Origin of the sequence: Polycladomyces subterraneus (assembly GCF_030433435.1) — a bacterium.
GTDB classification, from domain to species: Bacteria; Bacillota; Bacilli; order Thermoactinomycetales; family JIR-001; genus Polycladomyces; species Polycladomyces subterraneus.
The window spans coordinates 57,672-115,342 of the sequence record NZ_JANRHH010000014.1 but is presented as its reverse complement, the minus strand read 5'-3'; the positions used below and the strand labels follow the sequence as shown (position 1 = coordinate 115,342).

At 52.4% G+C, this 57,671-nt stretch carries 57 protein-coding genes and 3 tRNA genes (2 of these 60 cut by a window edge); 44 read left to right on the top strand and 16 right to left on the bottom strand.

From position 1 onward, the window contains the following. Nucleotides 1-435 carry the 3' portion of a DRTGG domain-containing protein gene (locus tag NWF35_RS03370; protein ID WP_301237670.1) on the top strand. 879 nt of this gene lie to the left of the window's left edge, so 435 of the gene's 1,314 nt are visible here — the last part of the coding sequence; its start codon lies off the left edge, out of view; the stop codon is at nt 433-435. Nucleotides 436-656: 221 nt separating this feature from the next. On the opposite strand, the gene NWF35_RS03365 is transcribed toward NWF35_RS03370, so the two are convergent. From NWF35_RS03365 to NWF35_RS03340, 6 genes are all read right to left on the bottom strand, one after another. Then, the gene (locus tag NWF35_RS03365; protein ID WP_301237669.1) at nt 657-824 is read right to left on the bottom strand and encodes a hypothetical protein; all 168 of its coding nucleotides are present in this window, start codon (nt 822-824) and stop codon (nt 657-659) included. Between the two features lie 256 nt (nt 825-1,080). Beyond that, a complete protein-coding gene (locus NWF35_RS03360) occupies nt 1,081-1,356 on the bottom strand; it encodes a hypothetical protein (protein ID WP_301237668.1) in 276 nt (91 codons plus the stop codon). Between the two features lie 58 nt (nt 1,357-1,414). Continuing rightward, entirely contained in the window at nt 1,415-1,792 is a 378-nt protein-coding gene (locus tag NWF35_RS03355) for a YtpI family protein (protein WP_301237667.1), read from the bottom strand. An 87-nt stretch (nt 1,793-1,879) separates the two neighbouring features. Then, nucleotides 1,880-2,068, bottom strand: a complete 189-nt coding sequence (locus tag NWF35_RS03350) for a YtzJ family protein (RefSeq protein WP_301237666.1) — start codon at nt 2,066-2,068, stop codon at nt 1,880-1,882. Nucleotides 2,069-2,171: 103 nt separating this feature from the next. Beyond that, nucleotides 2,172-2,945 (bottom strand): class I SAM-dependent methyltransferase, encoded by a 774-nt coding sequence (locus NWF35_RS03345; RefSeq protein WP_301237665.1) that lies wholly within the window; start codon nt 2,943-2,945, stop codon nt 2,172-2,174. A 233-nt stretch (nt 2,946-3,178) separates the two neighbouring features. Next, nucleotides 3,179-4,129, bottom strand: a complete 951-nt coding sequence (locus NWF35_RS03340) for a nucleoside recognition domain-containing protein (RefSeq protein ID WP_301237664.1) — start codon at nt 4,127-4,129, stop codon at nt 3,179-3,181. A gap of 118 nt (nt 4,130-4,247) precedes the next feature. Between NWF35_RS03340 and NWF35_RS03335 the strand changes: the two genes are divergently transcribed. After that, entirely contained in the window at nt 4,248-5,129 is an 882-nt protein-coding gene (locus NWF35_RS03335; protein ID WP_301237663.1) for a LysR family transcriptional regulator, read from the top strand. 52 nt (nt 5,130-5,181) lie between these two features. On the opposite strand, the gene NWF35_RS03330 is transcribed toward NWF35_RS03335, so the two are convergent. Together NWF35_RS03330 and NWF35_RS03325 are read right to left on the bottom strand one after the other, a co-directional pair. After that, complete coding sequence (locus tag NWF35_RS03330; RefSeq protein ID WP_301237662.1) at nt 5,182-5,703, bottom strand: sporulation membrane protein YtrI; 522 nt, start codon at nt 5,701-5,703, stop codon at nt 5,182-5,184. Next, entirely contained in the window at nt 5,703-6,029 is a 327-nt protein-coding gene (locus NWF35_RS03325) for a YtrH family sporulation protein (protein ID WP_301237689.1), read from the bottom strand. Before NWF35_RS03325 ends, NWF35_RS03330 begins: the two co-directional genes overlap by 1 nt. 192 nt (nt 6,030-6,221) lie before the next feature. Between NWF35_RS03325 and NWF35_RS03320 the strand changes: the two genes are divergently transcribed. From NWF35_RS03320 to NWF35_RS03255, 14 genes are all read left to right on the top strand, one after another. Next, nucleotides 6,222-9,722 carry a DNA polymerase III subunit alpha gene (locus NWF35_RS03320; protein ID WP_435873825.1) on the top strand — a complete coding sequence of 1,167 codons (3,501 nt, stop codon included), beginning with the start codon at nt 6,222-6,224 and terminating at the stop codon, nt 9,720-9,722. Between the two features lies 1 nt (nt 9,723). Continuing rightward, nucleotides 9,724-10,281: a phosphatidylglycerophosphatase A family protein gene (locus NWF35_RS03315; RefSeq protein ID WP_301237660.1), complete on the top strand. Its 558-nt coding sequence runs from the start codon at nt 9,724-9,726 to the stop codon at nt 10,279-10,281. A 211-nt stretch (nt 10,282-10,492) separates the two neighbouring features. Further along, a complete protein-coding gene (locus tag NWF35_RS03310; protein WP_301237688.1) occupies nt 10,493-11,389 on the top strand; it encodes a Nif3-like dinuclear metal center hexameric protein in 897 nt (298 codons plus the stop codon). A gap of 97 nt (nt 11,390-11,486) precedes the next feature. Then, on the top strand, nt 11,487-12,113 hold the full coding sequence (locus NWF35_RS03305) for an NAD-dependent epimerase/dehydratase family protein (RefSeq protein WP_363321536.1): 627 nt from the start codon (nt 11,487-11,489) through the stop codon (nt 12,111-12,113). After that, on the top strand, nt 12,092-12,322 hold the full coding sequence (locus NWF35_RS03300) for a Rossmann-fold NAD(P)-binding domain-containing protein (protein ID WP_301237659.1): 231 nt from the start codon (nt 12,092-12,094) through the stop codon (nt 12,320-12,322). Before NWF35_RS03305 ends, NWF35_RS03300 begins: the two co-directional genes overlap by 22 nt. A gap of 452 nt (nt 12,323-12,774) precedes the next feature. Next, a complete protein-coding gene (gene ystJ, locus NWF35_RS03295; protein WP_301237658.1) occupies nt 12,775-14,028 on the top strand; it encodes an NADP-dependent malic enzyme in 1,254 nt (417 codons plus the stop codon). Between the two features lie 16 nt (nt 14,029-14,044). Continuing rightward, nucleotides 14,045-14,728: a FadR/GntR family transcriptional regulator gene (locus NWF35_RS03290; RefSeq protein ID WP_301237657.1), complete on the top strand. Its 684-nt coding sequence runs from the start codon at nt 14,045-14,047 to the stop codon at nt 14,726-14,728. Between the two features lie 266 nt (nt 14,729-14,994). Next, complete coding sequence (locus NWF35_RS03285; RefSeq protein ID WP_301237656.1) at nt 14,995-15,177, top strand: DUF2007 domain-containing protein; 183 nt, start codon at nt 14,995-14,997, stop codon at nt 15,175-15,177. Between the two features lie 43 nt (nt 15,178-15,220). After that, nucleotides 15,221-16,087, top strand: coding sequence for an acetyl-CoA carboxylase, carboxyltransferase subunit beta (gene accD, locus NWF35_RS03280; RefSeq protein ID WP_301237655.1), 867 nt, complete (start codon nt 15,221-15,223; stop codon nt 16,085-16,087). Beyond that, complete coding sequence (locus tag NWF35_RS03275) at nt 16,084-17,046, top strand: acetyl-CoA carboxylase carboxyltransferase subunit alpha (RefSeq protein ID WP_301237654.1); 963 nt, start codon at nt 16,084-16,086, stop codon at nt 17,044-17,046. Before accD ends, NWF35_RS03275 begins: the two co-directional genes overlap by 4 nt. 333 nt (nt 17,047-17,379) lie before the next feature. After that, a complete protein-coding gene (gene pfkA, locus NWF35_RS03270) occupies nt 17,380-18,339 on the top strand; it encodes a 6-phosphofructokinase (protein WP_301237653.1) in 960 nt (319 codons plus the stop codon). Nucleotides 18,340-18,356: 17 nt separating this feature from the next. Beyond that, the gene (gene pyk / locus NWF35_RS03265) at nt 18,357-20,108 is read left to right on the top strand and encodes a pyruvate kinase (protein WP_301237652.1); all 1,752 of its coding nucleotides are present in this window, start codon (nt 18,357-18,359) and stop codon (nt 20,106-20,108) included. Nucleotides 20,109-20,534: 426 nt separating this feature from the next. After that, nucleotides 20,535-21,002: an acyl-CoA thioesterase gene (locus tag NWF35_RS03260; protein WP_301237651.1), complete on the top strand. Its 468-nt coding sequence runs from the start codon at nt 20,535-20,537 to the stop codon at nt 21,000-21,002. Beyond that, nucleotides 20,975-21,367 carry an FxsA family protein gene (locus NWF35_RS03255; RefSeq protein WP_301237650.1) on the top strand — a complete coding sequence of 131 codons (393 nt, stop codon included), beginning with the start codon at nt 20,975-20,977 and terminating at the stop codon, nt 21,365-21,367. The genes NWF35_RS03260 and NWF35_RS03255 overlap by 28 nt, the downstream gene beginning before the upstream one ends. Nucleotides 21,368-21,437: 70 nt before the next feature. Here NWF35_RS03255 and ytvI read toward each other — a convergent pair whose 3' ends face one another. Beyond that, the gene (ytvI, locus tag NWF35_RS03250) at nt 21,438-22,571 is read right to left on the bottom strand and encodes a sporulation integral membrane protein YtvI (protein WP_301237649.1); all 1,134 of its coding nucleotides are present in this window, start codon (nt 22,569-22,571) and stop codon (nt 21,438-21,440) included. 415 nt (nt 22,572-22,986) lie between these two features. On the opposite strand from ytvI, the gene citZ reads away from it, so the two are divergent. From citZ to NWF35_RS03175, 15 genes are all read left to right on the top strand, one after another. After that, nucleotides 22,987-24,102: a citrate synthase gene (citZ, locus tag NWF35_RS03245; RefSeq protein ID WP_301237648.1), complete on the top strand. Its 1,116-nt coding sequence runs from the start codon at nt 22,987-22,989 to the stop codon at nt 24,100-24,102. A gap of 94 nt (nt 24,103-24,196) precedes the next feature. Then, nucleotides 24,197-25,483 carry an NADP-dependent isocitrate dehydrogenase gene (icd, locus tag NWF35_RS03240; RefSeq protein ID WP_301237647.1) on the top strand — a complete coding sequence of 429 codons (1,287 nt, stop codon included), beginning with the start codon at nt 24,197-24,199 and terminating at the stop codon, nt 25,481-25,483. Between the two features lie 66 nt (nt 25,484-25,549). Beyond that, nucleotides 25,550-26,488, top strand: coding sequence for a malate dehydrogenase (gene mdh, locus NWF35_RS03235; protein ID WP_301237646.1), 939 nt, complete (start codon nt 25,550-25,552; stop codon nt 26,486-26,488). A 157-nt stretch (nt 26,489-26,645) separates the two neighbouring features. Then, nucleotides 26,646-27,416, top strand: coding sequence for a 3-hydroxybutyrate dehydrogenase (locus tag NWF35_RS03230; protein WP_301237645.1), 771 nt, complete (start codon nt 26,646-26,648; stop codon nt 27,414-27,416). A gap of 282 nt (nt 27,417-27,698) precedes the next feature. Further along, nucleotides 27,699-28,166 carry an FAS1-like dehydratase domain-containing protein gene (locus NWF35_RS03225; protein WP_301237644.1) on the top strand — a complete coding sequence of 156 codons (468 nt, stop codon included), beginning with the start codon at nt 27,699-27,701 and terminating at the stop codon, nt 28,164-28,166. A 212-nt stretch (nt 28,167-28,378) separates the two neighbouring features. Further along, nucleotides 28,379-29,098, top strand: coding sequence for a response regulator transcription factor (locus NWF35_RS03220; RefSeq protein ID WP_301237643.1), 720 nt, complete (start codon nt 28,379-28,381; stop codon nt 29,096-29,098). Next, nucleotides 29,095-30,834, top strand: coding sequence for a two-component system histidine kinase PnpS (gene pnpS / locus NWF35_RS03215; protein ID WP_301237642.1), 1,740 nt, complete (start codon nt 29,095-29,097; stop codon nt 30,832-30,834). Before NWF35_RS03220 ends, pnpS begins: the two co-directional genes overlap by 4 nt. Nucleotides 30,835-31,134: 300 nt before the next feature. Next, nucleotides 31,135-32,025, top strand: coding sequence for a phosphate ABC transporter substrate-binding protein PstS family protein (locus NWF35_RS03210; RefSeq protein ID WP_301237641.1), 891 nt, complete (start codon nt 31,135-31,137; stop codon nt 32,023-32,025). 100 nt (nt 32,026-32,125) lie between these two features. Beyond that, on the top strand, nt 32,126-33,049 hold the full coding sequence (gene pstC, locus NWF35_RS03205; RefSeq protein WP_301237640.1) for a phosphate ABC transporter permease subunit PstC: 924 nt from the start codon (nt 32,126-32,128) through the stop codon (nt 33,047-33,049). Then, nucleotides 33,046-33,933, top strand: coding sequence for a phosphate ABC transporter permease PstA (pstA, locus tag NWF35_RS03200; protein ID WP_301237639.1), 888 nt, complete (start codon nt 33,046-33,048; stop codon nt 33,931-33,933). The genes pstC and pstA overlap by 4 nt, the downstream gene beginning before the upstream one ends. Nucleotides 33,934-33,949: 16 nt before the next feature. Next, the gene (gene pstB / locus NWF35_RS03195; protein WP_435873824.1) at nt 33,950-34,783 is read left to right on the top strand and encodes a phosphate ABC transporter ATP-binding protein PstB; all 834 of its coding nucleotides are present in this window, start codon (nt 33,950-33,952) and stop codon (nt 34,781-34,783) included. A gap of 40 nt (nt 34,784-34,823) precedes the next feature. Next, nucleotides 34,824-35,579, top strand: coding sequence for a phosphate ABC transporter ATP-binding protein PstB (pstB, locus tag NWF35_RS03190; RefSeq protein ID WP_301237638.1), 756 nt, complete (start codon nt 34,824-34,826; stop codon nt 35,577-35,579). Nucleotides 35,580-35,610: 31 nt separating this feature from the next. Continuing rightward, nucleotides 35,611-36,267, top strand: coding sequence for a phosphate signaling complex protein PhoU (gene phoU, locus NWF35_RS03185; RefSeq protein ID WP_301237637.1), 657 nt, complete (start codon nt 35,611-35,613; stop codon nt 36,265-36,267). A 543-nt stretch (nt 36,268-36,810) separates the two neighbouring features. Then, a complete protein-coding gene (locus NWF35_RS03180) occupies nt 36,811-38,217 on the top strand; it encodes a PTS fructose transporter subunit IIC (protein ID WP_301237636.1) in 1,407 nt (468 codons plus the stop codon). A 231-nt stretch (nt 38,218-38,448) separates the two neighbouring features. Next, nucleotides 38,449-40,029 carry a golvesin C-terminal-like domain-containing protein gene (locus NWF35_RS03175; RefSeq protein WP_301237635.1) on the top strand — a complete coding sequence of 527 codons (1,581 nt, stop codon included), beginning with the start codon at nt 38,449-38,451 and terminating at the stop codon, nt 40,027-40,029. A 292-nt stretch (nt 40,030-40,321) separates the two neighbouring features. Here the strand turns inward: NWF35_RS03175 and NWF35_RS03170 are convergent, their stop codons facing one another. The 3 genes from NWF35_RS03170 to NWF35_RS03160 form a co-directional block, all read right to left on the bottom strand. Further along, nucleotides 40,322-40,513 carry a hypothetical protein gene (locus NWF35_RS03170; RefSeq protein ID WP_301237634.1) on the bottom strand — a complete coding sequence of 64 codons (192 nt, stop codon included), beginning with the start codon at nt 40,511-40,513 and terminating at the stop codon, nt 40,322-40,324. A 289-nt stretch (nt 40,514-40,802) separates the two neighbouring features. After that, nucleotides 40,803-42,185: a UDP-N-acetylmuramoyl-tripeptide--D-alanyl-D-alanine ligase gene (locus tag NWF35_RS03165; protein WP_301237633.1), complete on the bottom strand. Its 1,383-nt coding sequence runs from the start codon at nt 42,183-42,185 to the stop codon at nt 40,803-40,805. Nucleotides 42,186-42,390: 205 nt separating this feature from the next. Continuing rightward, entirely contained in the window at nt 42,391-42,510 is a 120-nt protein-coding gene (locus NWF35_RS03160; RefSeq protein WP_301237632.1) for a sporulation protein YjcZ, read from the bottom strand. 468 nt (nt 42,511-42,978) lie between these two features. Here NWF35_RS03160 and polA point away from each other — a divergent pair, with 468 nt between their 5' ends. The 13 genes from polA to NWF35_RS03095 all read left to right on the top strand — a co-directional run bounded on the left by polA (nt 42,979) and on the right by NWF35_RS03095 (nt 54,204). Next, complete coding sequence (gene polA, locus NWF35_RS03155) at nt 42,979-45,621, top strand: DNA polymerase I (RefSeq protein WP_301237631.1); 2,643 nt, start codon at nt 42,979-42,981, stop codon at nt 45,619-45,621. Nucleotides 45,622-45,643: 22 nt separating this feature from the next. Beyond that, the gene (mutM, locus tag NWF35_RS03150; protein ID WP_301237630.1) at nt 45,644-46,468 is read left to right on the top strand and encodes a DNA-formamidopyrimidine glycosylase; all 825 of its coding nucleotides are present in this window, start codon (nt 45,644-45,646) and stop codon (nt 46,466-46,468) included. A 44-nt stretch (nt 46,469-46,512) separates the two neighbouring features. After that, on the top strand, nt 46,513-47,193 hold the full coding sequence (gene ytaF / locus NWF35_RS03145; protein ID WP_301237629.1) for a sporulation membrane protein YtaF: 681 nt from the start codon (nt 46,513-46,515) through the stop codon (nt 47,191-47,193). A gap of 233 nt (nt 47,194-47,426) precedes the next feature. Continuing rightward, nucleotides 47,427-48,041, top strand: coding sequence for a dephospho-CoA kinase (gene coaE / locus NWF35_RS03140; RefSeq protein WP_301237628.1), 615 nt, complete (start codon nt 47,427-47,429; stop codon nt 48,039-48,041). Further along, nucleotides 47,999-48,610, top strand: coding sequence for a lytic transglycosylase domain-containing protein (locus tag NWF35_RS03135; RefSeq protein WP_301237627.1), 612 nt, complete (start codon nt 47,999-48,001; stop codon nt 48,608-48,610). Before coaE ends, NWF35_RS03135 begins: the two co-directional genes overlap by 43 nt. Before the next feature lie 268 nt (nt 48,611-48,878). Next, on the top strand, nt 48,879-49,919 hold the full coding sequence (locus NWF35_RS03130) for a glyceraldehyde-3-phosphate dehydrogenase (RefSeq protein WP_301237625.1): 1,041 nt from the start codon (nt 48,879-48,881) through the stop codon (nt 49,917-49,919). Nucleotides 49,920-50,120: 201 nt separating this feature from the next. After that, nucleotides 50,121-50,585 (top strand): transcriptional regulator NrdR, encoded by a 465-nt coding sequence (gene nrdR / locus NWF35_RS03125; protein WP_212774369.1) that lies wholly within the window; start codon nt 50,121-50,123, stop codon nt 50,583-50,585. 101 nt (nt 50,586-50,686) lie between these two features. Continuing rightward, nucleotides 50,687-52,171, top strand: a complete 1,485-nt coding sequence (locus NWF35_RS03120; protein ID WP_301237624.1) for a replication initiation and membrane attachment family protein — start codon at nt 50,687-50,689, stop codon at nt 52,169-52,171. Next, on the top strand, nt 52,168-53,103 hold the full coding sequence (gene dnaI, locus NWF35_RS03115; RefSeq protein ID WP_301237623.1) for a primosomal protein DnaI: 936 nt from the start codon (nt 52,168-52,170) through the stop codon (nt 53,101-53,103). Before NWF35_RS03120 ends, dnaI begins: the two co-directional genes overlap by 4 nt. Nucleotides 53,104-53,200: 97 nt before the next feature. After that, nucleotides 53,201-53,276: transfer RNA gene (locus tag NWF35_RS03110), tRNA-Phe, on the top strand. A gap of 9 nt (nt 53,277-53,285) precedes the next feature. Next, nucleotides 53,286-53,360: transfer RNA gene (locus NWF35_RS03105), tRNA-Gly, on the top strand. Nucleotides 53,361-53,374: 14 nt separating this feature from the next. Further along, nucleotides 53,375-53,463: transfer RNA gene (locus NWF35_RS03100), tRNA-Leu, on the top strand. A 150-nt stretch (nt 53,464-53,613) separates the two neighbouring features. Next, nucleotides 53,614-54,204 (top strand): nitroreductase family protein, encoded by a 591-nt coding sequence (locus NWF35_RS03095; RefSeq protein ID WP_301237622.1) that lies wholly within the window; start codon nt 53,614-53,616, stop codon nt 54,202-54,204. A gap of 26 nt (nt 54,205-54,230) precedes the next feature. Here the strand turns inward: NWF35_RS03095 and NWF35_RS03090 are convergent, their stop codons facing one another. The 4 genes from NWF35_RS03090 to queD all read right to left on the bottom strand — a co-directional run. Beyond that, nucleotides 54,231-55,706 (bottom strand): thioredoxin-like domain-containing protein, encoded by a 1,476-nt coding sequence (locus tag NWF35_RS03090; RefSeq protein ID WP_301237621.1) that lies wholly within the window; start codon nt 55,704-55,706, stop codon nt 54,231-54,233. A gap of 94 nt (nt 55,707-55,800) precedes the next feature. Continuing rightward, a complete protein-coding gene (gene queC / locus NWF35_RS03085) occupies nt 55,801-56,487 on the bottom strand; it encodes a 7-cyano-7-deazaguanine synthase QueC (RefSeq protein WP_301237620.1) in 687 nt (228 codons plus the stop codon). A 21-nt stretch (nt 56,488-56,508) separates the two neighbouring features. Continuing rightward, nucleotides 56,509-57,225: a 7-carboxy-7-deazaguanine synthase QueE gene (locus NWF35_RS03080; RefSeq protein WP_301237619.1), complete on the bottom strand. Its 717-nt coding sequence runs from the start codon at nt 57,223-57,225 to the stop codon at nt 56,509-56,511. Next, nucleotides 57,222-57,671, bottom strand: partial view of a 6-carboxytetrahydropterin synthase QueD gene (queD, locus tag NWF35_RS03075; protein ID WP_301237618.1) — the 3' portion only. 87 nt of this gene lie beyond the right edge of the window; 450 of the gene's 537 nt are visible here — the last part of the coding sequence; its start codon lies beyond the right edge, outside the window — the gene reads right to left on this strand; the stop codon is at nt 57,222-57,224. The genes NWF35_RS03080 and queD overlap by 4 nt, the downstream gene beginning before the upstream one ends.

Genomic DNA, 57,671 nt, shown 5'->3' with positions numbered 1-57,671 from the left:
TTGGGTGTGATCAGCCGCCAGGATGTAATTAAATCGCTGCAATATATGTCCAAACAGCCGCAAGTGGGGGAAACGATCCACGATCTGATTTTCCAGGGGTTCAGCGAAGTGCGGGAAAAAAACGGCCAGGTGGCGTTTCGAGGAATGGTGACGCCACAGATGACGGATTCGCTGGGAACGCTCAGTACCGGTGTGCTGACCGCTCTGATCACGGAAGCGGCGAACCGCGTCCTACGTCGCCAGCGGCGCAGCGATCTGGTGCCGGAAACCCTGACAATCTATCTGTTAAAGCCAGTACAGTTGGAGAGCGAAATTCAGCTCGTTCCACGCATATTGGAGATGGGACGCAAGTTCGCCAAAGTGGATATGGAAGTTTACCACGAGGAGCAATTGGTTTCCAAAGCGTTGGTGTCGGCGCAGGTGTTTGAACGGTGATGAATCTCCTAATGGAAATCCATGCTGACTTGTCACGGGAGCCGGTATTCCCACGCTTGCGCAGTAGCGGGTTGGTCAGAGAGCCAGGGGGAAAGCGGCTCCCGTTTTTTCGCGTAAGCTCCCAATAATATTTTTTCTGCTAACGGTTTTGAGAGTAACGAATCAATACACGCCGGAATAAGCCCCCCTGATATAGGACCCGTATTTCCACTGAAGTTCATTCAATCATCCGTCTCTTTTTCCTTGATCTTGGCGATTGTCTCCAAATGCGTTTCGATTCGATTCACTTTTTTCACCATCCAGACGATGAACCAGATGAAGGCGATGGGAATGCCGATGAAAACAAGAAAACTAACCAACTGAAAGATTGAAGTAAGAATCTCAAACATGTGATCCGAGTGCCTCACTTTTTTTCAGTATTTTTCTGATATGTGTGATCAATCTGGCGATCGGGACTTCGCTGAAAAATGATCACCCTTTTTTATGAGGAGTGAACAATATTGGCGGGATCGCGGGGAGAAAGAATTTGAAAAACTGCTGTGTGTACTGATTGAACTGGCAGCAAACCCATTCATTACTCGGTGTATCGTCCCACTTATATTATATGTTGGCAGGAAATAAGCCGCTACCAGCGGCTGAATTCACTCACATCGACGTCCTTTTTGAGGCCCGAACCCGTCGAATACCATCCAACAAGCAACTCACACCCAAGGCCAGTTTCAGCCACGGATGACCGTCGTTGGTGACCGCTTCGATCAAAGACATAGAAAGGAAAATCATGCCGATATAGACGAAAAATTGTCCCTGGGTCATCTGTTTTTCGGCCCCTTCCGCCCGGCGGAACTTGAAAAAGAGCCGGATCAGCAGGACAAAAGCGATCACAAAGACGAGGATGCCGACCAACAGGAGCAAACTGCTCAAGATCATCCCTCCTAAAAATGAAGCTGAAAAGAAAAAACGGCTGGTCAAAAGCCGTTCGTTATCCACGTGCGGGATCGGTTTCGTTGTTGGTGTCATGGTCACCGCTGTCGTCTTTGGTTTTGGTTGTTTCCGCAATATCGCCCTCCTGATTCAACAGCGTGCGAAAATGGCGGTAATGTTTGATCCCATAATACAAATTAATCAAGCCGATAACCAGGATCAACGTGTTCAACAAGGTGCGCAACCACGTACCGCCTGGAGTGGCGAAATGCAAGCCGGCGATGGCGAGAAACATGACCCCCATGCTGATGTTCATCTTGGCTTGGTGAAAACCGCGTCGGTTTCCTTCCGCCCGGCGAGCAGCCAAGTTGTTGATGAAGACAAGGATCGCCGTCACAATGACGATGGCGACGAAGAACAACAAAAGCGTTTTCATGACATCCTCCTACAAAACAACAAGAATATGTACACAATAGAACGCCGCCACCAAGACAGGTGGAGGCGAAACTTGTGGATGTTTCCGTCAGCCTTCCTGTTTTTCAGGGATGAACCAGTACCCATGCGGTGTGCGGTCGATATGAACCGGAATATCCATGTTGGCCAATTCTTTTTCGATCCATTGGGCCACTTCTTCAGTTTCCGCGTATGCGGAATAGCCCTTTTTAATCTTTTCCAATTTGGCTTTGGCCAAATGTTTACGATTGATGATCATGGTGGTTCCCCCTTTCCTTCTATGTTTCATCATACCCTAAAATGAAAAGATTTGCGACACGTTTTGTCAACCGGTCACAGCATTGTCAGATCAGCTTAGCTCCTCATACTTTTTTGGTCCCGATGACGGCAAACACACGATGAGGGATCATGAGCGGGTCAGGGTAGGAAGCCGTTAATATTTTTTGTAATTCAGCGTCAAAGGCATCCACTAGCTCGGGAGGCAAACTGGCACCCACTCCGGCGCTGGCACGGATTCTCCCTCTCCAACTTTCATGTGTGTAACGCACGTTTACATCGAACGAAAACGATTCTATATCTTGAAATCCGGATTTCGACAGGTCTGTCAACCATTGGGGGTAAATACCCGTCCCACCGCCGCCTTTCCATTTGGGGTTATAACGTAGAATCAACTGTTCGGTGACGGAAACGACGTTTCCCGGAAGCGGTAGCCAGTCGAAATGAACGATGGCAACTTTTCCTTCGGGTTGAAGTACTCGGTACACTTCCCGAGCGGCCTGATCCCTATCAAACCAATGCCAGCACTGACCTGCTGTCACGACATGAAAGAAATGGGCCGGAAAAGGTAGATTTTCCGCTCTCCCCTGAACATAACTGATGGTGATATTCTGTTCCCGGTCCAATTGTGCAGCCGCGGCTAACATTTGGGCGGAAGGATCCATTCCTGTCACTTTTGCTCCTTGTTTGGCCAGGGGCCGGGCCAAGTATCCCGTGCCCGTGCCGATATCCAGGATGGTTTGTCCAGCTTGACCGATTCCATAGGTTTTCAGGCGAAGAAACAACGCTTCCGGATACCCCGCGCGGTAATTTACGTAATCTTGGGAGGTCTTGCCGAAATCCACTTCCATTTCCGTCATCCCTTTTCATCCTTTGTCGTACGAATAAGAAATGGCGCTTTTTTATCTATTATAATTATTTTCTGGATATAACGCTCCTAATATCATTTACTCGTAATGATTTTATCGCTCCAAACTATATGATTTTCCAACATTCAGTACCCCTTCCAGGTCAAAAGGGCAAGTTATCACCATGGAAAAGAAACGATTCGAGGAGATCCCAAAGCTGTGATAGAACGAACTTGATCCGTTGTCTAACCGATTCTTTCCTCCTTATGTATCCCTTCTGATTGTGGTTTTGGCTGCAGTATGCGGGCAACGACGAGGGAAATAACCATAGCCCCTCCAAATCTAATGATGATCATGGGGACAAGGTACGTGTTTAAGGGAATAAAGGCAATCGTATCTTCGACCACTGCATGGCAGAGAGATAATAAAATCATCATGATTATAAGGTCCCTCTTTTTGAATGCCCTCTCCTTTACCTGTTGAATCATCATTCCGGCACCAAACATGAGTCCGAACAATAGTCCGCTGGTGATTGTAAGATTTGTTCGTTTTTCAATGCCAAGCGTTTCAATAAAGAAACTGGTCCATCTGGTAAACCGATGAATCAAATTCATATCATGTAATACTCGAATCATTACCAACAAAGGAATGGCAATGAGGCAAAATTGTAAAGTGTTGAAGGTAGCTGCCTTTAGCCCTTGTGTAAAGATTTCGGTCCATCCATTCGGAATTGCAGGTTTCGTCTTGATAAAGGCGTATTGAGCCTGGGAATTACTGCCATTCCAGTTGATATGAACAATCCATCCGAATAAAATGGCTGTGAATATTCGAAAGAAGGAGATGAGTACGGGATTCACCCCGATTTTTCTGCAGATGACGGACTCTAAAACTAAATTATGAGAAAAACTGAGCATGACGGCTAAAATAAACACCTCTTTCTTCGTTAGGGAAATTGATAAAATCGCCCCGATTCCTGCATACAAGTTAATCAAATTACCAAGGATCAGGGGGATTGTCGCTTCTCCAGGCAATCCGATCCATTTCATGGCGGGTGTTAATGCTTGGGACAAATTTTTGATTACCGTGGTATATTGAAGAATATTGACCAAGAGTGTTACTGTAAATATGACTTTTCCCAAAGTCCAAGATGTATGAATACCGGACTTTAAGCCTTTTTTCCATGCTATTGAGCTCATATTCACATTACCGCCTTGTTAGACGTCTTTGTATCCTAATCTTACCACCACCTCATTGAACATCGATAATTCTTAATATTGATACTAAGGTATCACTTTTTCTTATAGGGGAGTCTTTATGGAAATAAGTGATCTCCAAATTTTTTATGTCACTGCCAAAGAAGGGAGTATTTCGAAAGCAGCTAGAAAACTGAATTATGTACAATCAAACGTTACATCTCGAATCAAGCACTTGGAAAGACAGCTGAAAACCCAACTGTTTTACAGGCATGCCAAAGGCGTGACATTGACACCAAAGGGGAAAATTCTTCTGCAATATACAGAAAGAATCTTTGACTTAATTGAAGAGACAAAAGAAGCGGTTATGGAGACCGACACACTGATGGGCTCACTTCAAATCGGAGCCATTGAATCCGTAGCGGTTACGAGGTTGCCGAGTTCAATCTCTCGTTTTTGCAAAGAGTATCCTGATGTGAACTTGAGTTTGATGATAAACTCGTCAAAGAGGTTAATTGAGTATGTTTTGGATTTTCGGTTGGATGGAGCATTTGTAAGTTCGGCGATTGACCATCCGCACTTGATACAGAAGCCTATTTTTGAGGAAAAATTGGTCATGATTTCTTCCAAAAACGAACCTCTCAGCTTATCAGAAGCTCGCAAAAAATATCTGTTGGTTTTTGAGGAGGGTTGCTCATATAGAAACAGGTTGATAACTTGGATGAATGAACAAGGATACCACACCAATAGGATCATGGTTTTGGATTCGCTCGAAGCTATCTTGTCCTATGTCGAATCTGGGGTAGGAATCTCGATCGTTTCCCATCACTTTTTGCAACACAACGGCCATCTTCATCGATTCACCGTTCATTCCTTACCCGAAAACATTTCTATTTCCCCCGTTTTTTTCGTTTATCACAAAAACTCACAAGCAGCGATCGCGCTTGAAAGGTTTATCCAAACAGTGAAACAAAGTAATCTGACTTTGGAGGAGAAAAAATAACGTCCACAGGATGTGGACAAAACGATCAGGTGTACTCTCCCCATGACACCCATTATTCATCCGTGGGAACATCCCGCGCATCAATCCAGACTTTCAGGTCGGAATCCACCAGTGTCACATATTTGACACTGAGTTGCACCGCACTTGCTTTGGGATCGGACAAACGGATCGTTCTGCCCTGCAGGACGGAGTCCAACAAATCCGGGTTGCGCCCCAGCCATTCGATCGATTTACCCACGAACGGTTGTAATAATTTCTCCACTTCGGCTTTGATCGTTTCTTGCCCGAAACGTTGCGGTGTCAACACTTCCACCTGGATTTTGCGAATCTTGCCAGCGGCTTCCCTGCGTTTCGATTCTTCGTGTGTCAGCCGGTCCAGTTCGGTTTTGAGACGTAAGATTTCCTTTTGCTTTTGGTTGTTGGCATAGTACATGGCATCTCGTTCCAGGTAAAAACTGTCCAATTTTTCCCCCAGATAGACCAGCATGCCAGTGGCACCAATCAGGATGCCGAGGATGAAGACGACCCAGATGCGCGGATGGAGGCGGAATCGACCGGTTATGTGGTGTCTCATCATCCGTTCCCCTGGATGAGCCAGCGGATCAGGACCGTGCCAACATGGGCGCCGATAAACGCACTGAAAATGAACACCATCTGTTGAATCACCTGGTTCAATTTCCCTTCGAGAATATGGACTTCAAATGTGCGGATGGCGTCAAACGTGCCCCCGATCGCGGCCACCATCGCCCAGATTTTGAGTTGCTCCGCCAAGTTGAGCATCGTGTCCATAGGCGGTTTTCCGCCCATGACCGCACCAATGCCCCCCAGCAGCACCCCGCCAAGGACGACACCCAAGGCGATGAAAAAATCAAGTACGGTCGTGGAGATGAAATGGCTCACGGTCGATCCCGTCCTTTGGTACATGGTTTTCCCGTCCTTTTGTCACCACTTTATGAATCAACCCGGGAAAATATGTGGACAAGGGAAGCGTGACCAACAAAGGAGCGAGCAGGAACGTTATACCTGGAGCAATTCTATTGTTCTCCCGGCCAATTGGCGACACGTTTCGTCCTTGTACGGGAATTCGTTATAATGAGGGGGAAAGTTGGAAACCGGCGGGTGGTTCAAGTGAATACCTCGTTCGTGCATCTGCATGTACATACTGAATACAGTTTGTTGGACGGTGCCGCCAGGATCGATGCGCTGGTCGAGGAAGCGCGACGACTCGGAATGCCGGCATTGGCCATCACGGACCATGGTGCCATGTACGGGGTGGTGCCGTTTTATGAAGCGTGCCGGTCTGCAGGAATCAAACCGATCATCGGGTGTGAATGTTATCTGACTGACGGCGATTTGCATGAACGCCCGTCCCCGCGAGAGCACCGAATGTATCACTTGTTGCTGATCGCCAAAAACAATGAAGGCTACCGCAACTTGATGAAACTTTCCACGATTGCGCATTTGGAGGGGTTTCACTACAAACCCCGGATCGACAAGCGCGTTCTGCGGGAGCACTCAGAGGGTTTGATCGCCACCAGCTCCTGTCTGGCCGGGGAGATTCCGCAGGCCATTCTCCAAGACCGGTACTCGGATGCTCGACGGTTGGCAAGAGAATATCTTGAGATCTTTGGAGAAGGGCACTTTTTTCTCGAACTGCAGGACCATCGGATGCCGGAACAGCAAAAAGTGAACCGGTTTTTGATCGAGCTGAGTCGGGAAACTGGCATTCAGCTGATCGCCACCAACGATGTGCACTACCTCAGACAAGAGGATCATGGTGTACACGACTGTCTGCTCTGTATCGGCACCGGTCGGCGTCTGGCGGATGAGGATCGGATGCGGTTTCCGTCGGATCAGTTTTACCTGAAATCAGCGGAAGAAATGGGCAGCCTGTTTGCCCATGTGCCGGAAGCGCTGGCCAACACGGTCAGGATCGCGGAGCAGTGCCATGTGGAGATACCACTGGGACAGCGGTTATTGCCGCGTTTTCCCGTGCCAGATGGGGAGACGGCCGCATCGTATTTACGGAAGTTGTGCGAACGCGGTTTGCAGGAGAGATACGGAACCCCCACCGCGGAAGCGAAGCGGCGGTTGGATTATGAGTTGTCCGTGATTGAGCGGATGGGGTTCAGTGATTATTTTCTGATCGTATGGGATTTCGTCCGGTTTGCCCGTGAGCAGGGGATTATGACCGGACCGGGACGCGGATCGGCGGCCGGCAGTCTTGTCTCGTATGTGTTGCGGATCACGGATATCGATCCGATTCGTTACGGCCTGCTGTTTGAACGCTTTTTGAACCCCGAGCGGGTATCGATGCCCGACATTGACATCGACTTCGATTACGAGCGGCGGGATGAAGTGATCGCTTATGTGACGCGCAAATACGGCGCTGATCGTGTTGCCCAGATCATCACCTTTGGTACGATGGCTCCTCGTGCGGCAGTACGGGATGTGGGCCGGGTGATGGGGTTGCCGTACGCCGATGTGGATCGGGCGGCGAAGCTGATTCCGGCAGCACCGGGCATGACGCTGGAAAAAGCGTTTGCTGTGGAACCGCGGTTGCAACAGCTGTGCAACGACCATCCCCGGATTGCGGAGTTGATGAAGGTCGTGCGAAAGGTGGAAGGGCTTCCTCGTCACGCCTCCACACACGCCGCTGGAGTGGTGATCGCCGATCAGCCGTTGACGGCACACACACCATTACAGGAAGGGCATGATGGAGGCAGGCTGACCCAGTATCCGATGGAGGTGCTGGAGCGGATCGGATTGCTCAAGGCGGATTTCCTCGGATTGCGCAACTTGACGGTGATCGGGCGGGCAATCGAGTTGATCTGGCAGCATCACGGCAAAGCAATCGATTTCAGCCGCATGTCGTACGATGATTCTCAAACGTACGCCTTGATTTCCCGCGGTGAAACGACCGGCGTTTTTCAATTGGAGTCGGCAGGGATGCGAAAAGTGCTCCGGGAACTGAAACCTTCTCACTTTGAAGACCTGATCGCCGTATTGGCTTTGTACCGTCCGGGACCGATGGACCAGATTCCCCGGTTTATCCGTGCCAAGCACGGGCTGGAAAAGGTAAAGTATCCGCACCCAGATCTGGAGCCCATCTTGCGTGATACCTACGGGATTATCGTCTATCAGGAACAGATCATGCAAATCGCCGCTAAGATGGCTGGATTTACTTTGGGGCAGGCAGATTTGCTCCGGCGGGCTGTCTCTAAGAAAAATCGGGCATTGCTGGACGAACAGCGCACCGCATTTGTAAAGGGGTGTGTTGCCAACGGGTATGATGAGGAGACAGGCGAGAAAGTGTACGACCTGATCGTCCGATTCGCTGACTACGGCTTCAACCGCAGTCACTCCGCTGCCTATGCGGTGCTCGCCTACCAGACAGCGTATCTGAAGGCGCACTATCCCTTGGAGTATATGGCCGCCTTGCTCACTACGGTGATGGGCAGTCACGGGAAGATGGCCGAATACATTGAGGAATGCCGCCGTATGGGCATTGATGTGCGGTTGCCGGATGTAAACCGAAGCGCCGCTGCGTTCTCAGTGGAAGATGGTGCGATCCGCTTCGGTCTGGCTGCAGTCAAACACGTGGGGAAGGGTGCGATCCGTGCGCTCATCCGGGAGCGGGAAAAGCGACCGTTTCGCGACTTGTTCGATTTGTGTGCGCGGGTGGATTTGCGCGTCTGCAATCGCAGGGTGCTGGAGGCGCTCATCCAATGCGGGGGGATGGATGCGTTTCCCGGTCACCGCGCCCAATGGCTGGCCATGTTGGATGAAGCGATGGAATATGGTACTTCAGTGCAGAAAAGCCGATCCAACGACCAGCTGGGATTGTTCGAGGATGAGGAGCCTGAAGAACCGCTTACCCGTTTCTCCTATGACAATGTCACGCCGTTTTCGCAAAAGGAGAAGTTGGAGCTGGAGCGGGAATTGTTGGGCTTGTACGTATCCGGTCATCCACTGCAGCCCTACCGCCGTGTGATCGAGGCTTATGCCACCCATGCCGCGGCTCAACTGGATGAATGCCGCGAATCGGAAACGGTGACCGTGGCGGGCGTCATCACCGAAGTGAAGCCGATTACCACGAAACGGGGCGAGGCGATGGCCTTCGCACAGATCGAAGAGAGCGGGGTGCAGGTGGAGGTGGTTCTGTTTCCCCGCGTGTTGGAACGGTATCGCGCAGCGGTGCGACTCGACCGGCCTGTATTGGTGACGGGAAGGGTAAACCACCATGAAAACGGCGTCAAGATATTGGCCGACAAGGTGGAAGAGTTGGAGTCACTGGCCCAACATCAAGATGTCGAAAAACAGATGGAAGACAGGCGCGCGTATGTCCGTATCCCGGCAGATCGCGAGGAGAAAAGCCGCTTGGAAGCGTTGAAACGCGTCCTGCTCACCCATCGTGGAGTGGTGCCCGTTTATCTGTATTACGAGCGTACGCGAAAGGTGCTGGCGCTGCCCACCGACAAATTCGGCATCGAACCCACTGGCGAATGCCGAGCGCAAATCGAGGCTATCCTAGGAAAACACGCATTTCAAATCGTGAGACGAAATGGAACCTCGTCTCACTCAGGTGCATAGGATGGGGAACGATTCGTTTTTGGAAGAGGTGGGTGGCGTGTTTTATCGCCATGTGGTCAAACTGTTGGAGCAGCGGGGAGTGTCGCTGGAAGCGATCGGGGAGATCGTGTACGAGCTCCAGCGGCCCTACAACGATACATTGTCCCTGGATGAATGTGTGGAAAGTGTATCCCACGTCCTCAAAAAAAGGGAAGTCCAGAATGCACTCCTTACGGGAATTGCCCTTGATGAACTGGCGGAAGCCAAGAAATTGCCGCAACCCTTACAAACGATGATGGAGATCGATGAGCCGCTTTACGGTGTGGATGAAATCCTGGCGCTCTCCATCATCAACGTGTACGGAACGATTGGGCTGACCAGCTTTGGCTATTTAGACAAAATCAAAGTGGGGATCTTGAAACGGTTGAATCACCGAAACGACCAAATCCACGTGTTTTTGGACGATCTGGTGGCCGGTGTCGCGGCGGCGGCTTCCGCCCGGATCGCGCACCGCCACCCTGATACACAGCGATATGCGGCGGATATGGATGAATCAACCGGACTGGATGAGGAAGGATAAAAGCGAACCCATACAAAGAACACCGGCTCCCGGTTTTGCGGAAAGCCGGTGTTTTTGTTGATGGATCTTTTCCGTGTGATGAATTTTTTGCTATTCATCTGTTTCAGTAGTCCCTTTCCTATTATAATCGAATTAATATTGTGTATTTTCGGTTGCGATTGTTCTGTTTCACGGCTAAAGGGGAGGGACAAACGCGGTGCTGCTATCCGAGATGGAAAGGGCGTTGAACGAGCTGTTTCGCGTAAAAGAACTCGGGCCGGACCCAGGGTTCAGCCGGTTTGTACCCGGGGTGTACGATCCGGTCGGATTCGACTGGAAATCCGCGTTTGAACCGGGATTCAAACGGTTGTTCAACGGATTGATGATACGCGGTGCCGATCGGGTCAGCCGTGTATTCCTCGCGGTATTTCCAACGGAGGAAGTCTTGGAGGCCTTTCTTGAGGAGGGAAAAACGGGAGATCTTCTTTTCATGCATCATCCTTTGACAATGGAATGCGGTGATCCTTACGGAGATTGGGGCAAGGGATTTGTACCGGTGGATGGGGAATGGTGGGCGCGTATCAGGGAGAAAGGATTGTCGGTTTACACCTGTCACGCTCCGATGGACATACATCCGACCATCGGTACCAATGCGGCCATCGTTGAAGCATTGGAAGCTCGAGAGACGGGTTCTTTTTTTCAGGATCGGATGGGAGCGTATGGTCGAATCGCAGAGATCGAACAGATGGATACGGATACACTGATTGCTCGTCTGAAGAGAATTTTCGCTATTCCTTATGTAGATTTCGAGGGGAAGAAACGTCGTGATATCACGCGCATTGCGATAGTGGCAGGGTGCGGGGATGTTGTCGCCGCCATGAAAGAAGCGGAGGAAAAAGGTGCCCAGGCGTATGTGACAGGGGAAATACACTGCCGGGTGGATAATGATTACGGCAGAAGGCGCTTTCGTGAGATGATGGACTACGTTCCAACTACCTCGATGTCATTGATCGGTGTCTCCCATGCAGCATCGGAGTTTTTGGTGATGAATACGCAGATGCGACGTTGGTTTGAACGGGAGTGCGGGGTTGCGACAGTTTTGCTGGAGCAAAGTCATTGGTGGCGATGATTGGAGCCGTCAAATCTAAGAGGTTGGATGGGAGGAGTAGAACTGGTGATGAAACCAAACGGGGAGGAAACGTGATGTCCGCACCAATTGCTACGGTATTCGGGGCTTCGGGAGGCATGGGATACTAATTACAGAATTGAACCAAGCAGGCTATCACGTGCGCGCTGTGGCTCGCAATGGTCAAAGGATGCACGAGCAATTTGGAAATCTTCCGGTCGAGATTTGTCAGGGAGACGCCACTGACCGTGCGTTTGTCCGCAGGATGTGTGACGGAGCGGAGCTGGTTTTTCACTCGATCGGCTTGCCCTACTCGGAGTGGGAATCTAAGCAGATGCCCATCATGAATACGATTCTGCAAGGCGCCTCGGGTATGGCGAAAAGACTGGTGTTGGTAAATAACGTCTACGTGTACGGTTGGCCCCGGACACCTATGGTGTCGGAAACACACCCCACCGATCCGCAAACCAAAAAAGGAAAAATTCGGTGTGAGATGGAGGAAATGCTGTTAAAAGCTCATGACAAAGGGGTGATCGAGGGAGTCGTTGCACGTTTCCCTGATTTTTACGGACCTTATGCGGATAACTCGTTTTTGCATTCGGTTTTTGGTCGCTCTTGGAAAAGAAAACTGTTTACTGGGTGGGACGGCTGGATGTGGAGAGAGAGTACGTTTTCACGCCTGACGCCGCAAAGGCCTTGGTCCGATTGGCTCGGGATGATGATGTAGCCGGGCAGGTGTGGAACATTCCCGGAGGGGGTGGACTCACGGGAGATCAGGTGATCAAATACGCGTCAAAGATTCTCGGATACGAACCAAAAGTGGTTTCAGTAAAGAAATGGATGTTGAGATTGCTGGGTATCGGGGACAAAACAATGCGTGAAATGGTGGAATTGGACTATCTCTATGATCGACCCGTTTTATTGGACGGGCAATAGTATCAATCACAGATCGGAGATATTCCGTGGACACCCTTTACAGTGGGTCTTCAACTAACGTTGGACTGGTTGAAAAACCGATGAACCGATAAAACAAATGAAGGGGAAGGCACACTTACATGGGGCCTTTCCATTCTTTTGATGTAAAGGTCAGGGTGACAATGATGCGAAATGGCCTTGCGTTTGGAAGGATGATCGGCCCACATCGATATGGATCGCTTCCTCAGCTTCGGACTGAAATATCCGGAGAAGTCACCAATACCCATTTGCGCCGGGCGTGACAGAAAGAAGCGGTGTATCGGGAAAACGCGTTCCTCTCGGTTATCAAACAACCGATCAACCGTTGACAGAACTGGGATCATCGTTTTATTCCCATGATCTCTTTTGGTATAATAAATTGTACTTTGAAGTGGTCAGACCACCGGGGGGTACATAAAAGGAGAGGATGGATATTGTCATCACTGCGTGAAGAATCTTTGCGGCTGCATCTGGAACACCAGGGTAAACTACGTGTGGAATCCAAGGTTCCGGTCCATGATGCCCGCGATCTCAGTCTGGCGTATTCTCCGGGCGTGGCAGAGCCTTGTAAAGAGATTCACAGCGATGTGGACAAGGTGTACGATTACACGATGAAAGGCAATCTGGTGGCCGTCGTGTCAGATGGGACGGCCGTATTGGGATTGGGTAACATCGGTCCGCATGCAGCCATGCCAGTGATGGAAGGAAAAGCCGTGTTGTTCAAATCGTTCGCCGGTGTGGATGCGTTTCCGCTGGTCATCGATTCCACGGAAATCGATAAGATCGTGGAAACGGTCAAGTTGCTCGCTCCCACTTTCGGCGGCGTCAATCTGGAGGACATCGCGGCACCAAAGTGCTTCATCATTGAGGAACGGTTGAAAAAAGAGATCGACATCCCTGTGTTTCATGACGATCAGCATGGTACGGCCATCGTGACGCTGGCGGGGTTGCTCAACGCTCTCAAAGTGGTCGGCAAAAAGATGGAAGAGATTCGCGTTGTAGCCAACGGAGCCGGAGCGGCCGGGATCGCGATCGTGAAGTTACTGTTGCGTATGGGTGTACGGGACGTCATTATGTGCGACAGTAAGGGAGCCATATATGAGGGGCGACCGTATGGGATGAACCCGATGAAGGAATCTCTGGCCCAAATGACCAACCGGGACAAGGTGCAGGGTACATTGGCCGATGCGTTGAAAGGGGCGGACGTGTTTGTCGGAGTGTCTGTAGAAGGGGCGGTCACCAAAGAGATGGTCGCTTCGATGAACCGAGACCCGATCATTTTTGCAATGGCCAATCCGGTACCTGAAATCATGCCGGAAGATGCTTATGAAGCCGGAGCGAAAGTGGTGGGGACGGGACGCTCCGATTTCCCCAACCAGGTAAACAACGTATTGGCATTCCCGGGTATTTTCCGTGGTGCTTTGGACGTACGGGCCCGAGCGATCAATGAAGAGATGAAAATCGCGGCGGCGTATGCAATCGCCGATTTGATCAGTGAAGACGAGTTGCAGCCGGATTACGTCATACCCGCACCGTTTGATCCGCGGGTGGCACCGCACGTGGCAATGGCGGTGGCCAAGGCGGCGATGGAGACCGGTGAAGCGCGTATTCAAGTGGATGTACAAGAAATCTATGAGCGTACCATCCGCTTGACGCACCGCGATCCGGAAGCAACCGTGGACGGATGAGGAAGGTGGGAAATTCATGTTGCCGGAGGTGGGGTCCGACAAGTTTCAAGCCATCTTACACGGCATCAATTATTTGATCGAAGAAGACCGGTTAAAGCCGGGGGACCGTTTACCTTCGGAACGGGAGTTGGCCGAACGGCTGGGAGCAGGGCGTTCGTCCGTGCGGGAAGTGTTGCGTGCATTGGAGTTGCTAGGTTTGATCACGACGCGTCGAGGCGAAGGAAGGTTTTTAAATCGGCATGATGCTCATTATTTGGTAGATATTTTGGCGTTTTATATTTTGCGCGAAGAACGATCCCAACAAGATTTGTTGGAGATGCGTCTATTGTTGGAGCTGGATGCGGCACGGTTGGCGGCTGAACGCGTCACTGCCGAAGAAATTGCACAAATGTCGGATATACTGGAGAAGATGGAGGAAAAAATCGGGCAAAACCAACTCCCGGTCGCGGAAGACTTTGCTTTTCACCGACAGATCGTCTCAGCCGCAAAAAACCGGCTGTTGTCGCGTGTGTGGCATCCCATCCTGCAATTTAGTCAATGTGTACGCCAGAACGCTTCATCCTGGCCAGGTCGACCCCTGCAAGCATTAGCGGAACACCGAGAGGTGCTGGCGGCGATTGAATCGCATGACCCAGAGCGAGCTGCGGAAGCGATGAAGCATCACCTGGTGCGGGCAGGTTTCGCCAACACGAGTGCATGAGGTGAGGGTGGAACCTGGCGACGGGGGCCCGGTTTCCAGCGAACCACTGTTGGACAAAGCGAAACAGGAGCGAAGGAAGATACGCATCCGGTAACGCGATCGGACGACGGTGCTTCACGGAACTTTGTCAACTCCCAATGGTGCCTCTGCCTGGGAAAAAGAGGTTGGTAGTGGAGTTGGTAGGTTTCGGTATCCCGAAAGCATTGCAGCGGTTTTTCCGGCTGTGCTATGATGACTCCGGTGCAGGGGGAGTTTGGAGGAAGCCTATGTGGACGGTGATTTACCTCGCTCCCGATCGGTCAACGGCGGAACGGATCCGGGAGAAGTTGGAATCGGAAGGGTTTTGGGTACGGATTCGTCCGTCACATTATGTTGCTGGCCAATATGAAGTGCTGGTTCCCAGCGGTGAGCTAGAAGAAGCACAAGAGGTACTGCGTTCCATCTTATAAAATATAGATTGAAGCCGAGTTTATGTGCGGATGAGGTGTTAACGTGTTAAAGGATCTGTTCAAGAAGCAACGAAAATATGCGACCATCACCATGCCTTCGGAACAGGCCAAACGGGAAATTCCCGAGGGCATCATGCAAAAGTGCCCGAAGTGTGGCACGATCATGTATGCCAAAGAACTGGAGAAAAACATGAAGGTCTGCAAAGCGTGTGGCTATCATTTTTCGATGTCTGCACCGGAGCGAATTCGTGCCACCGTAGATGAAGGTCGATTTTTCGAGTACGACGTGGACATGCTATCCGAAGATCCACTGGGTTTTCCTGATTACCGCAAAAAGTTGAAGTCGGATATGGAGAAAACTAATCTGAATGAGGCTGTGGTTACGGGGGAAGGCACGATCGGTGGCTATCCTGCCGTGATCGGCGTGATGGACTCCCGTTTCCGGATGGGGAGTATGGGCTCCGTCGTTGGTGAGAAAATCGCTCGTGCGGCGGAAAAAGCGGTAACCAAACGGTATCCGTTCATCCTGTTTTCCGCCTCAGGCGGCGCACGGATGCAGGAAGGGGTTCTCTCCCTGATGCAGATGGCTAAAACCAGTGCGGCCCTGGAGCGGATGCACAGAGAAAAAGTATTGTTCATTTCCGTGCTGACCAACCCGACTACCGGTGGTGTGTCCGCCAGTTTCGCCTCGCTCGGTGACATCAACATTGCAGAACCCGGCGCATTGATCGGTTTTGCCGGCCGACGGGTAATTGAGCAGACGGTGCGGCAGAAACTGCCGGAAGACTTTCAGACGGCGGAGTTTTTGCTGAAACATGGCCAATTGGATATGGTCGTACCGCGCACGGAATTGCGTGAGATGCTGATTCGTCTGCTTGACTTGCACGCGTACGGGAGGGAACACGGATGACCAACGGATATTTGCCCTTTGAAAAGCCGATCGCCGAATTGCGGGAAAAAATCGCCGAGCTCAAAAAATTTACCCAACAATCCTCCCTGGATCTTTCCGAAGAGATCCGGACGTTGGAGGCACGGGCGGAGCGGTTGGAGCAGGAGATTTACGGCAATTTGACACCGTGGCAAAAAGTGCAGATCGCCCGACACCCCTCCCGGCCGACGACATTGGATTATATTCGCCGTATCTTCACCGATTTCGTCGAGCTGCATGGAGACCGTCTGTATGGGGATGACCCGGCCATCGTCGGCGGCATTGCCAAACTAAACGGACGACCGGTGACAGTAATCGGGCATGAGCGGGGGAAAGATACCAAGGATAAAATCGCCCGCAACTTCGGTCTTCCGCATCCCGAAGGATACCGCAAAGCGCTTCGCCTGATGCAACAGGCGAATAAATTTGGACGGCCGATCATCACATTTGTGGATACGCAAGGGGCACATCCGGGCGTTGAGGCGGAGGAGCGGGGGCAAAGTGAAGCGATTGCCCGCAACCTGCGCGAGATGGCCGGATTTACAGTGCCCATCATTTGTGTGGTTACGGGGGAAGGCGGGAGCGGTGGCGCATTGGCGATCAGTGTCGGAAACCGGTTGCTGATGCTGGAGCATGCGTATTATTCCGTCATTTCGCCGGAAGGCGCAGCTGCCATTTTGTGGCGGGACGCAGCGCATGCCCAACAAGCGGCCGAGGCGCTCAAAATCACGGCTCAGGATCTGAAGGAGTTGGGTGTTATTGACCGGATCATTCCTGAGCCCAAGGGAGGCGCACACAAGGACCCGGATGCACAAGCCGCAGAGATCAAAAAAGCGATTGAGGAAGAATTAACTGATTTGTTGCAGATGGATGGTGAAGAATTACGGGAAGAGCGGTACAATAAATATGCGAGGATCGGTGTTTACACCACCGTGGTGTGAGAACCCCCGCTTGCTTCCCAGCCGTATTCGGCGTAAGATGTACCCAGGATTCTGTGGTCTCAGAAGAGGATGGCCTCTTTCGGTTGAGCAACCGTTAAGCTTGAGCGCGAACGGGAATGAGGCGCCTCCGGAAATTCAAACACGATGGCCGGAGCCGTGTTGCCCAAAGTTATGGCAGTAACGGTTTCCGGTCTCCCTCATGTTGTTTTCGATCATCCCGGCGATCGGGTTTCTTTTTGACCATGTGGGACAAAAAATGTCCCTTAGGGCGAAAAACGAGGATGCTTCATCATCCCGTTTGATTAAACACATTCAAACGAGAGGTGGAACAGGATGAAACGCATTGCCGTATTGACCAGTGGCGGGGACGCACCCGGCATGAATGCCGCCATCCGCGCCGTCGTGAGAAAAGGCGTACATCATGGCTTGGAAGTGTTGGGGGTGTACCGCGGATACAGCGGATTGATTCAGGGAGACTTTGTTCCTTTCCAATTGGGTTCCGTCGGTGATATCATTCATCGGGGAGGCACCATTTTATACAGTGCCCGTTGTGAAGAGTTCAAAACCGAGGAAGGTCAACAAAAAGCGGTGGAACAACTGAAAAAGCATGGAGTCGACGGTTTGGTCGTCATCGGCGGGGACGGATCGTTCCGCGGCGCACAAAAGCTGACGGCGCACGGGTTCCCCACTGTCGGTGTTCCGGCCACCATCGACAACGACATCCCCGGTACCGACTTCACGATCGGGTTTGACACGGCAATCAACACGGTAATCGACGCCATCGACAAGATCCGGGATACGGCCACATCCCATGAGCGTACGTACATCATTGAAGTGATGGGACGCGACGCCGGAGACATCGCGTTGTGGGCCGGATTGGCCGATGGAGCCGAGTCCATCATCATTCCGGAAGCGCCGTTTGACTGGGATGAAATCGTGGAACGGCTGAACCGCAGTAATCGTCGTGGCAAAAAACACAGCTTCATCATCGTGGCCGAAGGTGTGTCCGACGGTGCAACGGTGGCTGAAGAAATCAAACGGCGGACGGGATTGGAAACCCGTGTCACCGTGTTGGGTCACATTCAGCGCGGTGGTTCGCCGACGGCCATGGATCGGGTGTTGGCGAGCCGCATGGGTGCCAAAGCGGTCGAATTGTTGCTGGAAGGGAAAAAGGATCAGATGGTGGCCATCCAGAAAGGGGATATCGTCGGCATCCCGTTTGATGAAGCATTCCGCATGAAACATCAACCCGACCTGTCGCTGTATGATCTTGCAGGCATTTTGGCCATTTGACGAAGAGGGGGAGAAGGATGCGAAAGACGAAAATCGTGTGTACCATCGGACCGTCCAGTGAAGATCCGGAAACACTGAAACGGTTGATTTTGGCCGGGATGAACGTGGCACGGCTCAACTTTTCCCACGGTTCGCACGAAGAGCACGGCCGACGCATCGAAGCAGTCCGACGGGCGGCAGCCGAATTGGGAAGAACGGTTGCCATCCTGTTGGACACCAAAGGACCGGAGATTCGCACAGGTGAGCTGCAAGGCGGAGAAGCGGAGCTGAAGGCAGGAGACCGGTTGACCCTAACGACGGAACCCATCTTGGGGAATGCGCAACGCGTATCGGTTTCGTATGAGGGATTGCCGGCCGATGTGAAACCGGGTTCCACCATTTTGATCGATGACGGCTTGATTCGGTTGGACGTGGAAGCGGTGGAAGGAACCGAAATCCATTGCCGCGTGGCCAACGGCGGTTTGTTGAAGAATCGCAAAGGGGTCAATCTCCCCGGCTTAAAGGTGAATCTTCCGGGCATTACATCCAAGGATGCCGATGATATCGTGTTCGGTATCCAAAAAGGGGTCGATTTCATTGCGGCCTCGTTTGTGCGGAAACCGGAGGATATCCTGGAAATCCGCAAAATTTTAGAAGAGCACGATGCCGATATTCAGATCATCGCCAAAATCGAGAACAGCGAAGGCTTGGAGCATTTGGATGAGATTTTGGAAGTGGCCGACGGCTTGATGGTTGCTCGCGGCGATCTGGGTGTGGAGATCCCTGCCGAAGAAGTGCCGTTGGTGCAAAAAGAGATGATCCGCAAATGCAACAATCTCGGCAAACCGGTGATTACCGCCACACAGATGCTGGATTCGATGCAGCGTAACCCGCGTCCGACGCGGGCGGAGGCGAGTGACGTCGCCAACGCCATTTTGGACGGGACGGATGCGGTGATGTTGTCGGGAGAAACGGCTGCAGGAAAGTATCCGGTGGAAGCGGTGGAAACGATGGACCGAATCGCCCTGCGGACGGAAAAAGCGCTCCGGTATCGGGATCTGTTCCGTCAGCGCCGTTTGGAGCAGGAAGTCAGCATCACCGATTCCATCAGCCAAGCGGTGGTGCATGCGGCGGAAAGCTTGCAGTCGTCGGCGATCATTACGTCTACCGAAAGCGGATTTACCGCCCGCATGGTTTCGAAATACCGTCCGCGCGCGCCGATCATCGCCGTGACGCCCAATGATCGGGTGATGGCCAAGCTATCGCTGGTTTGGGGCGTGTATCCCGTCAAAGGGACCAAGGTGACCAATACAGATGAAATGTTGCAAGTGGCGATTCGTTCGGCGTTGGCTTCCAAATACGTCCGCCACGGTGATCTCGTTGTCATCACGGCAGGTGTTCCCAGTGGTCAGTCCGGTAGCACCAACTTGATGAAGGTACATGTGATCGGCGATGTGTTGGCAAGCGGGCAAGGGGTAGGCAAACAAGTAGTTACGGGAACCGTAGTCGTGGGACGGTCGGCGGAAGAGCTGCGTGAAAAAATGGTGGATGGAGCGATTCTCGTCACACCAGCAACCGATCGGGATATGATGGAGGCCTTTGAACGGGCGGCCGCGGTCATCACGGAAGAAGGCGGTTTGACTTCCCATGCGGCGGTGGTGGGATTGAGCCTCGGCATCCCTGTCATCGTCGGTGTGGATAATGCTACGGAAATTCTGAAAGACGGAATGGAGATCACAGTAGATTCCGATCGGGGACAAATTTACTCCGGACGGGCCAAAGTGCTTTAACCAACCAAAAAGGGACCGTTCCGCTGGACGAACACAGCGGAATCGGTCCCTTGTTTTGCATATCAGGGTGTCCCGGCTGGTGGGAACGATTTTTGATAATGGCAGTAAGCCCGATCAAATAACGCGCAAACGTGGATAGATCCACAGGCGCAACCGTTTACGCCGCTTCCTTCTGCGAGCCAATTTCATCGGCCTCACTCCTTTCCCTTCACCAAGTTATCCGTTCACGTGGTGTGTAATTTTATTGTATCCGGAACCGTCACTTTTGGCTATTCACATTATGTGTTTCTTTTCATCAAAATATGTAAATATCGAGGGAGATCACAAATCATGATGGGTTTGCTCACCATATTTGTTATAATAGCCTTACATACTGTCCGACTTGTTCATGCAACACCATTTGTAGTCATTGTGGAGGAATAAAAGATGGGGAATCGACGGGTATTTGAAACCACAGTACGTGTTCGTTATCAAGAGACTGATCAAATGGGTGTGGTGTATCACACCAACTACATCGTTTGGTTTGAAGTGGCAAGGTCCGAAATGATTCGCGAGTTGGGCACTTCCTACCAAGAATTGGAGGAAAAAGGGTTGCTATTACCGGTAGTGGATGTGCATTGCCGGTATTTGTCTCCAGCCCATTATGACGAGGAAGTGAAAGTGCGGACCGTCGTAGAGGAGCTGAATGGCAGCAAGATACGGTTTGCGTATGAAGTGATCCGACCCGCCGACAACCGGCTGTTGACAATCGGCTCAACCACGCATATCTGGGTGAACCGTGAGATGAAGCGGGTCAACATCCAACGTGATTTTCCGGAACTGTATCGGCTATTGGTGGAACATACGGTTGAAGGGGAGAGCATTCCATGTTCCGATGGGTCCTATTGGCGCTGATCGTCGTCCCTGTGCTGGAGATTACCGGATTGGTCGCCATCGGCAACTGGATCGGACCATTACCGACCGTATTGCTCGTATTGGCCACTGGCCTGATTGGCGCATATCTGGCACGACAACAGGGATGGCAAACATGGCGCCTGTTGCAAATCCAATTGCGAAACGGTGAAATGCCCGGTGAAACCCTGTTGGATGGCCTGTGCATCTTGATGGGTGGCGTTTGTCTTGTGATTCCCGGCTTTTTCAGCGATGTGATCGGGATATTCCTGTTAATTCCATATACTCGCGGTATTGCACGGTTGTGGCTCAAGCGTTGGCTTCTGAAAAAATTCAGTGGGCGCCTTCATTGGTCGTACCGACGATAAGTCTGTCGTCTCCAAAAAAAGCCGTTTCCCATCGGTCGATCCGAATACTCGGCGGGAAACGGCCTTTCTCTTATTCACATTCGACTTTGAAGCCATGTAGGATGAATCGCCAGATGTCTCCCAGTACTCCCGCGCGGTACAAAGCCATCAGAATAACCACCGTGACCGGGCCGATGATGACACCGATGAATCCAAACAATTTGAGCCCCACAAACAGAGCGATCAAGGTGGGCAGCGGGTCGAGACCGACATTGGAAGCGACCAGCTTGGGTTCCATCAGTTGCCGGACAATCACAATGATGCCGTACAATATGGCAATCCCCAATCCAAGGTGGTAGTCACCGATCAACAAGAGGTAAATCGACCAAGGAACCAGAATTGAACCGACCCCGATATAAGGCAGCAGGTCGAGCAGAAGTACGATCAGCGCTATCGTCAACGCATAATCGACTCCCAGAATCATCAAACCGATTAGGATGATGGTAGCCGTTATCGTGATCAATGTAAACTGGGCGCGAACAAATCCAAATAACGCATGACGCAGGTCACGCAAAATGATCCCGCCCGTTTTGCGTGCATGATTGGGGATGAGGCCCAGCATGCGTTTGCGCAGTTGAGGCCAGTCGATCCCGATGAAAAATGCCGCCAACACGATGAATACAATCACGGTGGCAATATAAGGTAAGTCACTGAGAAACGATCCGACCCCTGAGATGAAGTTAGTGATCATCTCCGTTCCTTTGTTGGCCAACACGTCCATATTTCTTTGGATACTGCTGATGATTTGCGCCTTGTGTTCCGGGTTGCGCTGGAGGTATTTTTGGACGTTATCGATGATGTGGGACAATTGGGTATCCTTGGTGAGGATATTCACTATGTATTGATTAAAATATTGCAGATAACCCGGCAGGCGCTGGGCCAAATGCGTCAGCTCCAGTACCATTTGGGCAATGAGGATCAACAATCCCGTGATGATCGAGCCGACAAAAAGAAACAGGATCAGGAATACGCCCAACCAACGGGGAAGGCGAAGTCGACGTTCCAAAAAATGGACGGGTGGTTGAATCAGCAGGGCGATCACCCAGCCGATCAAGAATGGATATACCAGTGGGATCAAAAAGCTCAGTACATAATAGGCCGTGATGATCGCGAGCAAAACGACGGCGGCACGGATCGCGATACCCACCCCGGGATGCTGTGCCATGGCGTTCCTCCTCGCTGTTTGCAGTTGATATGAATGATTATACCATTTCCTTCTCCACATCCAAGCATTCAGAACGTTACAGCCGTCACAATCTGTTTTCGACAAGGTTTGCGACGATGGATACCAACAGTGGTGTTTTTATGTTACACTAAAGATGGCGGGGTTCAGGGAAATACGGAGATAAAACAACATCAGACTGCAGGGGGTTCGCTTCGGTGCGGATCGAGAAGATGTGCGATCGGTTGTTACCCGATTCTATGGGAAGATTACGAATGTTGTGCAATTCCGAACAAAGGCTGGCAACCGACCGGCGATTTCGTATAATCGAACTGTAATAAAAATATGATCCGTTTTATTCGGGGCGTTGCGACGATGGTCCCCTGACAGTGCATTCCAGAAGCAAAGGAGCGATCATATGACGGTTGCGAAGGGATTGGAGGGCGTAGTAGCGGTAACTTCCGAAATCAGCTCGATTATTGACGGCGTGTTGGCCTATCGCGGTATCGACATCGACGAGCTGGCCGAAAAGGCGAGTTTTGAAGAAGTTGTGTACCTGCTGTGGAAAGGCCATCTGCCGACACGTGCGCAGCTGGACGAACTGAAACAGCAATTGGATCAATACGCAACACTGCCGGCTGAATTATTGGAACAGTTGAAAGTGTATTCGAAAACAGGCGCACATCCGATGGCCGTATTGCGCACTTCTGTTTCGGCATTGGCATTGTATGACAAGGATGCGGACGACAACAGTGCCGAAGCGAACGAGAAGAAAGCGATTAAGCTGACGGCACAGATTCCGACAATCATCACTGCGTTTTTCCGGATGCGCAAGGGGTTGGAGCCCGTCGCTCCGAAGAGTGGGCTCGGATTTGCAGCCAATTTCCTCTACATGTTGACCGGTGAGGAACCGGATCGCGTGGCGGTGAAAGCGTTTGACAAAGCATTGATTCTCCATGCCGATCATGAGTTGAATGCCTCCACGTTTGCGTCCCGCGTCACCACGGCGACGCTGTCCGACATGTATTCGGCGATCACCACCGCGATCGGCACCTTGAAGGGACCCTTGCACGGTGGGGCCAACGAACGTGTGATGGCTATGCTGGAAGAGATCGGTTCACTGGATCGTGTGGATTCCTATATTAGGACGAAATTGGCCAACAAGGAAAAAATCATGGGCTTCGGTCACCGTGTGTACAAAAACGGCGATCCGCGGGCCAAACACCTCCGCGAGATGTCCCGTCAATTGGCCGACTTGACCGGTGAAAAGAAATGGTATGAGATGTCCACGTACATTGAACGTTTGGTGGATCAAGAAAAAGGTCTGAAACCGAACGTGGACTTCTACTCTGCTTCCGTCTACACCTACTTGGGTATCCCGCGCGATCTGTTTACCCCGATCTTTGCTATGAGCCGCGTAACGGGCTGGACCGCGCATGTGATGGAACAATACGCCAACAACCGTCTGATTCGTCCGCGTGCAGAATACACTGGACCGTATAACCGTTCGTATATTCCAATCGATCAACGGTAAGCGGTTGCAAATGGTTGCAAATAAGAGACCGTCAGGGGCGGGTTTGAGCCTGTCCCCTGTTTTTTGAGATATAGTAGCAGAAAGAGGGGTTGACATGGCACTGTGGGAGAAACCGACCACCGGTGAAAAAATCGTTGTGGACAACGGAAGATTGCACGTTCCGGATCATCCGATCATCCCGTTTATCGAGGGTGACGGGACAGGCCCGGACATTTGGGCAGCCGCCCGTCGCGTCTTGGATGCCGCCGTTGAAAAGGCCTATGGAGGCGCCAAAAAGATTGCGTGGTACGAAGTGTATGCAGGGGAGAAGGCATACAACCGTTTCGGCCAATGGTTGCCGGAAGAGACACTGCAAGCGGTACGTGAATACTACGTCGCGATCAAAGGGCCGCTCACCACACCAGTTGGTGGTGGAATTCGCTCGTTGAACGTGGCGCTCAGACAGGAGTTGGATCTCTACGTATGCTTGCGCCCTGTGCGTTACTTTGATGGCGTGCCATCCCCGGTTAAGCATCCCGAGCTTGTGGATATGGTCATTTTCCGTGAAAACTCGGAAGACATCTATGCCGGGATCGAATGGCCGGCCGGGTCAGAAGAAGTGAAAAAAGTAATCCGTTTCCTGCAAGAGGAAATGGGTGTGAAAAAAATCCGTTTCCCGGAAACCGCCGGTATCGGTGTCAAACCGGTGTCCCGAGAGGGAACGGAACGGTTGGTGCGAGCGGCCATCAACTATGCGCTTAAGCATGGACGCAAAAGTGTCACCCTGGTACACAAGGGCAACATCATGAAATTTACGGAAGGTGCCTTTAAAAACTGGGGTTACGAATTGGCGGAACGTGAATTTGCGGATCAGACCTTTACCTGGGCGCAATATGACCGCATCAAGGCAGAAAAAGGCGTGGAAGCGGCCAATCAGGCGCAAAAAGAGGCTGAAGAAGCAGGCAAAGTGATCGTGAAGGACTCGATCGCCGACGCCTTCCTGCAACAAATCCTGACGCGCCCAGCGGAGTATGACGTGATCGCCACACTCAACCTCAACGGGGACTACATTTCCGATGCTTTGGCGGCACAAGTGGGCGGCATCGGGATCGCGCCGGGAGCCAATATCAACTACGACACGGGGCATGCGATTTTCGAAGCCACGCACGGAACCGCGCCGAAATATGCGGGTCTGGACAAAGTCAACCCGGGATCGGTCATTCTCTCCGGTGTGCTGATGTTGGAGCACCTCGGTTGGCAGGAAGCGGCAGATCGGATTTACGCCGCGATGAGCAAAACGATCAGCCAAAAAACGGTGACCTATGACTTCGCCCGCCTGATGGAAGGCGCAACCGAAGTGAAGTGCTCTGAATTTGCCGATCGTTTGATCGATAATCTGTAATTGCAAGTAACAAAAAAAACGGATCCAAGGTCTCGGTAACAAACACTGACAGGAGGGGTAAAAAAGATGGCCATCCGGAGAAGAAAAATTTCCATCATCGGAGCAGGATTTACAGGTGCAACCACTGCACTCATGCTGGCGCAAAAAGAATTGGGCGATATCGTTTTGGTGGATATCCCCGAAGCGGAAGGGCCGACCAAAGGTAAAGCGCTAGATATGTTGGAAGCCGGTCCGGTACAGGGCTTTGACGCTAACATCGTCGGTACAAGCGACTACGCTGAAACGGCCGACTCCGACTTGGTGATCATCACAGCAGGTGTGGCGCGCAAACCGGGTATGAGCCGGGATGACCTCGTCAACATCAACGCCAAAGTGATGCGCTCCGTCACTGAGCAGGTGGTCAAATACTCGCCCAACAGCATCCTGCTGGTATTGACCAACCCGGTGGACGCGATGACCTACGAAGTGTACCGGACGTCCGGATTCCCGAAACACCGCGTCATCGGGCAGTCCGGTGTATTGGACACTGCGCGCTTCCGCACTTTCGTCGCACAAGAGCTGGGCGTATCCGTTGAAGACGTGACCGGATTCGTGTTGGGCGGTCACGGTGACGACATGGTACCGCTGGTTCGCTACTCCTATGCTGGCGGCATCCCGCTGGAAAAACTCTTACCGAAAGAGCGTCTGGATGCCATCGTCGAGCGCACCCGCAAAGGCGGCGGTGAAATCGTCAACCTGCTGGGCACGGGCAGCGCATATTATGCTCCGGCTGCTTCGCTAGTGCAAATGGCCGAAGCGATTTTGAAAGACAAAAAGCGCATCCTGCCGGCCATTGCCTATCTGGAAGGCGAATACGGATACCACGACATGTACCTCGGCGTACCGACGATCATCGGTGGCAACGGACTGGAAAAAGTGATCGAACTGGATTTGACCGAGGAAGAGAAACAAGCATTGGATAAATCAGCGGAATCAGTCCGCAAAGTGATGAAAGTATTGGGATAATAAAACTTCGGCCCGGGGACTTCCCGGGCTTATCTATATATGAATGATGTAAGCGTTATCACGATTTTCATGAGATAGAGCGGAAACCGTCCGATGATGATCTTGGAGCTCCTTGAGATGCATCCGAACAATCAAACAGAAAAAGGAGGAAGACATTGTGGATCAACGACGTGTCGTTGTGGTGACAGGCGCTGCCAGAGGCATCGGCTACAGTATCGCGGAGGCGTTTGCAAACAATGGAGACCGCGTCGTGATCGGGGATTTGAATGAGGAAGCTGCATCAGACGCGGCTCGGCGCATCGCGGATCAAACAAGTGGTTTCGCCGAGGGGCATGTGCTGGATGTCACACAGGAAACATCGGTTCGATCGCTGGTGGAGCAAATGGAGAAGACACATGGGCGAATCGACGTAGTCATCAACAATGCTGGTTTACAGCATATCGATCGGGTGGAAGATTTTCCGTTGGAAAAATGGAAACAACTGATCGATGTCATGTTGACTGGGCCTTTTTTGCTGACCAAATATACGGTGCCTGTCATGAAGCGACAACAATACGGCCGCATCATCAACATTTCCTCTGTTCACGGGCGCACTGCTTCTCCGTTCAAATCCGCTTATGTGGCTGCAAAACACGGTGTAGTGGGATTGACACGGACCGTTGCACTGGAAGTGGCCGAATTCGGGATTACCGTCAATGCGATTATGCCAGGTGCGGTGGATACACCGTTGGTCCGAAACCAACTGCAACATCTGGCGAAAACGGAACAGATCAGTCAGGAGGAAGCACTGCACAAGCATTTGTTGCACAAACATGCGATCAAACGTTTCGTCAAACCAGAAGAGGTGGCCGCTTGCGCTCTGTATCTGGCCTCGGACGCGGCCGCAATCATTACGGGGGAATGCATCGGCGTCTCCGGGGGATGGTAAGGAGATTCGTGGAATTCGGTCAATTACCACCTGGTTTTCCCAAAGACATGAAATACACATACAGTCGGGAATGCCAAGTTGCCACTTGTCCGAGAGACGGTTCCATTCCGTTTCCCGATGATTGGATCTGGCAGGCGATGAGCTAGGTATGGATAAGACGCATTTTTCTGGACAACATATAAAAAAGATACCAAGATTTGTGTTTTCTGTTCGAATTGACTGAAATTGAATTTTGTGACATGATAGCATTGAAAGCGCATACACAAAGCGGAGGCGTCAAAGATGATTCTCGGGAACAAGAGAACCGCTGGGAAGAAATGGGACGACCTCGGCGTCGGAGACCGTGTGGAAGTCACTCGGACCATTGCCGATCGTGATATTCTCCTGCATTTAGGCGTGATGGACGATACCAACTCGATATATTTGCATTCCCATGATGCGGAGTACGGACAGTTGGCCGTTCCGTCGGGACTATTGGTCGGATGGCTGACATCATTGGTCTCCACGCAATTACCGGGGCCCGGCAGCGTCATTCGGGAACAGCGGTTGCGTTTTCCCCGATTGTTGCAGCATGGCGCTACTGTCACCCTGTCCGTGGAACTGACAGAAAAGCATCCAGAGAAAAAAATGGTAACCGTACAGGCGATGGCGCGGGATGAAGACGGGCGTCCCGTAGTGGAAGGTGAATTGCTCGTTTCTCCACCCCGGCCCATCCCATCATTGCTGCATCACGCGTTAGACAATTTTTGATCAGGCAAGAACAGCAGGAACCGCCGGCTTATTCGCCGGCATTTTTTTTGCTTTTCGATGGCGTTCCTGATTCTCATGAAAACGTTTTCTTTTTCTCAGCACAATCTTAACGTTTTCCGGGTTGAAAATTGACTTATGCTAAGATGAGGAGGGATTCCCTGACTCCTCATCCCGGATCAGGGAATCGAAAGCCGCAACCGGAGGGGAATGGAATGGATCGTCAAAAGAGAGTATTGGTCGTGGACGACGAACCGTCCATCGTAAAACTGGTGCAATTCAATCTGGAAAAAGAAGGTTTTTCGGTGGACAGTGCCTATGACGGCACAACCGCGTTGCAAAAGATTGAACAGGATCCTCCGGATCTGGTGGTTTTGGACTGGATGTTGCCCAAGATGGACGGTTTGGATGTATGCAGGAAACTGCGTCAACAACCGAAAGGACATCTCCCGATTTTGATGCTGACGGCCAAATCGGATGAGTTCGATAAAGTGCTCGGTTTGGAACTGGGTGCCGATGATTACATGACCAAGCCTTTCAGTCCTCGGGAGCTGGTTGCCCGCGTCAAGGCGATTTTGCGCCGGATGGAAGCGGTGGAGCAGCAGGGTGAAACGGTGGAACAGCAACTAATCCGGGTGGGAAACCTTCACATCGATCCGGTGGGATACGAAGTGCGCAAAGACGAGCAAGAAGTGGAACTGACGCCGAAGGAGTTTGAACTGTTGGTGTACATGGCCAAAAATCGCGGACGTGTACTGTCGCGTGAACAGCTGCTCAATGCCGTCTGGAATTACGACTTTGTGGGTGACTCCCGGATCGTGGACGTACATGTCAGCCACTTGCGCGACAAAATCGAGGAAGATTCGCGCAATCCGGTGTTTATCAAGACAGTACGGGGCATCGGGTACAAGTTCGAGGGTCCGAAAGAAAAATGAGAACGCTGCGCAATCGTTTAACCTGGATGTTTTTGCTTTTGATCGGTTTGTCCATGTTGGGGACGGGATTGTTCGTCGGGCTGCTGTTACAGGCCACCTATCTGGACTCATTGACGGGACGTCTCAACAAAGAGGGGACATTGTTGGCGCAGACGCTGGATTGGGGAAAGCAGGATTCGTTTGATGCTCAGGCGGATGCATTTGGTCGGGCGTTGTCGGCTCGGGTGATCATTCTGGATCGTGACGGTACGGTGTTAGGGGATTCCATCAAGAAGAAGGCGGGTAAGCGCAATCTCCGTTACCTGCCGGAAGTTCGGCAGGCGTTGAAAGGGATGGCCCCGTCCAATCAATTCGCGCACAAACGGGATAACCGGTTGAACACCGCCATCCCAGTGACTCGGAATGGTCAAATCCGAGGAGCAGTATGGATCCAGTTGGATGTGACCGATGTCAACCGTTCCATCCGACAAATATGGATTTCGATGGCGGGCGGTTTGGCTGTTGCTTATCTGTTGGCGGCACTGGCCAGCTCACGCTTTGCCCGGGATGTGACCCGGCCGATCGAGGAGATCACCCAGGTGGCGGAAGATATCGCACACAACAAGCTGTATCGCAGTGTGGCGGTTTACGGCGAGGATGAGATTGGTCGTTTGGGAGAAGCAATCAATCGTATGGCGCGCAGTCTCCGCAGTCAGATGAGTGCTATCCGCAAGAGCGAACGCCGATTGACCAGTGTCATCGAGACGATGGAAAGTGTGTTGTTTCTGGTCGATCCCAGCGGTAGCGTCATTTTGGCCAATCCAGCATTTGAGCGGCTTTTCGGTGTTCCCGTTTCCGACATCCAGGGAAAATCATTTCAGCATCTTCCCGGTCCCTACGAGCTGATCCAACTGATCACCCGTTGCCAAGAGACGGGGGAGCGTCAGCGAAAAGAGCTGCACATTTTTTATCCTGAGGAACGGATTGTCGAAGCCAGTTTGTCACCGATGGGAGTCGAAAAAGACGGCAGGGGCGTGGTGGCGGTATTGCATGACATCACCGCCATTCGCAGGTTGGAAAAGATGCGTTCAGAGTTTGTGGCCAATGTATCGCATGAACTGAAGACACCGATTACATCTATTGTTGGGTTTACGGAAACATTGTTGGACGGAGCGATGCAGGATCTCGATACCTGCCGCGAGTTTTTGGAAATCATCCTGGAAGAGGGGAACCGCCTGCAGCGACTGGTGAGAGATATCCTAGATCTGTCGAAAATCGAATCCAAGCAAATCCATCTGGATCTGGAATCCGTCCCGGTGGGCGAGCTGATCCAGTCTGCGACAAAAACGATGGAGGATCAATTCCGTGCCAAACAGTTGACATTGGAAGTGCAATTACCGGATCCGTCGTTTACCGTGACAGTGGATCGGGACCGGTTCCGGCAAATCCTGCTCAATTTGCTTTCCAATGCGATGGCGTATACCCCTTCCGGGGGAAAAGTGGCCGTTCGCGCGGAACGGGATGCAGATTCTTGGTGGTTGCAGGTGGCGGATACGGGAATCGGAATTCCCCAAGAGGATTTGCCGCGGATCTTTGAACGCTTTTACCGTGTGGATAAAGCCCGATCGAGAGCATCGGGCGGTACCGGGTTGGGTCTGGCCATCGTCAAACATTTGGTGGAGGTGCACAAAGGCACGATTCAGGTGGAAAGCCAAGTGGGAGAAGGAACGACATTTACGTTGATGTTTCCGTTGTAGAACCCTTGGTGGTAGACAAACCTTTGCGATTTCCGATTTCTCGCCTGAAACTCCGTCACACGACGGGATATTTGGACTCGCTACACTTCATGAAGGTGGCCGTTTACCCACGAGCGGATCTTTGCGTGATGCATTGAAGGAGCGAGAGGGAAAATGGTTTTCTTCCCCAGATCACCGAGCCGATGCCTTTTCTTAACAGAAGCTTAACATTGGATTTAAAACCCGACAAAAGACTCAAGCTAATGTATGTAATGGATGGATCAGAAAACCAAACGTGAACATTTAAGGGGGCAATCATCCATGTGGAAAAAGGCATTGGCCACCATCAGTACGATGGTGTTGGTATTAGGCCTCGCCGTCGGCTGTGCCAAAGGAAAGCAGCAAGGGGGCGGAGCTGCCGGCGGACAACTGACGGCTGTGGGCTCCACTGCGATGCAACCGCTGGTTGAGGAAGCAGCCAACCAATTTATGGCGAAAAATCCGGGTACACAAATCACAGTGCAGGGCGGGGGCAGCGGTACCGGTTTGAGTTCCGCGCTTAACGGTTCTGCCGACATCGGAAACTCCGATCTATTTGCCGAAGAAAAGAAAAAGGATCCGACCAAACTGGTGGATCACAAAGTGTTTGTCGTCGGTATGGCGCCGGTCGTCAACCCGAAAGTGGGGATCGACAACCTGACTCAAAAGCAGTTGATCGACATCTTCACTGGCAAAATCAAAAACTGGAAAGAAGTGGGCGGCCCTGATCAAAAAATTGTGTTGGTCAACCGTCCGGAAAACTCCGGTACCCGCGCGACGTTCGTCAAATTTGCTCTGAACGGCGCGAAAGAATACCGTGGCAAAGACAGCATCGTACAAGACTCCTCGGGAACCGTTCGCAAAATCATCGCAGAAACGCCGGGAGCGATCGGGTATCTCGCCTTCTCCTACTTCGACAAATCGGTCAAACCGGTGAAGATCGACGGTGTGGAACCGATCAACGGAAACGTATATAACAATAAATGGAAAGTTTGGGCGTACGAGCACATGTACACCAACGCTGACGGCAAAAACAAAGATCTGGAAGAAAAATTCATCAACTTCATTCTCACTCCGGAAGTGCAAAAGAACTTGGTTGAAAAAATGGGCTACATCCCGATGACGGAAATGAAAGTGGAACGGGACGCCCAAGGCAATATCAAAGAAAAATAATCATATCCGACACAGACAGACACACTCCAGAAAAGCGAGGGGAGGCCTTTCAGTGGCTATCCCCTGCTTTTCCGTGTAGAAGGGGTTGAATTTCGACAGGATGGAGAACCGAGCGACGAGTGAATGGGCGACTGAATTGCTTCGCCCCGATAAAAAGCAGCGTCGATTGGAACTGCAGGGGCGCTTGATGACGTTGGTCAGTGCTTGGGTCATTATTCTCACGTTGTTTTCATTGTTGTATTTCATCGCTTCCAAGGGGATTTCCACGTTCCTCTTTGACGGTGTTTCACTGTCTCAGTTTTTCTCCAGCGAATGGGATCCGGCAGGAACACCACCGTCTTTTGGTGCTCTGACGTTTATCCTGGGGTCGTTTATGGTCACGGTTTTGGCGGCGGTCATCAGTGCGCCGTTGGGAATCGGTGCGGCGATTTACATGACAGAGATTGCACCCTCGTGGGGAAAAAAGATTTTACAACCGGTCATCGAGTTGTTGGTCGGCATCCCCTCGGTTGTATACGGATTTGTCGGCTTGACGGTCATTGTGCCGTTTTTACGGGATGTGACAGGTGGTCCCGGGTTTAGTCTGCTGGCCGGGGTGCTGGTGCTTTCGGTGATGATCTTGCCCACTATCACCAGCATTGCGGTCGACACCTTGCAATCGATTCCCCGTTCGATGCGGGAAGCTTCTTATGCGTTGGGGGCCACGCGCTGGCAAACCATCTCCCGCATTTTGGTACGTACGTCGTTGCCCGGTCTGATGACGGGTGTAGTGCTGGGAATGGCGCGTGCATTCGGGGAGGCGTTGGCCGTGCAGATGGTCATCGGGAACACCGATAATTTGCCGACAAGCTTGGTTCAACCGATCAGCACATTGACCAGCGTGATCACGTTGAATATGGGCAACACCGTTCCCGGAACGGTATACAACGATGCGTTGTGGTCGATGGCATTGATTCTGCTGTTGATGACGCTGTTCTTTATTGTGCTGATCCGTTGGATGACGAGAAGGGGAGAAGGTCGATGAACGCTAAACTGGCTGACCGGATTGCAACAGTGGTCTTTTATTTGATTGCCCTGTTGATCATAGGCATACTGGCAGGACTGATCGGATTTATTTTAGTGCGGGGCCTCGCTGTGATCGACTGGCACTTCCTCACTTCTCCGCCATCGACGATGACCGCGGGCGGCGGAGTGGCACCACAGTTGTTCAACTCGTTGTATCTGTTGGTGTTAACGATGTTGATCACCATCCCGCTCGGCTTGGGAGGCGGTATTTATCTGGCGGAATACGCCAAACCCGGCAAGTGGACGGACATTCTCCGACTCAGTATCGAGGTGCTGTCCTCCCTGCCGTCGATTGTGGTAGGGTTGTTCGGATTTCTGGTTTTCGTACAATATACCGGATGGGGATTTTCGCTTGCGGCGGGTGCTTTGGCGTTGACGGTATTTAACCTGCCGCTGACGGTGCGGGTCGTGGAGCAGGCCATCCGTTCGGTTCCGCGTGAGCAACGGGAAGCATCGTATGCGTTGGGCGTTTCTAAGTGGCAAACGATAACTCAAGTGGTGTTGCCTGCAGCGTTGCCTGGGATCTTGACCGGTATGATTTTGGCTGCGGGGCGTGTGTTCGGTGAAGCGGCGGCACTGATTTTCACAGCAGGGATGAGCTCTCCGATGCTGGATTTTACCAACTGGGACCCGACTTCCCTCTCCTCACCGCTCAATCCGTTCCGTCCGGCATCGACGTTGGCGGTGCATATCTGGAAGATCAATTCGGAAGGGATTATCCCTGATGCCAAGGAAGTGGCCGCGGGTGCGTCAGCCGTGCTGGTATTGGCTGTATTGTTTTTCAATCTGACGGCCCGTGCGTTGGGGCGTTGGATTCATAAACGGATGACATCCGGTTCTTGATAGGAGGAATCAAACGATGGTGATGACAGCGGAACGGGTGCAAACCATGGTGCGGACGGTTGAGCCGAAGGAGAAAGAGCCTGTTGAGAGCGAGGCGCACAAGGTGTTATTGGAAACGCGGGATCTCAACGTCTATTACGGGGAAAACCACGCCGTCAAAAACATCAATCTCAAGTTGTACGAAAAAGCGGTGACAGCGTTCATCGGGCCGTCCGGTTGCGGGAAGTCGACATTTCTTCGCTGTTTGAACAGAATGAACGACACCATCCCGCACGCCCGCGTTACCGGCGAAATCTTGATTGAAGGGATCAATGTGAACGATCCCGCGATCGACGCGGTCAATCTACGGCGTCAAGTGGGCATGGTGTTCCAAAAACCTAACCCTTTCCAAAAATCGATTTTTGAAAACGTCGCTTACGGTCCTCGCATCCATGGCGCGAAGAATAAAGAATTGCCGGAGATCGTGGAGAAAAGCCTCCGTCAGGTCGGTTTGTGGGATGAAGTGAAAGACCGCCTGCACACTTCCGCCCTGCAATTGTCCGGTGGTCAGCAACAACGCCTGTGTATCGCGCGGACGATCGCGATGCGCCCCCGGATCATCCTGCTGGATGAGCCCACATCCGCGTTGGACCCGATTTCTACGGCACGGATCGAAGAGCTAATTCAGGAGCTGAAAAAGGAATACACGATCGCCATTGTGACACACAACATGCAACAAGCGGCGCGTATCTCCGATTACACGGCGTTTTTCCTGATGGGAGAACTGATCGAGTATAATGAGACGCACCGGTTGTTCACCAATCCTAAACGACAGGAGACGGAGAATTATCTGACCGGACGCTTCGGCTGATGCGTCGGGAGGAGGAACCAGGGGAGAAGGAGTCGTTGTCATGAGCGGAAAAATCGAAGTGCAGGATTTCAACTTGTATTACGGCGAACACCAGGCGCTCAAACAGATCCGCTTGTCGATTCCGGAAAGGGACGTCACCGCATTGATCGGGCCGTCCGGTTGCGGGAAGTCCACTTTCCTGCGCAGTATCAACCGGATGAACGATTTGATTCCTAATGTCCGTGTTGAAGGAGCGTTGGAGATCGACGGAGTGGATGTGTACGCGCCCGAACGGGACTTGGTTGAGTTGCGCAAACGGGTGGGCATGGTGTTTCAACAGCCCAATCCGTTTCCGATGTCGATCTATGAAAACATCGTGTACGGGCCCAAAATTCATGGTATCAAGAACAAGAAAAAACTGGACGAGATCGTGGAGCGCACGCTGCGGCAGGCCAATCTGTGGGACGAAGTGAAAGACCGTCTGCACGCCTCGGCGATGGGGCTTTCGGGAGGACAACAGCAACGGCTGGTGTTGGCGCGCGTGTTGGCCGTGGAGCCTGAGATCATCCTGATGGATGAGCCTGCTTCCGCGCTCGACCCCATCTCGACGGAACGTTTGGAAGAATTGATTAAACAGTTGAAACGGGATTATACAATCGTCATCGTTACCCACAATATGCAGCAAGCCGCACGGGTGTCTACTTATACGGCGTTCTTTTTGAACGGGGAAGTCGTAGAAACCGGATTGACGGAAAACATATTCACCAACCCGCAGGACAAGCGAACCGAGGATTACATCACCGGTCGGTTCGGCTGATCGGTATGGCAAGGATAAGGAGTGGATCGTGATGATTCGCCAATTTGACCAGTCGTTGCAAGACGTGAAAAACCTGTTGCTGCAGATGGGGGAACATGTGGAAATCGCGATTGACAAGGCCGTGAAATCGCTGGCCAGGATGGATGCCCGTATGGCACGGGAAGTGATGGAACACGATCCGGCCATCGATGAAATGGAAGGAAAAATCGACGATGCCGTTGCCAAACTGATCGCTACGCAACAACCGGTGGCCACCGATTTGCGGCGGTTGATCGCGGCGATGAAAATCGCGTCGGACATGGAGCGGATGGCTGATTTGGCTGTTAATATCGCACAGGTGACGGTGCAATTGGTCGAGAATCAACTGTCGTTGTTCAAAGAACTGGAGGACATCCCGAAAATGGCCGCCATCACCCAGCAAATGGTGCATGACGGGATTAACAGCTACATCGACGGGAACGTGGCGCTTGCCCACAAACTGGCCGACACTGACGATGATGTGGATCGGATGTACCATGCCGTCGTCAACGAGTTGCTCGGCCTGATCAAGCAAAACAAAGCGGATACCGAAGTGGCGCTGCGGTTGTGCTTTGTCGCGCGCTACCTCGAGCGGATCGCCGATCACGCGACCAATATCGCGGAAAGTATCGTCTATATCCAAACCGGTAAACAGGCCGATTTGAACTGACAATGGCCCGACCGGGTGATCATGATACACTGTTAAGAGAAGGGTGACCATTTTCCTTAGAGAGAGGGAAAACGGTCACCCTCTTTTTTGGGGTTTTTTCCCGACGATTGCGAGCGCTTAATATGGGAAATCAGAATCTGCGGACTTTGTTCTATAACAGCTTCTGTTTCATCGGAAACGAGCTTTTTTATGTACGATGTACAACAGGTTCCACAGGGTTTAATATAATTAAAGATAAGGGCTGATTTACTAGTTTAATATGCCGTTCGAAAAATCGAACGAAATGCGGTCCTGCGATTGACCGGCGAGGCGGTCGATCGATTGATGGTTCATGTGGTGCTTGCCCTGAAGAGAGTGATGTGCCTGAATATGAAATCGCTTACTTGCGATGATCTTCAGTACAGCAGGGTAAAGTGGCAGACAAAACAGCGGAAAGGGTGTTTACAGAGTTGGTGAAATGATTGGGAAATCCGGTTCCATACACTGTGAAAGGCGACCCCGTCACCCAATTTCTGAATCATCGCTGAAAGAGAGGGAGCAGGGATGAAACTATTGGCAGTTACAGCTTGTCCAGTTGGGATCGCTCACACTTACATCGCCGCGGAAAGGTTGAAACAAGCGGCGGAAGAGTCCGGGTATACGATCAAGGTGGAAACCTGGGGTTCCATCGGTGTCGAAAATGCATTTACCCAGGAGGAGATTCAGGAAGCGGATGGGATCATTCTAGCCGCAGACAAGGATGTGGACAAACGTCGTTTTCATGGCAAACGGGTGTTGGAATGTTCCGTACAGGATGCGATCCATCGACCGGAAGCGCTATTGAAACGCTTTGTTGATGGGGATGTGCCCGTGTACCGGGATCCGGAAAAGGTGGAACGGGAAGACACACAAGCGCAAAAGGCGGAAACACAGCGAGCCTTTTACCGCAACTTGATGAGTGGCGTTTCCTACATGATCCCGTTTGTGGTGGTTGGCGGTTTGCTGATCGCATTGTCGCTCGGTTTCGGAGGAAAACCCACTCCGCAGGGGTTTGTCGTGCCTGATCATTCATTCTGGAAGCCAATGTTGGAAGTAGGTAAGGCCGGTTTTCTGTTCATGGTGCCCATCCTGGCCGGATACATTGCTTACAGCATTGCGGATCGCCCCGGTCTGGCTCCCGGCATGATCGGTGGTTATATCGCGGCCAACGGGAGTTTTTACGGCAGCGAAGCGGGTGCTGGGTTCATCGGTGGGATCATTGCCGGATTTTTGGCTGGCTATCTGGCCAAAGGCATCAAATCTTTGCGCGTACCAAAGATGATTCAGCCCATCATGCCCATTTTGGTGATTCCCTTGGTCACGTCCATATTGATCGCGGTTCTCTTTATCTATGTGATCGGGGCACCCATATCCGCTATCATGACGGGATTAACCCATTGGCTCCATGGCATGCAAGGAGCCAGCAAAGTAGTGTTGGCCATGATTTTGGGGGCGATGATCGCATTTGATATGGGCGGTCCGATCAACAAGGTGGCCTTTTTGTTCGGGGCAGCGATGATCGGTCAAGGACAGCCTTTTATCATGGGAGCGATTGCCGCGGCGATTTGCACCCCGCCGCTTGGTATGGGGTTGGCCACGTTGTTGTCAAGGCATAAATATTACCCCGAAGAGTGGGAGGCAGGGAAGGCAGCATTGGCCATGGGATTGGTTGGAATCACGGAAGGAGCGATTCCATTTGCATCCCGCGATCCTCTCCGTGTTATTCCGAGCATCATGATTGGTTCCATGGTGGCGGCGGTTATCGCCATGCTGGGGGGTGTCGCCGATCATGTGCCGCATGGTGGGCCGATCGTAGCGGTATTCCAAGCCGTCGATCGTGTACCGATGTTTGCTTTGGCCATTGTGGTGGGGACGGTTGTAACGGCATTGTTGGTGAATGCACTGAAAAAATCGGTCTCCGATAGTAAGTGAGAGAACAGGAAAAGAAGTGGAGAAAATGAATAGGGCTAAAGCAAATCGGAAATGAGCATTTGCAATTTCCTCGGTGTCGTGTCGAAACGCTACTGGAGGCGACCAAGGAGGCGGCCTCCCTATTCCGATTGTTGACGCAGGTCGAGGAGCAGGCCGAAAAGTCAAGAACCACCCAAGCGGATCGGGAATATCCTGTTTTCTGGCATATCATCATGAGCAGGAGGAATCGCGATGCGCTTGAATCGTTGGATATTGGGGTGGTTGGTGATGGTGTGTGGGGTGTGTATGACGTTATCACAATCGTGGGCCGCCTCCCCGCCGACGAAACACGAATGGGCATCGTCGGTGCAGCCGGTGAAATCATCAGTTCTGAAGCAGACACTGTCGGAAAAAACATTGCGAGCCGGTCGGTTGACTGGCTATTTTCAGCAAGCGGCCAAAGAATTTGGAGTGCCCGTGCAAGTGTTGAAGGCCGTGGGCTATGCTGAATCCAGGTGGATGGACCATGGGGGTAAACCGAGTCAATTGAACGGATACGGGATCATGCACTTGGCGGACAATCCCACCAACCATTCGTTAAAAGAAGCGGCTCGCTTATTGAGGGTGCCGGTGAAAACATTGAAAACCGATGTTCAGCAGAACATTAGGGGAGCGGCCGCGGTCATGGCACAGGAAGCGCGCCGACAACACGCGGGTCGCCTCCCGTCCAAACTGGGTGATTGGTACACGGTGGTAGCGGCGTACAGTGGTGCTGGTTCCGATTTGACGGCCAAATGGTATGCGGATGAAGTGTTTCGGATCATCCAACACGGCGCGTACCGGTCCGTCAGGGGAGAAGATGTGTGGCTGTCGCCCACGCCAGTGACGCCGAACCTTAGTCGTTATGCGGAAGTAAAAGGGGTACTACCCTTTGCTACACCGGATTATCCGGGGGCTTCATGGGTTCCGGCCAACAGCGGCAACTATACGACAGCCAATCGAGAAGCGGATGGAAATACGATCAATTATGTGATTATTCATACGACGGAAGGGAGCTATGCGGGGACGATCAGTTGGTTCCAGAATCCGTCGGCCAACGTGAGCGCTCATTACGTTATCCGCTCTAGCGATGGGGCGATCACGCAGATGGTGCAAAACCAGGATATTGCCTGGCACGCGGGAAACTGGGACTACAACGTCCACAGTATCGGGATCGAACATGAGGGATACGTGAACGATCCCAGTTGGTACACGGATACGATGTATCGGGCTTCGGCCAACCTGACGCGTTGGATCTGCGACATGTACGGGATCCCAAAAGACCGGGAGCACATCATCGGACACAGCGAAGTGCCGGGAGCAACGCATACCGATCCGGGGCCGGGATGGGACTGGAACTATTATATGTCCCTGGTGACCCAGGCACCCACGATCATCGTCGACAACGCCACGGCGGGGCGGTTCTCGACCAGTGCCAATTGGCAGGTCAGCTCCTGGAACACGCAAAAATACGGTTCCGACTATCATGTTGCCTCTCCATCACCTGTCAGTGACGTCGCGTGGTACAGACTGAATATCGCCGCAGCCGGCAACTACGATATATATGCTTGGTGGCCAGCCAACAGCGGGTACAACAGTGCGACTCCTTTCGTGATCAAAACCACGACCGGCAACAAGACGGTGTATACGGACCAACGCGTCAACGGAGGCAAATGGGTATTGCTCGGCACATATTCGTTGGGTGCGGGTGACAATTGGATCATCGGCGTCTCCCGTTGGACCTCCGGCAGCGGGTACGTCATCGCTGATGCGGTCAAAGTGGTGAAACGTTGAGTGCTGCCCTCCGTGAATGAAGAAATCGATCGTTTCCCCGTTTATGTGGGTGGAGAGACCTTTGTTGAAAAATGTAGTGAAGGTATTGAAAGCGTGCACAATGAAAGAGTCCAATGGAAATAGAACAAATCTATTTTCATATTAAAACAGATGAGGGTATCGATGTTTGGCCCAGGTGCTGTGGTCGGCAATAAAGAACAATCATCCAAAAAGGAAGGAGCCATGACCCGCTATGTCCCGGACGATGGGGCCAGGTAGCGGTCGGCTCCCTTTTTGATGGGGCGATTGATGTTTACCGTGTCCGTTTGCGGACGGAACCGTTTTTCCCGATGATATGGGCGGTCCGGTCTCCAAAGGCGCGGTGCTTTTGTGATTTGCCGCGTTGCAAGACTGCGACGGAACGTTTGCTGCGGGGTTTGTTGGCCAGTTTTTCGTGCACAGGAATTTGTTTGAAAATCCGGTGCATGATCGAGGATAGTTTCAAAGATAACCCTCCTCTCACTCTATGAGGTTACTATATGGTATATGCAAGTCTGGCAAGAGTGTTCGAGAAATAGGAGGGTGTTCGGATTCTATCGGCATTTTCAGAATAGATCAGTGGTCTCCGATTTCCTGTCTCTGACTAATCCCTGCCGAGCTTCGATTCGGAGGAATTCATTCGCGGGCCACTTACTTTTAACGAAGCGGACCGACTTATCAGAAACAACCTCGTCTACCCATTAGGGGAGCGGATCCGAATTGTCCGTTGAGTGCGGAGATGAAGATGCCCATGGTCATCGGATACACAACGGTTTGATGCACTGTTCCAGTTTCATCGATCGGGACGCTTTGAAATAGAGAACCGCCCCTGGAGATAGATGGTGACGCAAGTAGTTGACCAGCGATACTTCTGTGGAAAAGGAGCGGATGCGGGATACCGGCATCCCTGCCTCTTTAGCGGCAGTAGCGATGGACCTGGCGCGCGGGCCGATGGTGAACAAATAATCGATGTGCAAGCGGGCTACCTTCCGCCCAACCTCCCGGTGTCCGCTTTCGGTCAGCTTGCCCAATTCTGACATGTCCCCCAACACGGCCACTGTGGTCCGTCCTGCCCCGATCTTTTTCAACACTTTCAATCCGGCGATCATCGAGTCGGGATTGGCATTGTACGCGTCATTGATCAGGGTGTACCCGTTGATGCCGCGCAGGGGCTGCAGGCGCATCGGCGGCGGTGTAAACGAGCGCAATCCGCGCTGAATCGATTTTGTCGGCACTTTCATCAATCGGCCGACGGCGATGGCGGCCAGCGCGTTGTAGACGTTGTGCGTCCCCAAAACCGGGATAAAAAACGATGTGCGATTGACCTGAAACGAGATGCCTTCCCTGGTGAACCGGATGTTGTTCGCTTTCACGTCAGCAGGCCGGTCGATGCCAAACGTAACGACCTTTCCGTGAAAACGGCGCAGAGACAATTTTCGCGTACCGGGATCATCTTCGTTGAGCACGATAGTTCCGCCGGGTCGGAGACCATCGATCATTTCCTGCTTGGCACGTGCTACATTCTCCACCGAGCTGCCCAGTTTTCCCACATGGGCTCTACCCACGTTGGTGATGACCCCGATCGACGGTTTGGAAAATAAACACTGACTGCGGATGTTGCCGAAATTGGCCATCCCCATTTCCAATACGACTACTTGATGACTGGGGTGCAATCGGAAAAAGTGGCTGGGAATGCTGGCGAAAACATTGTTGTTGGCCCAAGATTTCAGTGTGCGGTATTTTTGCATGAGAATGGAGGCGACCATTTCCTTGGTCGTCGATTTGCCACAACTGCCTGTTACACCGATTACGATCGGATGATGACATTGGGCATATTGCCATTTGGCCAGTTTCAAGGCGGCCAAAAACGGATCTGAGACACGGATGACCGCGTGTTGAGCGGGAATTCGGTGTTCCCATCCTGTAGGGACGACGATGCAGCCGGCCCGCGTGGTCCGCAAATTCCGCATAACCGCGTCCATATTCTTTATTTTCTTCGGGTTCAGAAAGAAGACGACTCCCGGACGGATATATTTGGAGCTGTACTGGATGGCGGCTCGAATGGCTTTGCGCGGGGAGCCGCGGTGGATGCGTCCGCCGATGATGGCGGCCAATTGGCTCATCTGAATCGGATACAACTCCGTCACCCCAATAAGGTTCTTGTCCTGACACGTTATTGTATGGTGGAATGATCCATATTGAGTGGGGATGATGCCGTGCATGTGCAAAAATGAACACAGGCCCAAAGCGGTTCGTTAGACAACCAGGTAAAGCTGGTTCCATGATCAAAAAGAAGAAGCACCCCGTGCATATGCATGGGGTGCTTCTTGGTGGGGAACGAAATCAGTAACCGCCGAAGCCCACTCCGGCAAAGACGAAGATGGTGGCGATCACCAACAGGAAGATCAACAGACGACGCAGGCCGATACCGAAACCATAACCGTAGCCATATCCTCCGCTCATGGAACCCAACTCCTCTCTGTGCTTTCGTGTTAATGTATTGGCGAAAAGGGAGAAGGGTAACCGCATTTGTCCCGGTTTGAAAAAATCGGGCGGGGATATTTGCATGGATCAACACGCCTGGATCGTGTCCAGTCCAGCGGCAAACGAAAGCTTACTCTTACTGCGCCTGTCTCCGTCTAGAGCGGTCTCGGCATTTCTGACAATGGTGAGATGGGAGGGGCCCTTTTTAGGTCAGTGACTTCATCATGGGGAACGAATCGGGGAAAGGACCACCGGACATGCTCTGTCACGCAGTGGAATGTGCCGGAAATGCGTGGCGGAAGATATTCAACGCTACACAACGCAGTCCAATAGCGAGCCTGTTTGTGCCGAACGGCTTACTCGGGGTACAATGGACATGTATGCAAATGAACGGCTTGGGCGGGCCTAACTCATGGTGAAATCAAGAGATTGCGGGGGAACGATGGCATGGACAAACTGGTATTGATTGACGGAAACAGCATCGCGTTCCGTGCGTTTTTTGCCCTGCCGCTCCTGTCCAATTCGGCAGGCGTCTATACGAACGCGGTGTACGGTTTTACGATGATGTTGATGAAGGTGCTGGAAGAGGAAGCGCCTTCTCATATTCTCGTGGCGTTCGACGCTGGCAAGACGACGTTTCGCCACGACGACTATCAGGAGTACAAAGGAAAACGGGAAAAGACGCCGAGTGAGTTTTCCCAGCAGATCCCGCTGATCAAAGAGGTGCTGGATGCGTTCGGCATTCGTCATTTTGAGCTGGAAGGTTTTGAAGCCGACGATATCATCGGCACATTGTCCCGCCAAGCTGAACGGGCCGACCTCGACACGCTGATCGTTACCGGAGACAAGGACTTGCTCCAGCTGGTGACCGACAAGGTACATCTGTTGCTGACGCGCAAGGGTGTCACCGAAACGGAACGGTACGATGTCGAAACGGTGGAGGAGCGTTACGGGTTGAAGCCGGAACAGATCATCGATTTGAAAGGGCTGATGGGTGATCCTTCGGACAACATCCCAGGGATCCCGGGAGTGGGGGAAAAAACGGCGCTCAAACTGCTCCACCAGTTCGGTTCCGTCGAAGCGGTATTAGAGCATGTGGATGAACTGCCGGGCAAAAAGCTGCGGGAACGGGTGGCCGAACACCGGGAACAAGCCCGGCTCAGCAAAAAATTGGCCACCATCCATTGTAATGTTCCTCTCACATTTGATCTGGAGGATATCAAATTTGTCCATTATGACCGACAGCGGGTACTGGAACTGTTCAAACGGCTGGCCTTTCAATCGCTGATCGATCGGTTGGGGGAAGCGGAGGAGCCTGCCGAACGAGACGATGCACATAAGGTCGACGTCCGGATCGTACATGAGTCGGATGCGCAGTTGGACGAGCTGCTCACACAGGACCGTCTCGCCTGTCACGTCGAATTGAGCGAGACGAATTACCATCGCGCTGACATCATCGGTGTAGCGTTGTCCGATGGGAAGCGGCACGCATATCTGCCGTGGGAAACCGCCCGTCAACACGATGTGCTGCTGTCGTGGTTGGCTGATTCATCAAAGGAAAAGATCGGTTATGATGTGAAGGCCGCAACGGTCGCCCTGCGACGACACGGAGTACAAGTCACCGGGTTTACGTTCGATATTTTGCTCGCTTCCTATCTGCTCAACCCATCGGAATCTGCCCATGAACTTTCCGACGTGGTGCGGCGTAAATTGGACGACAGTCTGCCGGACGATGAATCGTTCTACGGCAAAGGACAAAAGCGGCGCCAACCGGAAGAAGAAGAGCTGGCCCGTCATCTGGCGCGCAAAACATCGGCGATGGTGCGCCTCCATCCCTTGCTGGTCGAGGAATTGGATGAGGTCCGGATGATGTCCTTGTTTGCGGAACTGGAGATGCCGCTCTCCCGGGTACTGGCTGATATGGAATGCGTCGGGGTGAAAGTGGATCGGGAGCGGTTGGAAAAGCTGGGAGAAGAACTGAAAGAACAACTGGATACCTTGACCCAAGAGATTTACGATTTGGCGGGCACCGAGTTCAACATCAATTCGCCGAAACAATTGGGTGAAATTTTGTTTGACAAATTGGGTCTGCCGGTATTGAAAAAGACCAAAACCGGTTATTCCACCAGTGCCGACGTGTTGGAAAAACTGGCTCCCCAACACGAAATCGTGGAGAAGATATTGCATTTCCGCCAGGTGGGCAAACTGATTTCCACCTACGTAGAGGGGTTGCTGAAGGAGATCAACCCGGAGACGGGCAAAATCCATACCCGGTTCAACCAGACCATCACGGCGACGGGTCGACTGTCCAGCACGGAACCCAATTTGCAAAACATCCCGATCCGTTTGGAAGAGGGACGCCGCATCCGTCAGGTGTTCGTGCCGTCTGAGCCGGATTGGCTGATCCTGTCCGCCGATTATTCGCAGATCGAGTTGCGCGTGTTGGCCCATCTGTCCGGGGATGAAAATCTGAAGGAAGCGTTTGTGCGGGATATGGACATCCACACCAAGACGGCGATGGATGTGTTTGGTGTGTCGGAGGAGGAAGTGACACCGTTGATGCGTCGCCACGCCAAAGCGGTCAATTTTGGGATCGTCTACGGGATCAGCGATTACGGATTGTCGCAAAACCTAAACATCTCCCGTAAAGAAGCGGCGGAGTTTATCGAACGGTATTTTGCGAGCTATCCGGGTGTCAAAGCATACATGGACCGCGTAGTGGAGCAGGCCAAACAAGACGGTTACGTCACCACGATGCTGAACCGGCGCCGCTATCTGCCGGACATCCGCTCACGCAACTATAACCTGCGTAGTTTCGCCGAACGGACGGCGATGAACACCCCGATCCAGGGAACAGCGGCGGACATTATCAAGTCGGCCATGGTACGCATGGATGAAGTGTTGAAGGAGAAGGGTGCTCAAAGCCGAATGTTGCTCCAGGTGCATGACGAGTTGATTTTCGAAGTACCGGAATCCGAACTGGATTGGATGAAGAAAACGGTGCGGGAAGTGATGGAGGGGACGATGGCGTTGTCCGTTCCGCTCAAAGTGGATGTCCATCACGGTCCTACATGGTATCAAGCGAAGTAATGGACGCAGGAGGGGTTGAACGTTGCCGGAATTGCCCGAAGTGGAGACAGTGAGACGAACGCTGGAGCAATTGATCGTTGGGAAAACGGTGGCGGAGGTTGCCGTTTTCCTGCCCAAAATTGTAAAGGAACCGCCAGATGTCGACCTGTTTGTCCAGCGGTTGATCGGGACTACGGTGACCGGTGTGGGGCGCAGGGGCAAGTTTCTGCGCATTTATTTCGGTGATTGGGTGCTCGTCTCCCATTTGCGCATGGAAGGTAGGTATTCGCTGGCGCAACATGATGAGCCGGTGGAAAAGCATACGCATGTGATTTTCCGTTTTACTGACAAAACGGAGTTGCGGTACCGCGACGTGCGGCAGTTCGGTACAATGCATCTTTATCCAGCGGGTGAGGAGGAACAACACCCCCCGCTCAACAAACTGGGTCCGGAACCGCTGTCGGATGACTTTACGTTGGACGTGTTCCGTGCGCGGTTGGCCGGACGCAAAACCAAGTTAAAAGCGCTGCTGCTCAACCAAGAGTTTGTGGTTGGTTTGGGCAACATCTATGTCGATGAAGCGTTGTTTACCGCCGGCCTGCATCCAGAGCGGCCGGCGAATGCGTTGACCGAAGAGGAACAGAGGCGGTTGTACGAAAGCATTCGCTCCACCTTGTCCGAGGCGGTGAAGTTGGGCGGCTCGTCTGTCCGATCGTATGTCAACTCCAAGGGAGAGATGGGGATGTTTCAACTGCAGATCCAGGTATACGGACGGAAAGGCGAACCCTGTGTTCGCTGCGGGGAACCGATCACGCGGCTGGTCGTCGCCGGTCGAGGTACACACGTTTGCCTGCAGTGTCAGCGGTGACTGCGGGATAAGCACTTTCCGCTCCCCTTTCCACATAAAATAGGGTGGAGTCCGATGAGAAAGGGGAGAGCAAAGTGTGGCCCACCCTGTCGATGTGGTTGCTGGCCTGCGCGGTCAGCTTTGACGGTTTCGTGGCCGGGATGACCTACGGAATGCGGAAAGTGAGGATTCCGATCGCTTCGGTCGGTGTCATAGCAGGCTTCTCCGGCGGGTTGATGCTTCTCTCCCTGCATGCGGGACGTTGGATCGCACACGGTTTCTCCCCGTTTTGGAGCCGGTTAATTGGTGCACTCATTTTGATAGGTATCGGCGTATGGACATTACGCAACAATGGACAACGGGAGGAGGAACCGGTTGCGTGTCAGCAAGCGGAATTGGGCAAGACCGTACTGTCTTTTGAAATCCAGATGCTCGGACTGGTTGTACAGATTTTGAAGACGCCGATGGCGGCTGACGTGGACCGATCCGGTGTGATTTCTCCCATGGAAGCCGTGTGGTTGGGATTGGCGCTCTCCTTGGACGCCTTTGGAGCCGGTTTGGGAGCGGCGATGATGGGGTATCCGCCGTTCCCTCTCGCATTGGCGATCGCAGGAACCAGTGCGCTGTTTCTGTTGGCCGGTATTCGGACAGGATGGAAAGTGTCGGGACAAAGATGGGTGTCTTCGATCGAGTACCTGCCCGGTTTGCTGATGATTGCCATCGGCCTGTTCCGTCTGATTCACTAGGGCGTGTCTGGTAAATCCGTGAGGGAGCAAATACTTTCCCGGCCGAGCGAAGACCCGGGTAAGCACGGAATGAAATCGCGGGTAACTTCCTCTAAGCGAAGCGTACTTTGCCCGCGTCCTGCGTTCCGGTTCGGAGCGGCCATAACCTGCTTCTTTTCAGGGCGCATGTGGAGCGAGCCGGGAATGCAATTGAACAGTATTCACGAGGCATCGTCTAAAAGGGAGGGGAGGATGTGATTATCGGATTGACCGGCGGGATTGCGACGGGGAAAAGTACAGTTTCCCGGATGTTGGCTGAACGGGGGGCACATATCATCGATGCCGACAAGGTGGCGCGTGAGGTGGTGGAACCGCACACCGAAGGATGGCATCGGATTCGTGTCCGGTTCGGTGAAGAGGTGTTCCACCCTGACGGCACATTGGATCGGCAGGCACTGGGAGCAAGGGTGTTTCGCAATGCCGAAGCGCGGGAAACATTGAACCGGTTGTTGCATCCCCTGATCGTGGAACGAATGCAAAAATTGACGGAGCAGCGTCGGAAATGCGATCCCGACGGTATCGTCATTTGGGACACTCCGCTGTTGATAGAAGGGAATTTGACGAAATCAGTCGAAAAAGTTATCGTGGTATATGTCCCGGAGTCGTTGCAATTGCAACGGCTGATGGCCAGGGACGGTCTGAGCGAAGAGGAGGCTAGGCGACGGGTTGCCAGTCAGCTACCCATTGAAGTAAAAAAACGTTTTGCTGACTTTTTGATTGACAATTCAGGAAGCTTGGCAGAAACGGAAAGACAGGTTGATCAAATATGGAAATTGCTAAACTCAAAAAATGGTTACGACCGGCGCTAGTTGCCCTGCCTCGCAAGCGGACGATGCTGATCGCGTTTTTGACTGTGGCAGTAGTCTTATTGGTGGCACTTCCCTTGTTTGTACGTTGGATGTACCCATTGAAATATGAGGAGCAGATTTTTTACAGCTCTGAGGTCAACGGAGCCGACCCGTTTTTGGTGATGGCCATTATTCGGGTGGAGAGCAAATTTGACCCCAACAAGCGATCCGTTAAAGGAGCCGAAGGATTGATGCAGTTAATGCCCAGCACAGTGGATTGGGCCATTCAACACGGCAAATTTCCGCCGACGTTTCGCGAGAACGTGAAAGATCCCGCGATCAACATACATATCGGCTCTTGGTGGATCGCCGGATTGACCCGGGAATTCAAGGGAAACAAGGTGGCTGCGGTCGCCGCATACAATGCAGGGCCGGGCAACGTGCAAAAATGGCTCAAACAGGGGAGATGGGATGGAACCAAAGCGCACGTCCGACAGATTCCCTATGGGGAAACACGCCATTACATCCAACGAGTGATGTTTTTCTACGAGAAATACAAGACGATTTACGGACCGCTGGCACCCGAATAAACCGCACAAGCTCCATATAGTATGACACAAATCGGGGCGTGCCTGGATCGATCCGTTTCGATCCGGGCACGCTTTTTCTTTCTACACTCAAACTTCCAACACCCGATTTATGGGTGGTGTGCATCTGATCCATATCGCGTATGTCAATCAACTCCTCCCGCCAAAATCAGGGCGAGGATTATTTTTTTTCCACGTTGCAAAATGTGACATACTGATTATAATATATAAGGGAATGGTATGTTATAAAAGGACGGGAAGGGGAATTATTATGCCACTAAAAATGGCAATCAACGGATTCGGACGGATCGGGCGAATGGTTTTTCGCAAGGCGATTCATGATCCTGACATCGAAATTGTGGCCATCAACGCCACCTATCCGGCGGAGACACTGGCCCATCTGGTCAAGTTCGACACCGTGCACGGCATGATGACGGACGACGTGCGCGCGGTGGATGACGGGATCATTGTAAACGGATACAAAGTGAAGCTGGTGGGTGATCGTGACCCTTCCCGGTTGCCGTGGGCGGAACTGGGTGTGGATGTGGTGGTGGAAGCGACGGGCAAATTCCGCGACCGGGAGGGTGCCGGACTGCACTTGCAGGCGGGCGCGAAAAAAGTGGTGATCACAGCTCCGGGCAAGAACGAAGATGTGACCATTGTCATGGGGGTCAATGAAGGGGATTACGATCCGGAGAAACACCATATCGTCTCCAATGCTTCCTGCACCACCAACTGCTTGGCGCCGGTGGTAAAAGTACTGCATGATGCGTTCGGTATCGAAAGCGGGTTGGTGACGACGGTTCATGCCTATACCAACGATCAGAAAAACCTGGACAATCCGCACAAGGATTTGCGCCGGGCCCGTGCTTGTGCTCAATCGATCATTCCGACCAAAACCGGTGCAGCCAAAGCGATCGGCAAAGTATTGCCCGAACTGAACGGCAAGCTGAACGGGTTGGCATTGCGCGTCCCCACGCCCAACGTGTCGGTGGTGGATCTGGTGGCCGAACTTTACGTGCCGGTCACGGTCGAACAGGTGAATCATGTGTTGAAAAAAGCGGCGGAAACCACAATGAAAGGATATCTCCAATACTGTGAACTCCCGCTGGTCTCCTCCGACTTCAACGGCAACGACCATTCGGCCATTATTGATGCGCTCTCGACGATGGTGATCAGCGAGAAGCAGGTGAAAGTGCTGGCGTGGTACGACAATGAATGGGGCTACTCTTGTCGAGTGGTCGATTTGGTCAAGCATATTGGTTCGTTTTTGAACCATGAAACGAAAGTGAGACAAGAAGCTACGGTCTAACAATGGATCCCCCGCCAATCTTGCCATGTTGACCGGCCAGTGGAGAGGAGCAGACGCCTCCCACAGCCGGTTCTTTCTTTTTGTCCCACACCGATTTCCTGTTGCAAATTTCCTGTAAGATGGAATACTATCAAAGCGACGGACTGGGCAAACGCTTTACATACGAAACAGTCAACGGTCCAATATGGGGAGGAATGTTGCATGCGGTGCCCTTTTTGCGGGAGCATGGGAAGCCGGGTTCTGGACTCCCGTCCGGCCAACGAGGGAAAATCGATCCGTCGGCGTCGCGAGTGTGAGGCGTGCGGCAGGAGGTTCACCACCTTTGAAACTGTGGAGGAAAAACCACTGATGGTGATCAAGAAGGACGGGGGACGGGAGGTATTTAGCAGGGAAAAAATCCTGCGGGGGTTGTTCCGCGCTTGTGAAAAGCGTGATGTGCCGCTGGAACGTCTGGAAGCGCTCGTGGATGAGATCGAACGTACTTTGCGCGAGCGGGGGGAAACGGAAGTTCCCACTAAGGAGATTGGTGAGATGATCATGGAGCGGCTGGTGGATGTGGACGAAGTGGCATATGTGCGGTTCGCATCCGTCTACCGGCAATTTCAGGATATCGATGCATTTGTGCGGGAATTGGAGGATTTGTTGAACAGGACGGGAAAATCCTGATCTTGTCGATCTGATGTGGTTCAGTGGCGGTTATGTCGCTTTCGTTTTCCTGTGATAAAATAAGAGAACGATTTTGGACGAAGCGACGGGGGGCTTGGTGGATGTCGATGTTATGGAATCAGTGTACACCGCGCGACGAATGGATCTGCCGAACCCGCCGCCCCATTCATCTGGCGGATATCATCGGATTGTTGCATCTGTATCAACCGATCGTCGGTTCGACCGCCATCGCTCTGTATCTCACCTTAGCGTATCAGGCACCGCCGGATCGGGCTGGTCGATCGGATGCCCATTCCCATTTGTATCTGATGAATCTGTTGTCCGTTTCTTGGCAGGATTTGTTGGAAAATCGATTTTTGCTGGAAGGTGTGGGCCTGCTCAATACGTATGAAGTGCGCGAAAACACGACCCACCGGATCGAGTACGAGCTGGTGCCGCCATTGGTACCGGAGCGTTTTTTTCAAAGTGATGTACTGAGTATTACGTTGTATCACCGTTTGGGTAAGGATTCCTATCTGGCGCTCCGTCGGCAGTTGTTGAACAGAGAAGGAGATACTGGGGAACCGGATGAAAGAGTGAATGTCACCAAATCGTTTCAAGAAGTATTCGGATGTTTGTCTCCTTCTGAAGTGGCGGCCGCACAGTCGGATACCCAATCGTTTTTGCCGTTGGAGCGGGAACCATCAGAAGTGAAGGATGGACAAGTCCCGCCGTTTCACTGGGATGAGGCTTCGTTTGATATGATCCGTTCCCGTTTAAAAACGGTAATCCCGGATGAGGCGTGGACGGACGAGGTGAAGCGGCAAATTCAGGAGATCCGGTTCCTGTACGGGCTGAGTGATCCGGATTTGCTTCGGGCGTTGCAAAATCCGTATATCACCAGGGGCGGTAAGATCGATATTGAGCGCTTGCGCCAGTTTGTTAAAAAGGAATACCGGTTGCAGTACGGCGAACCACCCATGATTAAAAAGAAAGCGTTGCTCTCAAAGGAAGGGGAAAAAGCGGCCTTACCCGAACCGGAGGAATCACCTGACGCCATGACGGAAGAAGAGAAACATATCCGGGAACTGGAGCAACTGTCACCCTTGGAATTGCTGTCGTATTTTCAGGATGGAATGCGCATCCCTGATGCCGATGTCGAACTGGTCGCCCGTCTGATGCATGAATATGGCTTGCCGCATGGGGTGATCAACGTCCTGCTAGAATACGTATTGTATACGCATGACTACAAACTGCCCAAAGCCTTGGTGGAAAAAATCGCTGGTCATTGGAAGCGGAGAAAAGTGCAGACCGCTCGGGAAGCGATGGAAATCGCCCGCCGCGAGTTGAATTGGGAGTGGAAAAAACAACAGGAGAACAGTCGGCTCACCTCGTCACGCCCACGGACCAAAGCGATCCGGGAAGAGAAGCTCCCCTACGCGGTGGCCATGCAGATGGAGCGTGCCCAACAACAGGCTTCTCAAACTCGGGATGATGCCCAGTCTATCGGAGAAAGCGCGGAAAGTCTGGCTGAAAAGCGGGCCCGAATCCAAGCGAAGCTGACCCTGATGCGCAAACGCCTCGGTGAAAAGGGGAATCGTCAGTGAATTCGATTGACAAATACGTCAGTCAGTGGAAAAAACAGTTGAATACCGATCCGGAACGACAGTTGCGGATCTTGTTGTCACACCCTTCTCTACAAGTATTCGCCCAAGAGCATCCAGATATCCCGATGGAAGTATATCGCCGTTCTTTGTCACGTTTGCACCAGTACGTGCAGGAGCAGGAACATTGTTCCCGTTGTCCAGGGTTGGACCGGTGCCCCAACCTGGTGCAGGGACACCGATCGGAGCTGACCGTTTATGCGGGATATCTTGATTTCCGGATGACGCCTTGTGAGAAGTGGGAGGCTCACCAAGAACAGCAAAAACGAAGCCGTTTGATCCGCAGTCATCATATCCCGCAAGACGTGTTGTCGGCCACCTTTGAATCCATCGATGTGAGTCAGAAACGGATGCCGGTTTTGGAGGCGGCCATCGATTTTTGCAGTCAGTTTGCTCATGGCAAGCCTCGCCGCGGATTATATCTATATGGACCGCTGGGTGTGGGCAAAAGTCGGATCGCGGGTGCGATTGCGCAGGAATTGGTCAATTACAATGTGGATTCCTTGATGGTGTATGTGCCTGAATTTATGCGGGAGTTACGCGATGCCATCAATGAAGGGTCAGTAGCGGACAAATTGGATGCACTCAAAAAAGTGTCCGTGTTGGTTCTGGACGATATCGGTGCGGAAACGATGACACCGTGGATTCGCGATGAGGTGCTGGGGGCTGTTTTGCAATATCGCGTAGCCGAGGGACTGCCTGTCATTTACACCTCCAACCTGTCGTTGGACGAGCTGGAGGATCATTTGGCCCATTCCCACAAAGGCGGTGTGGAGCGGATGAAAGCCAAACGGATTATGGAGCGGATTCGCCATTATGTCGACGTGTATTTCGTGGATGGCCCCAACTGGAGAGAAAACCAACGATCATCCTGATTGGCCGTGGTCCCGGATTTTTTGAAAAAGGGTGTTGATTTCTCTGGACGGGCGTGATAAAATAATTCTCGTCGGTTGAACTTAATCGGATGACAGTGGTTCGGTAGCTCAGTTGGTAGAGCAGAGGACTGAAAATCCTCGTGTCGGCGGTTCGATTCCGTCCCGAACCACCATCTCAATGAGCGGAAGTGGCTCAGGGGTAGAGCACCGCCTTGCCAAGGCGGGGGTCGCGGGTTCGAATCCCGTCTTCCGCTCCATTTTTTTATCATTTGCCGGGGTGGCGGAATTGGCAGACGCACAGGACTTAAAATCCTGGGGTGGGTTTCCACCGTGTCGGTTCGAGTCCGACCCTCGGCACCAAACAGCCATGCCGAGGTATATGACAAGATCCTGTAGGGTTACAATCGAAGCCTTCTTTCCAACGGGAAGAGGGCTTTTATTTTTGGAACAAGCATTTTCCTGGAAAATGGTTTACAATGAATCATAAATGGATTGAAGGAGGGGATCGGTTTGGATATTTGGACAGCAATCCGTACACGTCGAAGCATCGGCGTCATGAAACCGGACCCGGTGCCGCAGAAGATGATCGAGCAATTGCTGGAGGCGGCTGTGTGGGCGCCTTGTCATCATATGACGGAGCCTTGGCGGTTTTTTGTGTTGACCGGTGAGGGACGCCGTCCCTTGGCGCGTACATTGGTGGAGATCGCACGCGAAAAGATGGCGGACCCCGAAACGGACGAAAACAAGGCCAAATTGGCGAAAGAAGAGCAAAAGCCGTTTCGCGCTCCGGTGGTAATCGCGGTGGCGGTTTCCCCGTCCGACGATCCCAAAGTGGAAATGGTGGAGGAGCTGGCGGCTGTTCACGCGGCCGTGCAAAACATGTTGCTCGCTGCCCGCGCAATGGGATTGGGGGCGATCTGGCGCACCGGCATGCCGTGTTATCATCCGAAAATGAAGAAACTGTTCGGCTTGGGAGACAAGGAACAATTGGTCGGCTTTATATACGTTGGCTACCCCGCTATCGATGCTCCCGTCAAAAAGCGGACTCCTGCTCGTGAAAAAACGCGGTGGATCGATAAGGATGAACCCTATCATAAATGACAGCCCGCATCATGGCGGGCTGTTTGCTATTCCACCAATTTCAGCGTATCCAACTTCCGTGTAGTCAAATGGAACACGCGGAGCAAGTGGTTGTTGGTGTCGGTGATATATAGTTTGTCTTCGTGGAATAGCACGTCGTTGGGTTCATTCAGCGGCAGTTCTTCGCAGGCCTCGTCCCCGATCCGGCAGGTTGTAGCATCGCTCCTCGCGATCAGCGTTTCGATCCGCTTCGTGGGCAAGTGGGCGACGCGAATGGCGTGGTTATAGGTGTCGGCGATATACACGCGGTCTCCCGCCACATCCACGCCCAATGGATGTTGAAGCAAGGCGGAGTCGAAATCGCCGTCCTTCAGACCGAAGACAAACAACCCCTGACCGATCAACGTGCGCACTTCACCGGTTTGCAAATCACACGTGCGCAGGGCGGAGACTTCGCTGTCGGCAAAATAGAGACGTTCTCCGTCGTGGGCAATCCCGCTGGGTTGGGCTAGTTGCGCCCGTTCGGCGGGGCCGTCGACGATGTTTTCCCAGCCGCTGCCCGCAAATACTTCCACCTGTTGGGTAGTCAAATCTAGTTTCCACAATTGGTGCGGTCCGGCCATCGCAATCAATAATTGATCACCCACCACGGTGCAATCCCAAGGGGAATTAAGCGGAGTCGTCGGACCGTATCCGCCCTTCGCCCCCCAGCGGGCTTGTTCCCCTGTGCCGGCCAGGGTTTCGACCTTGCGGGAGACAAGGTCCAGTCGGCGGATCATATGGTTTTCCGTGTCACAGACATAGAGAAATTGGTCAGTTATGGCCAATCCTTGCGGCCGATAAAAGGTGGCGGTGTCGAAGTTTCCGTCCTCTGCCCCGATTCGGCTGGAACCGATCTTTTGCACGATTTGGGCCCGATTACCATTCACCTTCAGCTCCAAAATCCGGTTGTGGTTGGAGTCGGTGACAAACAGATGCCCCGTTGTGGGATGAAGAGCCAGTTTGCCGGGAAACGACAGCGGATGTTCCGGGACGGGTGGGCGTCGAATATCTATTTTCCGTTCTGCCAAGATTCCTCGATTCCGTGCGTCTGCCAGTGCTTGTCCGATATGGTGGTCCAGCGCCTCTCGCAATCCTTCACCCGACCCTTTGGCCACCACGCGTCCATCGGCACCGATCAGCATGAAGGTGGGCCAGGCGTTTACTGCGTAGGCGTCCCATACCTGGTGATCCGAATCCACATACACTGGGTGTTCGATTTCGTATCGGGCAATCGCATTTCGTATATTTTCCGGGTCACGCTCGTTGTGGAACTTGGCCGAGTGCACGCCGATCACCACGAACGGTTCCGCTTCGTATTTTTTCTCCAAATAGGCCAAATCTGGTAACACATGGATACAGTTGATGCAACAGTAGGTCCAGAAATCCAGCAGGACCACGTGTCCACGCAATTCTTCCAGGGAGAGCGGGCGATCCGTGTTGAGCCACATACCGTCCTTCGGAAATTCAGGTGCCCTTACCATAGAGAAGCCCCCTTCGCGATGGTTTGGTTGTAGCATACACCATCGGCTAAAAAAACGAAACACGGGTGGTTTCACCCGTGATCAGCTCATCATGTCATGACGGTTGACGCGTCACGTACGGAATCGGGTCTTCTACACCCGCTTCGGCAAACCCTTTTAGCCGTAGCCGGCAGCTGTCGCAAACGCCGCAAGCCGGACTTTGTCCCTGGTAGCAGGAAGTGGTCAAATGATACGGTACACCCAATCGGGTGCCCAGCCGGATCGTGTCCGCCTTGGACAAATGAACGAGCGGCGCTTCAATGACGATGGGTCGTTCCTGCTGCGATGTCTTGGTGCCGCGGCGGATCGTTTCGTTCATCGCCGCGATGAATTCCGGACGACAGTCTGGATACCCGCTGTAATCGACGGCGCTGACGCCGATGAAAATGGTGTGGGCACCGACCACTTCAGCGTAGGAGGTGGCCAAGGACAAAAAGATCAAATTGCGGGCCGGCACATAGGTGACGGGAATGTCGTCCGTGACCCCTTCGGTTGGTACCTCCAGCTCCGGGTCGGTCAAAGCACTGCCGCCGATCTGGCGGAGGAAATCCAGCTGCACGATCCGATGCTGTTTGACGTTGTAAAATTGGGCCACGCGTTTGGCGTGTTCCACTTCGTGTCGGTGGCGTTGGCCGTAATCGAAGGTAAGGGCGTAAATTTCATACCCTTTGTCGGCGGCGATACCCATGCAGGTGGTGCTGTCCAATCCGCCGCTCAAGATGACAACCGCCTTTTCGCTCATCTTCCTCTTCCTCCATTTCCGTCATACGCCTCGTTTGTCGGGGTCCCAGATGTATTTGTGCGTTTGCAGGTTTAGCTTGATCCGTTTGTTCTCCCCGGCCAAGATCCATTCCACCAGCTGACTCGGGGGAAGCGTCTCCCACACCGGGCTGAAGAGAATATTCCCTTTCCTTACGCAACGGCGAACCACTTCCATCGCTTCATCGAACTCTTCCCGGTTGGCGATGACGAACTTGATTTCATCCCGCTCGTCCAACAGATGAAAATTGCTCTCGATCATCTTTTCCCGCTCACCGGAAGAAGTGAGCTTATAATCCATCACAAACCGTACTTTTTTTCCTTCCGGTACGCTTTTCCGCCATGTATCGAATCGGTTGAGGCGGATGGCGCCGTTGGTTTCGATGTGAATGTCTTCCACCGATGGGAGAGCAGCCAATTCTTGGATCAACGCCAAGGCTTTCTCTTCGTATAAAAGCGGTTCCCCGCCTGTCAGGCAAATGCAGGGATTACCGTAGCGCTCCACCTGTTCCACGATTTCACCGATCGTGGCGGTAAATTCGGGTGGATATGGTGCATAACTGTACTTGGTATCGCACCAAGTGCAACGCAGATTACAGTTGTACAAGCGGATGAAGGTGGTCGGATAGCCTGACTTCAATCCCTCACCTTCCACTGTCTGAAAGATTTCCACCATGGGAAGGGTGAGATTTTTCGCGTCTCGCTCCTGTGTCTGCATCATGCTTCCACCATCCATTCACGCTTAAGGAAAGCGGAACTGGTGGGTGTTTCGTACAGACGCAACCATTCCAGACGCAATTCCTGCTCCGGCTTACCCATGTTCGCCAACCCTTCTTCCAACTGTTCCCACATCCAGACGATCATGTTTTCCGCGCTGGTGTTCATGGGCGGCAGCACTTCATTCAAATATTGATGGTCCAAAGGTTTCATGATTCGTTCCTTGACCAACTGTTTCAGATCCTTGAAATCGACTACAATACCGATCTCATTGACATATCCGCTCACTTGCAACACCAACCGGTACGTGTGGCCGTGTAGGCTTTTGCATTTGCCGTCGTACAGATGGAGATGGTGTGCCGCATCGAAAGTGAACGATTTTTCCACAGCCACGCGACGGTGGTGGTATTTCAACTGCTCTTTTTGAATATCCCGACCGAATACTTGCAG

What these genes read in the sequence shown, in the direction of transcription:
- NWF35_RS03320 (WP_435873825.1), top strand. Translation starts at nt 6,222, where the DNA reads ATGAGGGGGAAAGTTGGAAACCGGCGGGTGGTTCAAGTGAATACCTCG.
- NWF35_RS03310 (WP_301237688.1), top strand. Translation starts at nt 10,493, where the DNA reads ATGGAAAGGGCGTTGAACGAGCTGTTTCGCGTAAAAGAACTCGGGCCG.
- NWF35_RS03260 (WP_301237651.1), top strand. Translation starts at nt 20,535, where the DNA reads ATGGGGAATCGACGGGTATTTGAAACCACAGTACGTGTTCGTTATCAA.
- NWF35_RS03290 (WP_301237657.1), top strand. Translation starts at nt 14,045, where the DNA reads ATGTTGCCGGAGGTGGGGTCCGACAAGTTTCAAGCCATCTTACACGGC.
- pstB (WP_301237638.1), top strand. Translation starts at nt 34,824, where the DNA reads ATGAGCGGAAAAATCGAAGTGCAGGATTTCAACTTGTATTACGGCGAA.
- NWF35_RS03330 (WP_301237662.1), bottom strand. Translation starts at nt 5,703, where the DNA reads ATGAGACACCACATAACCGGTCGATTCCGCCTCCATCCGCGCATCTGG.
- pstB (WP_435873824.1), top strand. Translation starts at nt 33,950, where the DNA reads ATGGTGATGACAGCGGAACGGGTGCAAACCATGGTGCGGACGGTTGAG.
- NWF35_RS03225 (WP_301237644.1), top strand. Translation starts at nt 27,699, where the DNA reads ATGATTCTCGGGAACAAGAGAACCGCTGGGAAGAAATGGGACGACCTC.
- mdh (WP_301237646.1), top strand. Translation starts at nt 25,550, where the DNA reads ATGGCCATCCGGAGAAGAAAAATTTCCATCATCGGAGCAGGATTTACA.
- NWF35_RS03080 (WP_301237619.1), bottom strand. Translation starts at nt 57,225, where the DNA reads ATGATGCAGACACAGGAGCGAGACGCGAAAAATCTCACCCTTCCCATG.
- NWF35_RS03355 (WP_301237667.1), bottom strand. Translation starts at nt 1,792, where the DNA reads ATGAAAACGCTTTTGTTGTTCTTCGTCGCCATCGTCATTGTGACGGCG.
- NWF35_RS03090 (WP_301237621.1), bottom strand. Translation starts at nt 55,706, where the DNA reads ATGGTAAGGGCACCTGAATTTCCGAAGGACGGTATGTGGCTCAACACG.
- NWF35_RS03130 (WP_301237625.1), top strand. Translation starts at nt 48,879, where the DNA reads ATGCCACTAAAAATGGCAATCAACGGATTCGGACGGATCGGGCGAATG.
- NWF35_RS03335 (WP_301237663.1), top strand. Translation starts at nt 4,248, where the DNA reads ATGGAAATAAGTGATCTCCAAATTTTTTATGTCACTGCCAAAGAAGGG.
- NWF35_RS03120 (WP_301237624.1), top strand. Translation starts at nt 50,687, where the DNA reads ATGTCGATGTTATGGAATCAGTGTACACCGCGCGACGAATGGATCTGC.
- NWF35_RS03255 (WP_301237650.1), top strand. Translation starts at nt 20,975, where the DNA reads ATGTTCCGATGGGTCCTATTGGCGCTGATCGTCGTCCCTGTGCTGGAG.
- phoU (WP_301237637.1), top strand. Translation starts at nt 35,611, where the DNA reads ATGATTCGCCAATTTGACCAGTCGTTGCAAGACGTGAAAAACCTGTTG.
- NWF35_RS03180 (WP_301237636.1), top strand. Translation starts at nt 36,811, where the DNA reads ATGAAACTATTGGCAGTTACAGCTTGTCCAGTTGGGATCGCTCACACT.
- NWF35_RS03315 (WP_301237660.1), top strand. Translation starts at nt 9,724, where the DNA reads ATGGGGAACGATTCGTTTTTGGAAGAGGTGGGTGGCGTGTTTTATCGC.
- icd (WP_301237647.1), top strand. Translation starts at nt 24,197, where the DNA reads ATGGCACTGTGGGAGAAACCGACCACCGGTGAAAAAATCGTTGTGGAC.
- NWF35_RS03160 (WP_301237632.1), bottom strand. Translation starts at nt 42,510, where the DNA reads ATGAGCGGAGGATATGGCTACGGTTATGGTTTCGGTATCGGCCTGCGT.
- pstC (WP_301237640.1), top strand. Translation starts at nt 32,126, where the DNA reads ATGGAGAACCGAGCGACGAGTGAATGGGCGACTGAATTGCTTCGCCCC.
- NWF35_RS03275 (WP_301237654.1), top strand. Translation starts at nt 16,084, where the DNA reads ATGACCAACGGATATTTGCCCTTTGAAAAGCCGATCGCCGAATTGCGG.
- NWF35_RS03345 (WP_301237665.1), bottom strand. Translation starts at nt 2,945, where the DNA reads ATGACGGAAATGGAAGTGGATTTCGGCAAGACCTCCCAAGATTACGTA.
- nrdR (WP_212774369.1), top strand. Translation starts at nt 50,121, where the DNA reads ATGCGGTGCCCTTTTTGCGGGAGCATGGGAAGCCGGGTTCTGGACTCC.
- pyk (WP_301237652.1), top strand. Translation starts at nt 18,357, where the DNA reads ATGCGAAAGACGAAAATCGTGTGTACCATCGGACCGTCCAGTGAAGAT.
- pfkA (WP_301237653.1), top strand. Translation starts at nt 17,380, where the DNA reads ATGAAACGCATTGCCGTATTGACCAGTGGCGGGGACGCACCCGGCATG.
- ytvI (WP_301237649.1), bottom strand. Translation starts at nt 22,571, where the DNA reads ATGGCACAGCATCCCGGGGTGGGTATCGCGATCCGTGCCGCCGTCGTT.
- NWF35_RS03175 (WP_301237635.1), top strand. Translation starts at nt 38,449, where the DNA reads ATGCGCTTGAATCGTTGGATATTGGGGTGGTTGGTGATGGTGTGTGGG.
- pnpS (WP_301237642.1), top strand. Translation starts at nt 29,095, where the DNA reads ATGAGAACGCTGCGCAATCGTTTAACCTGGATGTTTTTGCTTTTGATC.
- NWF35_RS03365 (WP_301237669.1), bottom strand. Translation starts at nt 824, where the DNA reads ATGTTTGAGATTCTTACTTCAATCTTTCAGTTGGTTAGTTTTCTTGTT.
- NWF35_RS03220 (WP_301237643.1), top strand. Translation starts at nt 28,379, where the DNA reads ATGGATCGTCAAAAGAGAGTATTGGTCGTGGACGACGAACCGTCCATC.
- pstA (WP_301237639.1), top strand. Translation starts at nt 33,046, where the DNA reads ATGAACGCTAAACTGGCTGACCGGATTGCAACAGTGGTCTTTTATTTG.
- NWF35_RS03135 (WP_301237627.1), top strand. Translation starts at nt 47,999, where the DNA reads ATGGAAATTGCTAAACTCAAAAAATGGTTACGACCGGCGCTAGTTGCC.
- NWF35_RS03350 (WP_301237666.1), bottom strand. Translation starts at nt 2,068, where the DNA reads ATGATCATCAATCGTAAACATTTGGCCAAAGCCAAATTGGAAAAGATT.
- polA (WP_301237631.1), top strand. Translation starts at nt 42,979, where the DNA reads ATGGACAAACTGGTATTGATTGACGGAAACAGCATCGCGTTCCGTGCG.
- NWF35_RS03340 (WP_301237664.1), bottom strand. Translation starts at nt 4,129, where the DNA reads ATGAGCTCAATAGCATGGAAAAAAGGCTTAAAGTCCGGTATTCATACA.
- NWF35_RS03210 (WP_301237641.1), top strand. Translation starts at nt 31,135, where the DNA reads ATGTGGAAAAAGGCATTGGCCACCATCAGTACGATGGTGTTGGTATTA.
- queC (WP_301237620.1), bottom strand. Translation starts at nt 56,487, where the DNA reads ATGAGCGAAAAGGCGGTTGTCATCTTGAGCGGCGGATTGGACAGCACC.
- NWF35_RS03285 (WP_301237656.1), top strand. Translation starts at nt 14,995, where the DNA reads ATGTGGACGGTGATTTACCTCGCTCCCGATCGGTCAACGGCGGAACGG.
- citZ (WP_301237648.1), top strand. Translation starts at nt 22,987, where the DNA reads ATGACGGTTGCGAAGGGATTGGAGGGCGTAGTAGCGGTAACTTCCGAA.